Origin of the sequence: Actinomyces denticolens (assembly GCF_002072185.1) — a bacterium.
Classification (GTDB): domain Bacteria; phylum Actinomycetota; class Actinomycetes; order Actinomycetales; family Actinomycetaceae; genus Actinomyces; species Actinomyces denticolens.
Map to the genome: position 1 here is coordinate 1 of NZ_MVIW01000005.1, position 57365 is coordinate 57365.

Annotated in this window: 47 protein-coding genes and 1 tRNA gene (1 of these 48 running past the window's edge); 28 read left to right on the top strand and 20 right to left on the bottom strand. The window is 71.8% G+C overall.

The window, feature by feature from the left end:
- Positions 1 to 246: 246 nt before the first annotated feature.
- Together B1H55_RS02250 and B1H55_RS02255 are read right to left on the bottom strand one after the other, a co-directional pair.
- Positions 247 to 981: a glutamine amidotransferase-related protein gene (locus tag B1H55_RS02250; RefSeq protein ID WP_073452525.1), complete on the bottom strand. Its 735-nt coding sequence runs from the start codon at positions 979 to 981 to the stop codon at positions 247 to 249.
- 101 nt (positions 982 to 1082) lie between these two features.
- Positions 1083 to 1412: an imidazolonepropionase gene (locus tag B1H55_RS02255; RefSeq protein ID WP_073452652.1), complete on the bottom strand. Its 330-nt coding sequence runs from the start codon at positions 1410 to 1412 to the stop codon at positions 1083 to 1085.
- Between the two features lie 275 nt (positions 1413 to 1687).
- Between B1H55_RS02255 and B1H55_RS02260 the strand changes: the two genes are divergently transcribed.
- Positions 1688 to 3091 (top strand): uracil-xanthine permease family protein, encoded by a 1404-nt coding sequence (locus tag B1H55_RS02260; RefSeq protein WP_172575565.1) that lies wholly within the window; start codon positions 1688 to 1690, stop codon positions 3089 to 3091.
- Positions 3092 to 3233: 142 nt separating this feature from the next.
- Here B1H55_RS02260 and B1H55_RS02265 read toward each other — a convergent pair whose 3' ends face one another.
- Both B1H55_RS02265 and B1H55_RS02270 read right to left on the bottom strand, forming a co-directional pair.
- Positions 3234 to 3854, bottom strand: coding sequence for a LytR C-terminal domain-containing protein (locus B1H55_RS02265; RefSeq protein WP_073452527.1), 621 nt, complete (start codon positions 3852 to 3854; stop codon positions 3234 to 3236).
- Between the two features lie 93 nt (positions 3855 to 3947).
- Positions 3948 to 4283, bottom strand: coding sequence for an antitoxin VapB (locus B1H55_RS02270; protein WP_073452528.1), 336 nt, complete (start codon positions 4281 to 4283; stop codon positions 3948 to 3950).
- 688 nt (positions 4284 to 4971) lie between these two features.
- Between B1H55_RS02270 and dnaK the strand changes: the two genes are divergently transcribed.
- The 8 genes from dnaK (at position 4972) to B1H55_RS02310 (ending at position 14651) form a co-directional block, all read left to right on the top strand.
- Positions 4972 to 6840: a molecular chaperone DnaK gene (dnaK, locus tag B1H55_RS02275; protein WP_073452531.1), complete on the top strand. Its 1869-nt coding sequence runs from the start codon at positions 4972 to 4974 to the stop codon at positions 6838 to 6840.
- Entirely contained in the window at positions 6837 to 7490 is a 654-nt protein-coding gene (locus B1H55_RS02280; protein ID WP_073452532.1) for a nucleotide exchange factor GrpE, read from the top strand. The genes dnaK and B1H55_RS02280 overlap by 4 nt, the downstream gene beginning before the upstream one ends.
- A 131-nt stretch (positions 7491 to 7621) precedes the next feature.
- A complete protein-coding gene (locus B1H55_RS02285) occupies positions 7622 to 8653 on the top strand; it encodes a DnaJ C-terminal domain-containing protein (RefSeq protein WP_077240866.1) in 1032 nt (343 codons plus the stop codon).
- Positions 8650 to 9102, top strand: coding sequence for a heat shock protein transcriptional repressor HspR (locus B1H55_RS02290; protein ID WP_073452536.1), 453 nt, complete (start codon positions 8650 to 8652; stop codon positions 9100 to 9102). The genes B1H55_RS02285 and B1H55_RS02290 overlap by 4 nt, the downstream gene beginning before the upstream one ends.
- A 174-nt stretch (positions 9103 to 9276) precedes the next feature.
- Positions 9277 to 9738: a hypothetical protein gene (locus B1H55_RS02295; RefSeq protein WP_077240867.1), complete on the top strand. Its 462-nt coding sequence runs from the start codon at positions 9277 to 9279 to the stop codon at positions 9736 to 9738.
- Positions 9739 to 9980: 242 nt separating this feature from the next.
- Positions 9981 to 13193, top strand: a complete 3213-nt coding sequence (gene lysX, locus B1H55_RS02300; protein ID WP_077240868.1) for a bifunctional lysylphosphatidylglycerol synthetase/lysine--tRNA ligase LysX — start codon at positions 9981 to 9983, stop codon at positions 13191 to 13193.
- Entirely contained in the window at positions 13190 to 13819 is a 630-nt protein-coding gene (locus B1H55_RS02305) for a DUF998 domain-containing protein (protein WP_073452541.1), read from the top strand. The genes lysX and B1H55_RS02305 overlap by 4 nt, the downstream gene beginning before the upstream one ends.
- Complete coding sequence (locus tag B1H55_RS02310) at positions 13812 to 14651, top strand: alpha/beta fold hydrolase (RefSeq protein ID WP_077240869.1); 840 nt, start codon at positions 13812 to 13814, stop codon at positions 14649 to 14651. The genes B1H55_RS02305 and B1H55_RS02310 overlap by 8 nt, the downstream gene beginning before the upstream one ends.
- Positions 14652 to 14805: 154 nt before the next feature.
- Here B1H55_RS02310 and B1H55_RS02315 read toward each other — a convergent pair whose 3' ends face one another.
- The 5 genes from B1H55_RS02315 to B1H55_RS02335 form a co-directional block, all read right to left on the bottom strand.
- Positions 14806 to 15009 (bottom strand): Rv0909 family putative TA system antitoxin, encoded by a 204-nt coding sequence (locus tag B1H55_RS02315; RefSeq protein WP_073452544.1) that lies wholly within the window; start codon positions 15007 to 15009, stop codon positions 14806 to 14808.
- A 189-nt stretch (positions 15010 to 15198) separates the two neighbouring features.
- Complete coding sequence (locus B1H55_RS02320; RefSeq protein ID WP_077240870.1) at positions 15199 to 15624, bottom strand: MmcQ/YjbR family DNA-binding protein; 426 nt, start codon at positions 15622 to 15624, stop codon at positions 15199 to 15201.
- 152 nt (positions 15625 to 15776) lie between these two features.
- A complete protein-coding gene (locus tag B1H55_RS02325) occupies positions 15777 to 16685 on the bottom strand; it encodes a hypothetical protein (protein ID WP_073452546.1) in 909 nt (302 codons plus the stop codon).
- 171 nt (positions 16686 to 16856) lie between these two features.
- Entirely contained in the window at positions 16857 to 17819 is a 963-nt protein-coding gene (locus B1H55_RS02330; protein WP_080461548.1) for a hypothetical protein, read from the bottom strand.
- Positions 17820 to 18166: 347 nt separating this feature from the next.
- Complete coding sequence (locus B1H55_RS02335; RefSeq protein WP_073452550.1) at positions 18167 to 18820, bottom strand: hypothetical protein; 654 nt, start codon at positions 18818 to 18820, stop codon at positions 18167 to 18169.
- A gap of 256 nt (positions 18821 to 19076) precedes the next feature.
- Between B1H55_RS02335 and B1H55_RS02340 the strand changes: the two genes are divergently transcribed.
- Positions 19077 to 21821, top strand: coding sequence for an ATP-dependent Clp protease ATP-binding subunit (locus B1H55_RS02340; RefSeq protein ID WP_077240872.1), 2745 nt, complete (start codon positions 19077 to 19079; stop codon positions 21819 to 21821).
- 590 nt (positions 21822 to 22411) lie between these two features.
- On the opposite strand, the gene B1H55_RS02345 is transcribed toward B1H55_RS02340, so the two are convergent.
- Positions 22412 to 23251 (bottom strand): glycerophosphodiester phosphodiesterase family protein, encoded by an 840-nt coding sequence (locus B1H55_RS02345; RefSeq protein WP_240494174.1) that lies wholly within the window; start codon positions 23249 to 23251, stop codon positions 22412 to 22414.
- Positions 23248 to 23988: an HAD family hydrolase gene (locus B1H55_RS02350; protein WP_073452553.1), complete on the bottom strand. Its 741-nt coding sequence runs from the start codon at positions 23986 to 23988 to the stop codon at positions 23248 to 23250. Before B1H55_RS02350 ends, B1H55_RS02345 begins: the two co-directional genes overlap by 4 nt.
- A gap of 88 nt (positions 23989 to 24076) precedes the next feature.
- On the opposite strand from B1H55_RS02350, the gene B1H55_RS02355 reads away from it, so the two are divergent.
- Positions 24077 to 25087 (top strand): LacI family DNA-binding transcriptional regulator, encoded by a 1011-nt coding sequence (locus tag B1H55_RS02355; protein WP_073452554.1) that lies wholly within the window; start codon positions 24077 to 24079, stop codon positions 25085 to 25087.
- 51 nt (positions 25088 to 25138) lie between these two features.
- A complete protein-coding gene (locus B1H55_RS02360) occupies positions 25139 to 27376 on the top strand; it encodes an NAD(+) synthase (RefSeq protein WP_073452556.1) in 2238 nt (745 codons plus the stop codon).
- Between the two features lie 92 nt (positions 27377 to 27468).
- Here the strand turns inward: B1H55_RS02360 and B1H55_RS02370 are convergent, their stop codons facing one another.
- Positions 27469 to 30495, bottom strand: coding sequence for a glycoside hydrolase family 32 protein (locus B1H55_RS02370; RefSeq protein ID WP_077240873.1), 3027 nt, complete (start codon positions 30493 to 30495; stop codon positions 27469 to 27471).
- A 536-nt stretch (positions 30496 to 31031) separates the two neighbouring features.
- Between B1H55_RS02370 and B1H55_RS02380 the strand changes: the two genes are divergently transcribed.
- The 7 genes from B1H55_RS02380 to B1H55_RS02410 all read left to right on the top strand — a co-directional run bounded on the left by B1H55_RS02380 (position 31032) and on the right by B1H55_RS02410 (position 37089).
- A complete protein-coding gene (locus tag B1H55_RS02380; protein ID WP_073452562.1) occupies positions 31032 to 31472 on the top strand; it encodes a PTS sugar transporter subunit IIA in 441 nt (146 codons plus the stop codon).
- On the top strand, positions 31472 to 31963 hold the full coding sequence (locus B1H55_RS02385) for a PTS sugar transporter subunit IIB (protein WP_073452564.1): 492 nt from the start codon (positions 31472 to 31474) through the stop codon (positions 31961 to 31963). The genes B1H55_RS02380 and B1H55_RS02385 overlap by 1 nt, the downstream gene beginning before the upstream one ends.
- A 39-nt stretch (positions 31964 to 32002) precedes the next feature.
- Positions 32003 to 32935, top strand: a complete 933-nt coding sequence (locus B1H55_RS02390) for a PTS mannose/fructose/sorbose transporter subunit IIC (RefSeq protein WP_073452565.1) — start codon at positions 32003 to 32005, stop codon at positions 32933 to 32935.
- A 19-nt stretch (positions 32936 to 32954) separates the two neighbouring features.
- Positions 32955 to 33806, top strand: coding sequence for a PTS system mannose/fructose/sorbose family transporter subunit IID (locus tag B1H55_RS02395; protein WP_096519632.1), 852 nt, complete (start codon positions 32955 to 32957; stop codon positions 33804 to 33806).
- Positions 33807 to 33953: 147 nt separating this feature from the next.
- Complete coding sequence (locus B1H55_RS02400; RefSeq protein ID WP_073452567.1) at positions 33954 to 34751, top strand: HAD family hydrolase; 798 nt, start codon at positions 33954 to 33956, stop codon at positions 34749 to 34751.
- Positions 34752 to 34798: 47 nt separating this feature from the next.
- A complete protein-coding gene (locus tag B1H55_RS02405) occupies positions 34799 to 35437 on the top strand; it encodes a hypothetical protein (RefSeq protein ID WP_077240875.1) in 639 nt (212 codons plus the stop codon).
- Between the two features lie 89 nt (positions 35438 to 35526).
- A complete protein-coding gene (locus B1H55_RS02410; protein ID WP_080461549.1) occupies positions 35527 to 37089 on the top strand; it encodes an NlpC/P60 family protein in 1563 nt (520 codons plus the stop codon).
- A gap of 86 nt (positions 37090 to 37175) precedes the next feature.
- On the opposite strand, the gene B1H55_RS02415 is transcribed toward B1H55_RS02410, so the two are convergent.
- Positions 37176 to 37631, bottom strand: coding sequence for a GNAT family N-acetyltransferase (locus tag B1H55_RS02415; protein WP_073452572.1), 456 nt, complete (start codon positions 37629 to 37631; stop codon positions 37176 to 37178).
- Between the two features lie 187 nt (positions 37632 to 37818).
- Between B1H55_RS02415 and B1H55_RS02420 the strand changes: the two genes are divergently transcribed.
- A complete protein-coding gene (locus B1H55_RS02420; protein WP_077240876.1) occupies positions 37819 to 39297 on the top strand; it encodes a PAS domain-containing protein in 1479 nt (492 codons plus the stop codon).
- A 133-nt stretch (positions 39298 to 39430) separates the two neighbouring features.
- On the opposite strand, the gene B1H55_RS02425 is transcribed toward B1H55_RS02420, so the two are convergent.
- From B1H55_RS02425 to B1H55_RS02445, 5 genes are all read right to left on the bottom strand, one after another.
- Positions 39431 to 40123 carry a hypothetical protein gene (locus B1H55_RS02425; protein ID WP_077240877.1) on the bottom strand — a complete coding sequence of 231 codons (693 nt, stop codon included), beginning with the start codon at positions 40121 to 40123 and terminating at the stop codon, positions 39431 to 39433.
- Positions 40120 to 41037 carry an ATP-binding cassette domain-containing protein gene (locus B1H55_RS02430; RefSeq protein ID WP_077240878.1) on the bottom strand — a complete coding sequence of 306 codons (918 nt, stop codon included), beginning with the start codon at positions 41035 to 41037 and terminating at the stop codon, positions 40120 to 40122. Before B1H55_RS02430 ends, B1H55_RS02425 begins: the two co-directional genes overlap by 4 nt.
- Positions 41034 to 41420 carry a PadR family transcriptional regulator gene (locus B1H55_RS02435; RefSeq protein WP_077240879.1) on the bottom strand — a complete coding sequence of 129 codons (387 nt, stop codon included), beginning with the start codon at positions 41418 to 41420 and terminating at the stop codon, positions 41034 to 41036. Before B1H55_RS02435 ends, B1H55_RS02430 begins: the two co-directional genes overlap by 4 nt.
- Before the next feature lie 414 nt (positions 41421 to 41834).
- A complete protein-coding gene (locus B1H55_RS02440) occupies positions 41835 to 42800 on the bottom strand; it encodes a hypothetical protein (protein WP_077240880.1) in 966 nt (321 codons plus the stop codon).
- Positions 42801 to 43118: 318 nt separating this feature from the next.
- Positions 43119 to 44318, bottom strand: coding sequence for a methyltransferase domain-containing protein (locus tag B1H55_RS02445; RefSeq protein ID WP_231952642.1), 1200 nt, complete (start codon positions 44316 to 44318; stop codon positions 43119 to 43121).
- Between the two features lie 235 nt (positions 44319 to 44553).
- Between B1H55_RS02445 and ispF the strand changes: the two genes are divergently transcribed.
- The 4 genes from ispF to B1H55_RS02465 all read left to right on the top strand — a co-directional run bounded on the left by ispF (position 44554) and on the right by B1H55_RS02465 (position 49227).
- A complete protein-coding gene (gene ispF, locus B1H55_RS02450; protein ID WP_073452580.1) occupies positions 44554 to 45108 on the top strand; it encodes a 2-C-methyl-D-erythritol 2,4-cyclodiphosphate synthase in 555 nt (184 codons plus the stop codon).
- A 95-nt stretch (positions 45109 to 45203) separates the two neighbouring features.
- Positions 45204 to 46730 (top strand): cysteine--tRNA ligase, encoded by a 1527-nt coding sequence (gene cysS, locus B1H55_RS02455; RefSeq protein WP_077240882.1) that lies wholly within the window; start codon positions 45204 to 45206, stop codon positions 46728 to 46730.
- Positions 46731 to 46811: 81 nt separating this feature from the next.
- Positions 46812 to 47807: a 23S rRNA (guanosine(2251)-2'-O)-methyltransferase RlmB gene (gene rlmB, locus B1H55_RS02460; RefSeq protein ID WP_077240883.1), complete on the top strand. Its 996-nt coding sequence runs from the start codon at positions 46812 to 46814 to the stop codon at positions 47805 to 47807.
- A gap of 184 nt (positions 47808 to 47991) precedes the next feature.
- Positions 47992 to 49227 carry a hypothetical protein gene (locus tag B1H55_RS02465; protein ID WP_077240884.1) on the top strand — a complete coding sequence of 412 codons (1236 nt, stop codon included), beginning with the start codon at positions 47992 to 47994 and terminating at the stop codon, positions 49225 to 49227.
- Positions 49228 to 49372: 145 nt separating this feature from the next.
- Here the strand turns inward: B1H55_RS02465 and B1H55_RS02470 are convergent, their stop codons facing one another.
- Both B1H55_RS02470 and B1H55_RS02475 read right to left on the bottom strand, forming a co-directional pair.
- Positions 49373 to 50746 carry a DUF4032 domain-containing protein gene (locus tag B1H55_RS02470; RefSeq protein WP_073452587.1) on the bottom strand — a complete coding sequence of 458 codons (1374 nt, stop codon included), beginning with the start codon at positions 50744 to 50746 and terminating at the stop codon, positions 49373 to 49375.
- 306 nt (positions 50747 to 51052) lie between these two features.
- Positions 51053 to 52180, bottom strand: coding sequence for an ABC transporter ATP-binding protein (locus B1H55_RS02475; protein ID WP_073452589.1), 1128 nt, complete (start codon positions 52178 to 52180; stop codon positions 51053 to 51055).
- A gap of 271 nt (positions 52181 to 52451) precedes the next feature.
- On the opposite strand from B1H55_RS02475, the gene B1H55_RS02480 reads away from it, so the two are divergent.
- The 4 genes from B1H55_RS02480 to B1H55_RS02495 all read left to right on the top strand — a co-directional run.
- Positions 52452 to 54587, top strand: a complete 2136-nt coding sequence (locus tag B1H55_RS02480; RefSeq protein ID WP_080461550.1) for a serine/threonine-protein kinase — start codon at positions 52452 to 52454, stop codon at positions 54585 to 54587.
- 191 nt (positions 54588 to 54778) lie between these two features.
- Positions 54779 to 55687 (top strand): DsbA family protein, encoded by a 909-nt coding sequence (locus tag B1H55_RS02485; RefSeq protein ID WP_077240885.1) that lies wholly within the window; start codon positions 54779 to 54781, stop codon positions 55685 to 55687.
- 62 nt (positions 55688 to 55749) lie between these two features.
- Positions 55750 to 55825 (top strand) — tRNA-Thr (locus B1H55_RS02490).
- A gap of 220 nt (positions 55826 to 56045) precedes the next feature.
- On the top strand, positions 56046 to 57365 hold the 5' portion of the coding sequence (locus B1H55_RS02495) for a DUF7059 domain-containing protein (RefSeq protein ID WP_077240886.1). The gene runs 393 nt beyond the window's last position; the window shows 1320 of its 1713 coding nt (coding positions 1-1320); it begins with the start codon at positions 56046 to 56048; the stop codon falls past the right edge of the window.

Consider the following 57365-nt stretch of genomic DNA (forward strand, 5'->3'; position numbering starts at 1 on the left):
CCCCGCCCGGGCTCGGGCCGCCGCAGCGCCGCCCGGGCGGCCGGCCGCCGCGCTGCCGTCACCCCGCCGGTCGGGATGCCCGCGGCCCACAGGCCCGCGCCCGTCGTCATCTGCGACGTCATCGAGGCGGCCCTCGCCACCCTGGGCTGATCCGGCAGGGCGTCGGCGGGGTCGGACTGATCCGGCGAGCCCGAGGAGTGAGGAGTCCTGCGGGGCCGGGGAGGATGCCCCGAACCCGGGCTGTCGTCAGGCCCGGGCGAAGTGCTCGAAGAAGCGCGCGATGATCCGGCCCGCCACATGCTCCCCGCCGCGCACGACGCGCAGGAGCTCATCGATCTGGCCGGGGTGCCCGTAGCCCGCGTCGGTGTAGACGCTCATGCGCTGGGCGAAGCGGTCGGCGTCGAGCTCGGGGTTGAACTGGGTGCCGTAGACCGAGGCGCCCACGCGGAGCATCTGCACGGGGCAGTCGGGGGAGGAGGCGAGCAGCGTCGCGTGCTCGGGCACGCCCACGGCGCCCTCGTGGTGCCCCACGAGCACGGCGAAGGAGGGCGGCATCCCCTCCAGGAGCGGGTCGTGGCGCCCCTCCTCGGTGAGGAACACCTCCGCAGTGCCCAGGGGCTCGCCGAACTCGGCCGACGTCGTCGTGCCGAGGTGGGCGGCCAGCACCTCCAGGCCGAAACCGGTGGCCAGGACGGGGACCCCCTTGGCCAGGGCGACGGCGAGCAGCTCGCTCACCTGCTCCTCGATGCGCAGTTGGGAACGGGTCTTGGAGGCCTCGGGGGTCGAGACGTTGTAGGGGCTGCCGCCGATGACGACGCCGGAGACGTCCTCGGCGTTGAAGGAGCCGAGGAAATCGACCTCCTCGAGCAGCACATGGGTCAGGTCCGCGCGGTCGAGCCGGCCCAGGGACAGGAAGGACTCGTACTCGTCCTCGGCAGCGCTGAGCTCGGGACGCGTCGACACCATGATGAAGGGCTTCATGCGATCCACCCTAGGGCAGGCCTCGCTACGGGCAGATGTCATGGCCGCCACCCGAACGGGTCGGCGGGCCCGGCGCCCCGGACCGCCCGCGCCGACTCCGGTCATCCCCTGGTGGCCAGGAGGGCCACGAGGAGCCACAGCTGCAGGACGGACGCCGTTGCGCCCACGACGATGGCCAGGCGAGCGAGGGTCCTGCCCGTGCCGTAGGCGCGCCGCAGTCGCCGCAGGGCCCAGACGCCGAGCCCCGCGGCGGCCAGCCCCACCGCGGGGATGAAGGAGAAGGCCGCGCACAGGAGCGATGCCGTGGCGACGCCGTCGGTGCGCACCGGGGGCGCCTGGTAGCCGGGGCCGGAGAAGATCTGGGCCGGATCGAGCGAATCGGTTCCAGGGAACGGTGCGCGCGGCGGGGCCGGAGGCGGCGGCGAGGTCATGGCGGCATCCTCGCCCGCGCGGGCATCCGGCCGCATCCTCTTTGGCGGAGGAACCGGCGACCTCCTGCCTGTTCCCCGTCCGCCCGGCCCGGGCATCCCCCACTGCGACCGATGCCACCCCGGCGGGGCCCGGGGGCGGTCGGGACCATGCCCCCGGTGCGCCTATGCTGGAGGCCTGGCAGGGTCCTGCCAGGTCCTGTCGCGAGCGAGCGCCCCCGATCCCATGGGAGGCGACGCCGCTGGCCCCTTCCTCAACCCGCGACAGGAGAAGCGCAGTGCCCACATCGCCCCCATCGTCCTCGTCCCCGCTCTTCCGGGGCTGGTCCCTCCACGGCGACGGACGATCCATCACCCCCGGCGCCGTCGTCACCGCGTCGGAGCGCCTCTCATGGCCGCGCACCATCGGCATCGGCATGCAGCACATCGTCGCCATGTTCGGCGCGACCTTCCTCGTGCCGCTCCTGACCGGCTTCGACCCGGCGACGACGCTGTTCTTCACCGGTCTGGGCACCCTGCTCTTCCTCGCCGTGACCGCCGGGCGCCTGCCCTCCTACCTGGGCTCCTCCTTCGCCCTCATCGCCCCGATCGCCGCCGTCACCGGCTTCGACGCCAAGAGCGGGACCCCTCTTGACCAGGCCAAGGCCTCGCTCGCCCAGGGCGGCATCATCATGGCGGGCGCCTCCCTGCTGCTCATCGGCGTCATCGTCCACTTCGCGGGCGTGACCTGGATCGACCGTCTCATGCCGCCGATCGTCACCGGCGCCATCGTCTCCCTCATCGGCTTCAACCTGGCCCCCGCCGCCTGGAGCAACGTCAAGACCGCGCCGGTGACCGCCGTCGTCACCATCGTGGCGATCCTGCTCATCACCGTCCTGTTCAAGGGGATCATGGGGCGACTGGCGATCCTGCTGGGCGTGCTCGTGGGCTACGCCACCGCGATGATTCGCGGCGAGGTCGACTACTCCGCCATCGACGCCGCCGGCTGGGTGGGCGCCCCGCACTTCCGGGCGCCCTCCTTCGACCTCAGCCTCATGGGCCTGTTCGTCCCCGTGGTGCTCGTCCTCATCGCTGAGAACATCGGCCATGTGAAGTCCGTCTCCGCGATGACCGGCGAGAACCTGGACGACCTCACCGGCCGCGCCCTCATCTCCGACGGTCTGTCCACGATCCTGGCCGGTTCCGGCGGCGGTTCGGGAACCACCACCTACGCCGAGAACATCGGCGTCATGGCCGCCACCCGCGTCTACTCCACGGCGGCCTACGTCGTCGCCGCCATCGGTGCTCTCGGCCTGTCGATGCTGCCGAAGTTCGGCGCCCTCATCAACACGATCCCGGCGGGTGTCCTCGGCGGCGCGGCAACGATCCTCTACGGCATGATCGGCATGCTGGGCGTGCGCATCTGGGTGCAGAACCGAGTGGACTTCTCCGACCCGGTCAATCTCAACACCGCCGCCGTCGCGATGGTCGTGGCGATCGCCGACTACACCTGGGTGGTCGGGGACATGACCTTCTCCGGGATCGCCCTGGGCTCGGGCGCGGCGATCATCGTCTACCACTCGATGCGCGCCATCTCGAAGGCGCGGGGCACGAACCTCGAGGAGGCCTCGCCCGCTTCGGCGCCGGCCGGCACCGAGCTGGAGGGCCCCGCCTACTCCAAGCGCAGCGTCAGGAGGAAGTAGCGCTGCGGAGCCGGGCCGGTTCTCGACCGACCCGGTCCCGCCCGGGTGCGCCATCCCGGCGCGTGCCATCAACGATTCCGCGCCGTCGCCGGCAGTGGTCCTGCGGGCGGCGGCGCGGTCTCGACGCTGGGGCCGGCGCGGCTCAGTGGGCGGTGGCCAATGGCTCCTCGGGGGCGACTGATGCGCAGGCGGACGGCGCCTCGATCGTCTCCCCGGCGGCGAGCTCGCCGATGGCGTCGGGGGACATGAGGCCGGAGTCGTAGTCGGTGCCGATGATCACGGAGACCGAGGTGTCGGTGGGGTCCCGGTTGGTGTCGAGCAGGACGATGACGATGCCGTCGAAGGCGCGCGCCAGGGAGTAGGCGTTGGTCAGGCCCGCCTGGGAGGAGGAGATGGCGACATCGCCGTTGTAGTCGCCGTCGGGCCAGTCGGAGCGCTCGAGGATCGTCATGCCCGCCTGCTCCAGGGAATCGCCGACGACGCCGGCCAGCCCCGCGTTCTGCGTGCCGTTGTACACCCTGACCTGGATGGTGGTGAGGTCCACCGTGGCCGCCCCCGCGGGCGGGCAGGGCTGGGCGACGGCGGTCGCGGAGGCCTTGGGATCGGCTGAGAAGCCCGGGTTGTAGGAGGGGAGCAGCCCCGTGTACACGCCGATACTGGCCGCGAGGACGATGGCGAGGGCGACCAGCACGCTGCCGATGACGACCTTCTGCCGGTGCCGGAGGTGTCGGCGGTACTCAGATCGGGGGTCCGAAGTGCTCATGCTCCCCAGACTAATGGACCGGGGCCGGGACCGGGACTGCGGGCCATGGCCGACGGCGGCGCCCCCTCCCCTCGGGGCCGAGCGGGACCCCGATCAGGCGGGTGGGAGCGGGGCCAGGAGGGGGCGGCCCGAGTCGTCGAGCTCCAGGATCCTGCCGTGGATGATGGTGCGCCCGTGGAGCGCCGCGCGCAGGGCGCGGTGCAGGCCGGTCTCCAGGTAGAGGCTGCCGCGCCAGGACACGATATGCGCGAACAGGTCCCCGTAGAAGGTGGAGTCCTCATCGAGCAGGTCCCGCAGGTCGAGCGTGGCGCGGGTGGTGATGAGCTGATCGAGCCGCACCTGCCGGGGGGCGATCGTCGCCCAGACGCGCTGCTCCCTCGCCCCATGATCGGGGTAGGGGGCGGACTCTCCCACGGCCTTGAAGATCACGGCCCCATGCTAGCGGGTCATTCATCCCGGCGCCCCGGCACGATGGGGGCCCGCGGCCCCGAGTGGCGATTCTCGGGGCCGCGGGCCCTTCGTTCATGAGGCTGCTCGACCCCCCTGGTTCCCATGACAGGGGAGGAGGCAGCCTCCTTCGTCGAAGCGCCCGGCGCGGGCTCCCTAGGACCCTTGCCGGTCTCGATGCGCTCGGGTCACCGGGTTCCCCAACCCTCGCGTCGCGCATCGTCCGACGGTGACATCATTGAACCCGCGTCACCTGAAAGAAACCTGAAGGCGCGCCTGGGAGGCGGGCGGGGTTGTGCGGGGGATCCGGGTGCGAGGGTGGCGAGGTTTGAGGATTGCTCGGCCTGCCGGGCGGCACCGGCGTCCCAAGGCGAGCAGTGGTACGCCTTTGACCTGGGCTGATGCATGATGTGACGTTTTGTCAGGAAAAGGAATCCTCAAACCTCGCCACCCTCGCCGCTCGGGCGCAGTGCGGTCCCGGCTCCGACGAGTGGCGGGTGTCACTGGTGGGAGCTTCGGGAATACTCTGTACGGCCTCAAGGTTGAGTCGGTCAGGCTCAAGCTGAGCGATTGGGAAGTTGACAACGATCGACTCAATCACAATCCTTGAGCGCATACGACTCAACCAGGGGCCCCGCCCCGCGACCCCACGACCACCAAGGAGCACCACATGGCACGCGCCGTCGGCATCGACCTCGGAACCACCAACTCCGCCATCGCCGTCCTCGAGGGCGGTGAGCCCACCATCATCCCCAACGCCGAGGGCGGGCGCACGACGCCCTCCGTCGTCGCCTTCTCCAAGTCGGGCGAGGTCCTGGTCGGCGAGGTGGCCAAGCGCCAGGCGGTCACCAACGTCGACCGCACCATCTCCTCCGTCAAGCGCCACATGGGCACCGACTGGACCGTCGACATCGACGACAAGAAGTACACCGCCCAGGAGATCAGCGCCCGCATCCTGGCCAAGCTCAAGGCCGACGCCGAGGCCTACCTCGGCGAGAGCGTCACCAACGCCGTCATCACCGTTCCCGCCTACTTCAACGACGCCGAGCGCCAGGCCACCAAGGAGGCCGGCACCATCGCGGGCCTGACCGTGGACCGCATCGTCAACGAGCCCACCGCCGCGGCCCTGGCCTACGGCCTGGACAAGGGCAAGGAGGACGAGCTCATCCTCGTCTTCGACCTGGGCGGCGGCACCTTCGACGTCTCCCTGCTGGAGGTCGGCAAGGACGAGGACGGCTTCTCCACCATCCAGGTGCGCGCCACCAACGGTGACAACCGTCTGGGCGGCGACGACTGGGACGCCCGCATCGTCGACTGGCTCGTCAAGCGCGTCAAGGACTCCTCCGGCGTCGACCTCTCCAAGGACAAGATCGCCATGCAGCGCCTCAAGGACGCCGCCGAGCAGGCCAAGAAGGAGCTCTCCAGCGCGATGAGCACCAACATCAACCTGCAGTACCTGTCCATGAGCGAGGCCGGCCCGATCCACCTCGATGAGAAGCTCTCCCGCGCCCAGTTCGAGTCCATGACCGCGGACCTGCTCGAGCGCACCAAGCTGCCCTTCCACAACGTCATCAAGGACGCGGGCGTGGCCCTGTCCGAGATCGACCACGTCGTCCTCGTCGGCGGCTCCACCCGCATGCCCGCCGTCACCGACGTCGTGCGCGAGCTCACCGGCGGCAAGGAGCCCAACAAGGGCGTCAACCCGGACGAGGTCGTCGCCGTCGGCGCCTCCCTGCAGGCCGGCGTCATCCAGGGAGACCGCAAGGACGTCCTCCTCATCGACGTCACCCCGCTGAGCCTCGGCATCGAGACCAAGGGCGGCGTCATGACCAAGCTCATCGAGCGCAACACGGCCATCCCGACCAAGCGCAGCGAGGTCTTCTCCACGGCGGAGGACAACCAGCCCTCCGTGCTCATCCAGGTCTACCAGGGCGAGCGTGAGTTCGCGCGGGACAACAAGCCGCTGGGCACCTTCGAGCTCACCGGCATCGCCCCGGCCCCGCGCGGCATCCCGCAGATCGAGGTCTCCTTCGACATCGACGCCAACGGCATCGTCCACGTCTCCGCCAAGGACCGCGGCACCGGCAAGGAGCAGTCCATGACCATCTCCGGCGGCTCCGCGCTGCCCAAGGAGGACATCGACCGCATGGTCAAGGACGCCGAGGCCCACGCCGCAGAGGACAAGAAGCGCCGCGAGGAGGCCGAGACCCGCAACCTCGCCGAGCAGCAGGCCTACTCCATCGAGAAGCTCCTGAACGAGAACAAGGACAAGCTGCCGGCCGAGGTCCACGACGAGGTCAAGACCGCCGTCGACGACCTCAAGAAGGCCCTGGAGGGCACCGATTCCGAGGCGATCAGGACCGCCCAGGAGAGGCTGTCCAGCGTCTCCCAGAAGATCGGCGAGTCCCTCTACGCCGCCGAGCAGGCCGCCCAGGCCGGCTCCGACTCCGGCGCGGCGGGCGCCTCGGCCGGGGCCGCCTCGGCCGGCGACGAGGACATCGTCGACGCCGAGATCGTCGACGACGAGGAGTCCAAGTGAGCACCGGCGCGTCCGCTCCTGAGGGCGACGGCGCGGACCGCGAGCCCGTCGACCCCGGCCTGGCCGAGGAGGTCGAATCCGCCTTCGACGGCGTCGGCCTCGACGCCGAGGCGGGTGGCGCCCCGGGCGCCGCCCAGGCGGCGGGCGATGATGACCGGGCCGGGCTCCCCGAGTCGGAGACGGTGGACCAGCCCGATCCCCTGGCCGAGGCCCGGGCCGAGAGCGCCCGCCTGGCCGACGAGCTCGCCCGCGCCCGCGCGGACCTGTACAACCTCCAGCAGGAGTACCAGGGCTTCGTGCGCCGCTCGCGAGAGTCGGTGGCGGGCCACCAGGAGGCCGGCGCCGCCGGCGTCGTCGAGGCCCTCATCCCGGTCCTCGACGAGGCTGAGCTCGCCCGCCAGCACGGCGACCTCACCGGCCCCTTCGAGACCACGGTCACCAAGCTCGAGACGATCCTGGCGGACAAGTTCTCCCTCGAGCGCTTCGGCGCCGAGGGCGAGACCTTCGACCCCACCATCCACGAGGCCCTCATGGCGGTGGACTCCACCGAGGTCGCCGAGCCGACGATCGCCCTCGTCCTCCAGCCGGGCTACCGCCTCGGCGAGCGGGTCGTGCGGCCCGCCCGCGTGCAGGTCTCCAACCCGGCCTGAGACGGCAACGCTGATGGCGCGGGCGGCCCGCCCGGCCCGCGCCATCGGCCGACCCACCGCCCGCCGCACGAGTGGGCACGACAGATGCAAGGAACGGACCAACGACCACCCCAATGAGGAGGAGGTGACCCATGGCCAGCCAGGACTGGATGACCAAGGACTTCTACGCGGTCCTCGGCGTCGCCAAGGACGCCGACTCCGCGACCATCAAGAAGGCGTACCGCAAGCTCGCCAAGCAGTACCACCCCGATCGCAACCCCGACGACGCCGTCGCCGCCGAGCGCTTCAAGGAGGTCGGCGAGGCCTACGCGGTCCTGTCCGACGCCAAGGAGCGCGAGCAGTACGACGCCATCCGCAGTATGACCGGCGGCGGCGCCAGGTTCACCGCCGGGGGCGCCGGCGGCGGGGGCGGCTTCGAGGACATCCTGTCCTCCATGTTCGGCGGGGGCGGCAACGTCCGCTTCTCCACCGGCGGCGCGGGAGGCGGCGCCGAGCCGGACCTCGACGAGCTCCTGCGCATGTTCGGCGGCACGCCCAGCCCCACCCGGAGGAACGGCCGCCCGGGCGCCTTCAACTTCGGAGGATTCGGGGGCTTCGGCGGAGCGCCCGAGGCGACCAAGGGCCCCGACGTCCTCACCAGCGCGACGCTGTCCCTTCGCGACGCCGTGGCCGGCACCACCGTGGAGCTCACGGCGGACAAGCGCACCATGACCGTGCGCATCCCCGCCGGCGTCCACGACGGCCAGAGGATCCGCCTGGCCGGCAAGGGCCGCCCCGGCAACCACGGGGGCCCCAACGGGGACATGATCGTCACGATCTCCGTGGCCAAGCACCCCGTCTACTCCATCGACGGCCCCAACCTGCGCATGGACCTGCCCGTTTCGCTGGCCGAGGCCGCGCTCGGCGCCGACGTCGAGATCCCGCTCCTGGACGGGACCACCAAGAAGGTCCGCATCAAGCCGGGAACGCCCTCGGGGACCGTCCTGCGGATCCCCGGCGCCGTCATCGCCACCGCCAAGCGCACGGGAGACCTGCTCGTCACCGTCGAGGTCGCCGTGCCCAAGAAGCTCTCGAAGGCCGCCAAGAAGGCCCTCCAGGACTTCGACGCCGCCATGGAGGGCACCGACCCGCGCGCCGCGCTGAGGAACGAGGCCGCGAGATGAGCGTCCGGCGAGTCTCGCGGGCCACCGGTCAGGGCCTCGGCTTCCTCGCCGAGGACGCCGCCGACCGCGCCGTCTACGTCATCTCCGTGGCCGCCGAGCTCGCCGGCATGCATCCCCAGACCCTGCGCCAGTACGACCGCCTCGGACTCGTCCGCCCCGCCCGGACCCCCGGGCGGGGGAGGCGCTACTCCCATCGCGACGTCGAGCAGCTGCGCCGCATCCAGGCCCTCAGCCAGGAGGGCGTCAACCTGGAGGGCATCGCCCGCATCCTCGCCCTCGAGTCCCGTCTGGAGGACCTGGAGGACGAGAACCGGCTCCTGCGCCTCCGGCAGGCCGCCGTCGAGAGGGTCTTCGCCGCGGCCGCCGACGGCGAGGTCCAGGTGGTTCCCTCCAGGGGAGGGCACCCCATCCGGATCGAGCGGCAGGCGCCGGGCGCCCGGGGGCGGTGAGGCGATACCCCCGGAGGAAAGCCTCCCACCTGGGCGGATATCCCGTCGTGGGGGAGGATCGACGCCTCAGCCTCCGTGCGGCGTCCGGCCCCGGGCGCTGTGCGGAGCGTCATGTCCTGACCGCCCGATGACCTTGTAGTCTGATCCGGTCACCCCTATCAAGGAGATCCCACAATGTCTCAGCCGATGACACCCGGCCAGCCCTATAACCCGCAGTCCGCGCCCTCCGCCCCCGGCGTCCCCGGTGGGTACCAGGCGCAGTACCAGCAGCCCCAGCAGGCGCAGTACGTCCCGGGCCAGCAGATGCCCGGCCAGCCCGTCGGGGCCAAGCCCGCCGGCAGCTCGATGTTCAGTGCCCTTCTCGACGGCACCACCGACTTCAGCGCCAGGCACGGCAAGCAGATCATGCAGTTCGCAGTGATCGGCGTGATCGTGGCCTGGGCCCTCTGGTTCCTCACCGGCATTATCGACGCCGCCACTGGCGTCGACTTCGGCTCCTCCAGCGCCAAGCTGATCACCGTGTCCTGGTGGGATGCCATTCTCGTGCGCGGCATCGGCGGGGCGGGCCTGTCCCTGGTCACCCTGCTGAGCCTGCGCCTCCTGCTAGACATCGCTCGCAACGGCGCCCGGCACTGAGCCGCCGCGCCGTGACTGCCCGCTCCGAGGGTGAAGGCGCGCCTTCCCCCTCGCCGCGCGCGGCACGCTGATCGTGAGGGCCGTCGTCCCCCGCATCGCGCGGGGGCGACGGCCCTCGGTCATCCCCGGGGAGGACGGTCCCCCAGCGGCGTCATTCGTGGGAATGACGCCCGATTACCCGTCCTGGGAGAGAATCCCGACATGTTCCCTGCCCCCGACACCGCCACCCGAGGAGGACGGCCGTGACCAACCGCGCCCCCAGCGCCGTCCGCCTTCTGTCCCGCTATCTGTTCGCCTCGGGACTCGTCTGCCTCCTCTACACGTTCCTCGGCTCCTCGCCCGGGATCGGCACGCTCCTCAACTTCCTCGTCACCTGGATCGTCCCCGTCCCCATCCTCGACTGGCTCTCGGGAGTCATCCTCCTGCTGCTCGCCTCCGGCACCGCCAGGCGCAAGCGCGCGGCGTGGATCATCATGGTCATCGGCGTGGTAATCAGCCTGCTGATCTTCACCGGCCTGATCGCCTCCGTCCACCTGGCCCCGGCCGACGTCTTCTTCACCGAGGAGACCCGCTGGGCCCTCGCCGTCAATCTGCTCATCCTCATCGCGCTGCTCATCGTCCTGCTGCGCCACCGGCGGGATTTCACGGTGCGCTCGCCACGGGGCAACGCGGGGCGGGTCCTCCTCGTCCTCATCGTGGGCATCGCGATCGTCCTCCAGGTGGGGATCCTGGGCTCCTTCTTCTACACGGGGCTCGGCATCAACCAGGCCAAGGGCTTCCTCCTCGAACTCATCAGCGATCCCGATATCCCCTCGCCGGTGCCGGACTGGCTCTTCGCGCTCGTCGGCCTGGGCCTCGCCCTCAGCCTCCTGACGGCCTTCGCGGTCATGCTGCGATCCCAGCGCAGCGAGGCCCGTCTCACCATCGAGGAGGAGATGCGCGTGCGCGAGCTCCTGGCCGCCAGCCCGAACGACTCCCTCGGCTACTTCGCCACCCGGCGGGACAAATCGGCCTTCCTGTGCGAGCACGGCGGCGTCGTCTACCGGGTGGGCCTGGGCGTGGCCCTCGCCTCCGGGGACCCCCTCGGCGACCCCGCCGGCTGGCCCGCCTCCGCCCTGGCCTTCAAGCGCCATGCCGAGTCCTACGGCTGGGTGCCCGCGGTCATCGGCGCCTCCGAGGCCGGTGCCCGGGCCTACACCGAGGCCGGCCTGCGCGCCCTGCGACTGGGCGACGAGGCCGTCCTGTCCACCGCCTCCTTCGGCATCAACAACCTTCCCGAGGTGCGCCGCGCCGTCCTCAAGCTCACCGAGCTCGGCTACACCACCCGTATCCGGCGCCATGCCTCGATCCCCACCGCCGAGCTGGAGCACCTGTCGAGACTGGCCGGGCACTGGCTCGACGGCGAGCCCGAGCGCGGCTTCTCCATGGCGCTGGGCCGCTTCGCCGATCCCTCCGACGGCGAGTGCCTCATGGTGGAGGCCCTCTTCCCCGAGGGCGATGAGCGCGGGAAGATCGCCGGCCTGCTCTCCTTCGCCCCCTGGGGCGCCGACGGCGCCAGCCTCGACGTCATGCGCCGCCATCCCCAAGTGGACAACGGCGTCACCGAGCTCATGGTCGCCGCGCTCATGAACGACGGCCGTGAGCTGGGCATCCATCGCGTCTCCCTCAACTTCGCCGTCTTCCGCTCGGCCTTCACCGAGGGTTCCCGGATCGGCGCCGGCCCCATCCAGCGGCTGTGGCGGCGCATCCTCCTGCTCGCCTCGCACTGGTGGCAGCTCGAGGCCCTCTACCGCTCCAACGCCAAGTACGACCCCGAATGGGTGCCGCGCCTCATCTGCTACCCCGAGCCCAGTGACTTCACCCGGGTCGCCGCGGCCATGGGCGTGGCCGAGGGCTTCGTCAACGCGCCCCGATGGCTCTGCCCCATTCCCGATCAGGACCGGCGCACCGCTCAGGAATCCGCCGCCCTCCTCGCCGTCACCGCCGGATCGGCGATCGCCCGCCCGGAGCCCAAGCGCTCCGATCAGCTCGTGGGCCGCGCCGCTGCGCGCGAGGCCATGCTCGCGAGCGGCATCGATCCCTACCCGGCATCCGTGAGCGTCGACGCCGCCTGCGCCACCGCCGAGGGCGCCTGCTGCGTGGCCGGGCGCGTGCTGACGATCCGCGACCACGGCGGCGTCATCTTCGCCACCCTGCGCGACGCCAGTGGCGATCTGCAGATCCTCCTCGAGGCCGGTCGCGCCGGCGCCGAGGCCCTCGCCTCCTTCCGGCGCCTCGTGCGCAACGGGGATCAGATCGCCGTCGTCGGCGAGATCGGGGAGTCGCGCACGGGCACGCGCAGCCAGCTCGCCGATTCCTGGATGATGACCTCCAAGGCGCTGCGCCCTCTGCCGGACAAGCGCCGGGGCATTCAGAACCCCGAGGCGCGGGTGCGCTTGCGCCACGTGGACCTCATCGTCAACCCGCGTCAGCGCGCCATGGTGCGATCCCGTTCCGCCGCCATCCAGGCCGTGCGCTCCACTCTGCTGGGGCGCGACTACCTGGAGGTCGAGACCCCGATCCTCCAGCCCGTCCACGGCGGTGCCAACGCCCGGCCCTTCCGCACCCATATCAACGCCTACGACCTCGACCTCTACCTGCGCATCGCCCCCGAGCTCTACCTCAAGCGCCTCATGGTGGGCGGCCTGGAGCGGGTCTTCGAGATCGGGCGCAACTTCCGCAACGAGGGCGCCGACGCCACCCACAATCCCGAGTTCACGATGCTCGAGGCCTATCAGGCGCACGCCGACTACAACGTCATGAAGGACGTCATGCGGGACATGGTCATCGCGGCCTCCCGGGCCGCGACCGGCTCGACGATCGTGCGGGGGAGCGTGGGCGGCGTCGAGCACGAGATCGACCTCGCCGGCCCCTGGCGGACCGTCACCATCGCCGAGGCCGTCTCCACGGCGCTCGGCGAGGAGGTCGGCACCGACACCCCGGTGGCCGAGCTGCGCCGCCATGCGGAGAGCGTCGACATGCCCTACGACCCCAAGTGGGGCTGGGGCACGATGGTGCAGGAGCTCTACGAGCACTTGGCCGAGGGCACGACGGTGGAGCCGACCTTCTTCTCCGACTTCCCGGCCGACACCTCGCCGCTGACCCGCCAGCATCGGCACGATGCCCGCCTGGCCGAGCGCTGGGACCTCATCATCTTCGGCTCCGAGGTGGGCACCGCCTACTCCGAGCTCGTCGACCCCGTCATCCAGAGGGAGCGGCTCACCGCCCAGTCCCTGGCCGCGGCGGGAGGGGACCTGGAGGCCATGGAGCTCGATGAGGCCTTCCTGGCCGCGCTGGAGCAGGGCATGCCGCCCTCGGGCGGCCTGGGCATGGGACTGGACCGCCTCGTCATGATGCTCACCGGCGCCTCCATCCGCGAGACCATCGCCTTCCCCCTGGTCAGGCCCGGGCGATGAGACGCCGGGCCCTGGCGATCCTCGCCGTCGTCCTCTACAACACCTGGCTGGCCTGGCCCCTCAACGGCAGCCCCGCTGCACTCCTCGGCTATGTCTCCGAGCTCGCCGCCGCCGACCAGCCCTTCGCCTGGTTCTTCCGCGCCGCCGATATCGCCGCCGCCGCCGTATTCGCCATGATCGCCCTCCTCGGCCGACGGGGCTGGCGGGGGTGGCTCGGCGCCCATTGGAGCCGTCGTCTCTGCCTCGCCCTGCTCGCGGTGGCGGTGGGCACGGCCCTCGATGTCATCTTCAACCTGCCCTGCGCTGAGAGCAGGGACCACGCCTGCGCCGCCATGCCGAGCATGGAGCGGCACCTGCATGAGGCGGCATCCGTCATCACCTCGACGGCGCAGGTCGCCATGATCGCCATCGTCGCCCTGGCGCTCGCGGCCCGCGATGGGTGGACCCGGCGGGCACGACAGGTGGCCCGGCTGGCCGGGGTGGTGACCGTGCTCCTGCTCGCCAGCGCGGTCGCGCCCTACGCCCTCCCCGGCGCGCAAGGCCCCATCCAGATCGTTCAGATCCTCCTATGCTCGCTATGGATCGCCTCTCTGGCATGGCATCTACCTCAGGAGCAGCATGACTGACGCGCAGGACCACTGGGAGAGCCGGCTCGCCGAGCACACCGTCCACCGCCGCCCGGGGGCCGGGCCCGCCGTGGTCCTCCTCAACGGATGCGGCCTGGCCTCAGTGGCCTGGGACGCCGTCGTCGAGGCCCTGCCGGGGCGCGCCATCATCGCCGTCGACCGTCCCGGCCGATGCGGCTCCGTCAACGAGGGCGTCCCCGATCTCCTCGGTGAGGCGCGGATCCTCGCCCGGATCATCGACGGCGAGGAGCCGGCGGTCATCGTCGCCCACTCCATGTCCTCCTTCCAGGCCGAGGCCCTGGCGCGCCTGCATCCCGGCGCGGTGGCGGGGGTCGTGCTCGCCGACCCGGCGGTGGAGGTGGACGCCCGCGCCGGCCGTCTGCGGCGCGCGGCGGCCGAGGTGATGGCGGATGCGGCGGGCGCGGCCCTCCGCCTCGACCCGTTGCGCGGCGCGGCCGCCGCCGCGATCCGGTTCGGGATGCGCCGGGAGACCTCCCACCCGGAGGCGGTGGACGACCCGTTGTGGCGCGCCTGCCACGACACCCGCGAGGCCCTGTCCGCCTCTGCGGCCGAGCTCGCCTCCTACAGCGCCCAGGCCGCCGACCTCGCCGCGCTGCGCGCCGAGCAGGACGGGCCCGCGCCGGCTCCCGCGATCCTGCTGGAGGGCAGGCCCTTCCACCCCGCGCGCCAGGAGCAGGTCCTCGAATCCGCCTTCTCCCACCTTGAGATCCGGCGGCTGCCGCAGGCGCGACATCTCGTGATGCTCGATGCCCCCGAGGAGATCGCCCGCGCCGTCAACGACGTGAGCGAGGCGGTCACTGCCGCGCCGTGATGCAGCGACGGCGGCGCGCCCGGTGGCGCGGCGTCGCGCCACCGCCCCGGCGCACGTGGGGCCCCCGTACGCATGGCGCGGGGGCCCCACTCGTCGGCAGCCGGACCGCCGTGCTCGTCAGAGCGAGCGCGTCACAGCTTCGCCGCGCCGCTGGTCACTCGTTGCCGAGCTTGGAGTCGGCGGTCTCGACGGCCGAGTCGATCTTCTCGTCGAACTTGCCGCCGGTGACCTTCTTGGCGGCCCCGGCCGCGGCACCGAGGACCTTGTCGCTGACGGCCTCGGCCTTGTCGCTCTTGAGGGCCTCGCCGGCCTTGTCGGCCAGGTCTCCGGCCTTGTTCTTGAGGTCATCGATTCCCATGATGTTCTCCCTTCCGTCGGGGGACGCCGCGCCGGGCGGCGCGTGTCTGACATGATGGAATCAGACACAGTCCCATAGGGCAAACTGACGAGCTTCCCACCCTGTCACGGGAAGCGCGAATAGGTGACTGAATCCGACCGGTGCGGCGCTCCGCCCGGAGCGCCCGGGTCCACCCGGGTCCACCCGGGATCACCACTGCCAGGTGGGCCGCGGTGCCTGTCCGGCGGCATCGGCCAGGCGCAGGGCCTCCCGGGCGGAGCGGGGGAGCAGCGAGTGGACGAGTCTGTAGGAATCCTCGACGAGCTCATGGGCGGTGGAGGCGTCGTACCCCGGCGCGGTGAGGTCGATGCTCACCCAGTGCTTCTTGGCCTGGTGGAAGCCGGGCTCGGTCCAGGGGATGGAGCGCCGCACGGCGACGGCGTCCTCCGGCTCGAGCTTGACGTTGACGATGAGCCTGCCGTCGGTGTGGGTGAGGAGGAGCGCGAAGAGCCGGGGCCCGATGCTCGCCACGCTCGTGTCCCACTCGGGCTTGTGCCCCACCCAGGCCCCGGGGAGCGTGGCGGCGTACTCGAGCAGTTCCGAGGCCCGGTCGAGGGCCGATTCGGCGGATGTCATGCCTCAAGGCTACGGCTCCGGCTCCGGCGGTCACCGGTGCGGTTCGCCCCTACCGGTGCGCTCTGCCCTGACCGGTGCGATTCGCTCCCACTGGTGCGGGCACGACGCACCGGTGGGAGCGGATGGCACCAGTCGACGGGCGCCGGGCGGTCTCACCTGGTGCTGGCGCTGGCGGCCGCCAGCGCGACGAGCTCCTCCGCGGTGGCGGTGTCAGTGGTCTGGAAGGTGAGCACGGGGTAGTCGCCGGAGGCGTTGGGGACGACGAGGATGGCGCCGTAACGCGGACGGTTCGACATGGTGGCGTCGTAGTAGACGGCGGCGGCCTCCCCGTTCGCGGTGGTGACCTTCTCATAACTGGTCATGACAGCGCCGACTGAAGCCAGTTGCTCAGGCATCTCCTCCTCGGCGGGGAGCCTGGTATGGGTCTTGCGGAGCACATTGACGCTGTCGGCGATCTGCTTGCCGCCGACGGGGCTGGACTCGGTGCTTCCGGCGTAGACGTCGTAATTCGTGAGCTGCTGCCGGAAGGCGTTCTCGTCCTGGCCCGAGTGGGTCGCCATTGTCTTGAGGGTCTGCGCGCTGACGGCGGTGGGGTTGTCGATGACGGTCCAATCGCTCGGCACTGAGAAGGCGATGCCCGCAGTTGGCGCGATGATCTCCTGACCCTCGGCGTCCGGGTGGGTGCTCGTTGCCGGGGCGGTTGTGGTGGTGTTGGCCTTGGGGGCGGCGTCGTCGTTGTCGCCGCGCAGGAGGAGGAAGGCGCCGACGCCGCTGGCGACGAGGGCGATGACGACGGCGCTGACGACGCCGACGATGAGTCCGGTGTTCTTCTTGGGTGGCTGGGGGCCCTGCTGGCCGGGGCCGCCGTAGCCGTAGGCGGTGCCGACGGGCTGGAAGGGGGGCTGCGCGTCTACTTGGGCGGGCTGCTGGTCGCTGAGCGGAGTTGAGGGGGCGTACTCGGGCTGCGGGTAGGTCTGGGCGGGCGGCTGCGAGGCCGATGGATCAGGGTACTGGCCAGGGCGTTGACCCGGGTACTGCCCATCCGAGGACTGCGAAGACATGCGTCGATACTAGAGGAGGATCGGCGCGAACGGGAGGGGCAGGGGCCATGGAGAATGGCTCTCATCAGGGAGGATCGGCTCCTGGATGGCGGTCGTCGGCGCCAGGTGCGATGGTGGCCCGCCCCGGACGGGGCGGGCCACCATGGGCTTGAGTGGAGGAGCCGCAGGCCCTCAGCGGATCGAGGCGATGACGCTCTGCGTCAACTCCTTGCTCTGCGGCTCGGTGAAGGCCGCTGTTGTGAGCGTCGCATATCCTCCTGTGCTGGTCTTGGGCTCGATGAGAGCGCCGTAAATGGTGATCCCGTCCTTATCGAGCGAGAAATACGCCACAGCCCCATCGCCGTTGGGGGTCGTGAAGGTCTCGTACGAGGAGAAGGTCGCGCCCCCTTGGCGGGAGAGGACCGTCTTGAGCATGTCCTCGCTCGGGGCGGTGCTCAGTGGCGCGACACCTTTCTGGAGCTGCACCTGCTTGAGCCCTGAACTGCCATAGGCGTAGGCGTCAAGATCGGAGGTGATGTCGGCGTCGAGGACACCGCCCGCGTCGGGGGCGCCTCCAACCCCGGTGGTCCAGCCCTTGGGGACCGAGAAGGTCACGCCTGTAACCGGGCCGGTGACCTCCTGAGAACCGGCCGCTGCGCTCGGGGATGCCGATGGCGTCGGCGACTTCGATGGCCGCTTGGTGCGGGTGGGCTCGCCGGAGGGCTCGGGGTGGGTGCTCGTTGCCGGGGCGGTTGTGGTGGTGTTGGCCTTGGGGGCGGCGTCGTCGTTGTCGCCGCGCAGGAGGAGGAAGGCGCCGACGCCGCTGGCGACGAGGGCGACGACGACGGCGCTGACGACGCCGACGATGAGTCCGGTGTTCTTCTTGGGTGGCTGGGGGCCCTGCTGGCCGGGGCCGCCGTAGCCGTAGGCGGTGCCGACGGGCTGGAAGGGGAGCTGCGCGCCCATCTGACCCCCGACCTGGGAGGAGGGGGTGTACCCGGGCCGGTAGCCGGAGCCGTAGCCCGGCGGGGGATAGCCCGGCTGGTTCTGGCCGGGCTGCGGGTAGGGCTGGGCGGGCGGCTGCGAGGCCGATGGATCAGGGTGCTGGCCCGGATACTGCCCGGGGTATTGCCCGTTCGGAGGGTACTGGGACATGTATCGATCCTAGATGATTGATTCCGGGCGCGGTTGTGGGGAGTGGGACGCCTCACGGGGTTGTGGGCGCGCTCCGGGGGAGCGTTCGCAACCCCCAGGAGCGTTGGCGACGATTCGGGGTGGGGCGGGAGGGTGCGCCCATCGCGCGACCGCCCACGGGAGCCGTCACGGGAGGTGCCGTTCGCACCGAGTGGTGCGCCATGCTCCCACCGGTGCGGGCAGGACGCTCCACTCGGTGGAAACGGCACCACTGGGTGGGGGAGCACCAGCCGATGCGCCCCGGAGCACCGAAGGGGTGCGCCGGGGCGCGGGTCTCCTCAGCGGGAGAAGGGCTCAAGGACAGGGCGTCACTTGACGCTGCCGGTCACTCGGGCGACGAGCTCGTCAACCGTGGAGGCCTCGGTGGCGGAGGCGGTGATGGCCGCGTAGCTGCCGTCGGAGGTCGGGGCGAAGACGACGGCTCCGTAGCCCGTGCCATCCTTCACCGTCATGTCGTAGTGGACGACGGTGGCCTCACCATTGGCGGTGCCGATCTTCTCGTACTTCGTCATATTGTTCGCGCCGGTTGCCTTGGCGAATGCAGTTGCGCTCGTCTCGTCCGCCGGCACCTGCGACTCGGGGACGCTCTGACGGGCCACGAGGATGTTGTCGGCGAAGGCGACGCCGCTGATCGCCTTGGCCTCTGGGTTCGAGACGAGCAGGTCAACCTGCTTCATACTGTTCTTGTAGGTTGCCGGGTCCTGGCCCACTGCCTCCGCAGCTGCGCTCAGGGCGTCCTCACCCAGGCTGGACGGGTCGGAAAGGACCGTCCAGTCGCTGGGGGCGAGGAAGGTGATGCCGGCGGTCGATGCGGTCACCTCTTGTCCATCGGTCGGAGCGGCCGCCGTGGCAGCCGCAGAACTGGCGGAGCCGGGGTCCTCGGACTTATCGGAGGAGCATGCCGCGAGCGGGAGTGCCAGTGCGAGCGCTGCGACGGCGACGAGGGAACGAGTCATCTTCATGACGATCTCCTTGGGGTAACGACGTGCGCTCACTTTAACCCGAGCCACGCCGTTGCTACTCCGCGGTCTCAGGGGCTCGACCCGGGAAGTTCTCCCCATCGAGGAGGAGGTGCCCCGGTGCACAGGAAAGTTGAGTGGAATAGACTCAACTCGTCGACGGTTGAGGTGCCCAGAGGGAGCGGCCCGCGCCACGGCCCCTCCCGGGCCCCTCTCGCTCAGACCCGCCCACCAGGCATGACATCCCAAGGAGAACCATATGGACACCAACTACACCACTCGCTCCCAGGAGGCGATCTCCGGGGCGATGCAGGCGGCCGCGGCCGCCGGCAACCCCCAGGTGGACACCGCCCACCTGCTCGTCGAGCTCCTCGGCTCCGAGGACTCCACGGCCCTGGCCCTGCTCACCGCCGTCGACGCGGACCCGGCCCGGCGCCAGCGCATCGGCGCGGCGTGCCGCCGCATCCTCACCTCCCTGCCCGCCTCCTCTGGCTCCATCGTCTCCCAGCCCCAGCCCTCGCGGGCCCTGCTCGCCGCCCTCGAGGCGGCCGCCGGCGAGGCCAAGACCGCCGGGGACGATTACATCTCCGCCGAGATGCTCCTCATCGGACTGGCCGCCGGCAACCCCAATGACGCCGTCGCCTCCCTCCTGCGCACCGAGGGCGCCACTCCCGAGGCCCTGCGCGCCGCCCTGCCCGCCGTCCGCGGCGGCGCCCGCGTCACCTCCCCCAATCCCGAGGGCACCTACAAGACCCTCGAGAAGTACGGCTCCGATCTCACCGAGGCCGCCCGCGAGGGCAAGCTCGATCCCGTCATCGGCCGCGACGCCGAGATCCGCCGCCTCGTCCAGGTGCTCTCCCGGCGCACCAAGAACAACCCCGTCCTCATCGGCGAGCCCGGCGTGGGCAAGACCGCCGTCGTCGAGGGGCTCGCCCAGCGCATCGTCGCCGGCGACGTCCCCGACTCGCTGCGGGGCAAGCGCCTCATCGCCCTCGACCTGGCCGGGATGGTCGCCGGCGCCAAGTACCGCGGCGAGTTCGAGGAGCGCCTCAAGGCCGTCCTGGCGGAGATCAAGGACTCCGACGGCGAGGTCATCACCTTCATCGACGAGCTGCACACCGTCGTCGGGGCGGGCTCGGGCGGCGATTCCTCCATGGATGCGGGCAACATGCTCAAGCCCATGCTCGCCCGCGGCGAGCTCCGGCTCGTCGGCGCCACGACACTCGACGAGTACCGCGAGCGCATCGAGAAGGACCCCGCCCTGGAGCGCCGCTTCCAGCAGGTCCTCGTCGACGAGCCCAGCGTGGCCGACACCGTTGCGATCCTGCGCGGCATCGCCCCCAAGTACGAGGCCCACCACCAGGTGACGATCTCCGACGGCGCCCTCGTGGCCGCCGCCGCCCTATCCGACCGCTACATCACCGGGCGCCAGCTGCCCGACAAGGCCATCGACCTCGTCGACGAGGCCGCCTCCCGCCTGCGCATGGAGCTCGACTCCAGTCCCGAGGAGATCGACGCCCTGCGCCGTCGCGTGGATCGCATGCGCATGGAGGAGTCCTACCTCGCCGAGTCCCTGGGAGTCGACGGCGGGGAGGGCGCTCCTGCGGGCGGCGGTGCGGACTCCATCGAGACCGCCGCCGACTTGGAGCGCCTCGAGCGCCTGCGCGCCGAGCTCGCCGACGCCTCCGAGGAACTCGCCGGGCTGACCTCCCGCTGGGAGGCCGAGAAGGCCGGCCACAACCGGATCGGCGAGCTGCGGGCGGCCCTCGATGAGCTGCGCACCAAGGCCGATCTCGCCGAGCGGGAGGGCTGTTTCGAGGAGGCCGGGCGCCTGCGCTACGGTGAGATGCCCTCCCTCGAGGCCCAGATCCGGCAGGCGGAGGCCGCCGAGACCGCCTCCAGCGTCGTCGGCCCCGACGGCCTCGCGCGCCAGGCCGCCGAGCCGATGATCGCCGAGAAGGTCGGCGCCGCCGAGATCGCCGAGGTCGTCGCCGCCTGGACGGGCATCCCCGTGGGGCGCCTGCTCCAGGGCGAGTCCGCCAAGCTGCTCCACATGGAGGAGGTCATCGGCGAGCGCCTCATCGGTCAGAGGGCCGCCGTTGCCGCCGTGTGCGACGCCGTCCGGCGCTCGCGGGCGGGGGTGTCCGACCCGGACCGCCCCACCGCCTCCTTCCTCTTCCTCGGCCCCACGGGCGTGGGCAAGACCGAGCTGGCGAAGTCGCTCGCGGACTTCCTCTTCGACGATGAGCGCGCCATCGTGCGACTCGACATGTCCGAGTACTCCGAGAAGCACTCGGTGGCCCGGCTCGTCGGCGCCCCTCCCGGGTACGTCGGCTACGAGGAGGGCGGTCAGCTCACCGAGGCCGTGCGGCGCCGCCCCTACTCGGTGGTGCTGCTCGACGAGGTGGAGAAGGCCCACCCGGAGGTCTTCGACCTGCTCCTCCAGGTGCTCGACGACGGCCGGCTCACCGACGGCCAGGGCCGCACCGTGGACTTCCGCAACACCATCCTCGTGCTCACCTCCAACCTCGGATCGCACTTCCTCATCGATCCGCTGCTCAGCCCCGACGAGAAGCGCGATGAGGTCATGACGCAGGTTCGCGCGCACTTCAAGCCCGAGTTCCTCAACCGGCTCGACGACACCCTCGTCTTCGACCCGCTGACCAAGGAGGAGTTGGGCCGGATCGTCGAGATCCAGCTCGCCCGGATGGCCGAGCGCCTGGCGGACCGGCGCCTCACGCTCACCGTCACCGATGCCGCCCGCCAGTGGCTGGCCGATGAGGGCTATGACCCCGCCTTCGGGGCGCGGCCCCTGCGACGCCTCGTCCAGCGGGAGATCGGGGACCGCCTGGCCAGGCTCATCCTGGCCGGGGAGGTTCTGGACGGCCAGGAGGTCGTCGTCGACCTCAGTGCGGACGGGCCCGCCGCCGGTCTCGCGCTGCGGGCAGTGGGCGAGGGGCGCGCCCCGAGCGCGTCGAGCGCCCCCGCCGGGCCCACCGCATAATACGCGGCGCATCGCGGGGCGCGCCCGGTCCGGAAGGGACTGGGCGCGCCCCGCTCATCGAGCCTTCGGCGTATGTCTTCGCGTCCCGTCAAAGGGATGGGGAGGTCACATGCCGGATACCTACTGGGGTATGGATCGCAGGCGATGCTGAACGTCAACCGTGTATGTCGGATGGTCCCATGAATGGTGATATCCCACTAAGATCACAGAGCATTTCGGGGTGTTATCTTTCTGTTATTATTGATGTGAGAAGAGCCTCCAAAGGATCGCTTCTCATATGCCCGGTTCCTCATGCGTTGCCCGGGGGGGGGAGAGAGAAAAGGGGGCCCCGCACCTCAGCACGGTGCGGGGCCCCGGTCGGGTACGGGGGCGCGGTCCCTGAATCGCGCGGGTCCCGAACGCCGCGGCATGTCATCGGAGTCCCTGATCTCCTCGTGCCGGGGCGTTTCCCGACGGCGTCATCATATGCGACTTGATCGCCGCGAAGCACATTCGCGGCTCGGAAGTTCTCGGGCAATGGGATCCCGCCGCGCCTCAATCCGTTCAAAACGGCGGAGAATCGCCAGATCGGGGGCCCAGTGCCCTTAGGATCACATTTCCGTAACGAGCTGTCCGAGCTCGTGGATCCGGTCGGTGAATATGCCCGAGACGCCCCACGAGAAGAGCTCCTCAGCGCGCTCGGGCGAATTGATGGTCCAGACATTGACCCCGTAGCCCAGTGCGCGCATCTGCTCGACCAGCTCCCGCTCGAGGCCCTCATCCGCCGGGTTGATCGCCTCGACCCCCAGCGCCTCCGCCCGACTGCGCCAGTCCCCGGTCGGCAGACCCGCCTCCATCAGGAGGGCGAGCCGCGTGGCCGGACGACGCCGCCCCATCCGGTCCAGGAGAAGGGGGTTGAAGGAGGAGACCACCGCCTGGCTCCCCGGCGCCCTGACGGCGAACAGGTCCAGGTGCTCCGCGACGGCGTCGACGAGCCCTGCGCAGGCCCGGGCCCCCGCCTCGCAGGGCTTCATCTCCACAATGACGCTCAGGCCCTCCGCGGCGATCGCCTCCAGCGCCCGCGCCAGCGTCGGCAGGCGCTCGCCGGCGTAGGGGCGCGATCCGTCGTCGGCGATGAACCACGACCCGGCGTCGATGTCCTCGAGCTCCGCCCGGGACAGGTCGTAGTAGGAGCCGGTGCGATCCGTGGTGCGGTCCAGGGAGGAGTCGTGGATGACGATGGGCGTGCCGTCGCCGATGACGTCCACATCGATCTCGACCCAGGAGGCCCCCGCCCGCGCCGCGCGGCGGATCGAGGCGAGCGTGTTCTCCGGGGCGAGGGAGGGCGCGCCCCGATGCCCCAGCACGATCCGACTGCCCGGCGGCACTGGCCGGGAGCAGGGGAGGGGCGCGTAGGGCGAGAGGGGGCGGGCGTCCCCGGTGCCCGTCATCGTGCGCCCCGCGGCGATCCGGCCGTGGAAGGGCCGGTCGCGGGCTGCCAGCGCTCCTCCCACAGGAGGAGATGGGGCGTCACCGATGCCAGATCCGGCACGACGACGAGCCCGGGATCGGCGGGGAACGCCTTGGCCGCGCCGATCTGGACCACGTGGATCCCGTTGGAGCGGGCCGAGGCCGCCCCCGTCGCCGAGTCCTCCACGACGACGCAGTCCGCAGGGCCCAGGCCGAGGCACTCGACCGCGGTGGCGTACGGAAGGGGGTCGGGCTTGGCTCCCGCGCCGTCGTCCCCCGTGACCGTCACGGCGAACACATCCCCGAGGGCGCGCGCCACGCTCTCGACGATCCGGCGGGGCGAGGCGGACACGATCGCCTGCGCCACCCCGACCTGAGCCAGGGCCGAGGTGATCCGCTCCGCCCCCGGGAGCAGGGGCGGGCAGGCCGCCACGCGCGCCGCGACATCGTCGGCTATCGCGGTGAAGAGCTCCTCGGCGGCGGGCTCGCGCCAGTCGGCGACGGCCCCCGTGGCGGCGATGAGGCGCCGGGCCGTCTCGATGGAAGCCCCGGTGAGGCTCTTCACGATCCGCGGGGTGGGGGTGCCGCCCGCCGCGCGCGTGCGGGCGACGAAGGCCTCGTCCCAGAAGGGCTGGGAGTCCATGAGAGTGCCGTCCATGTCCCACAGGACGGCCCGGACCGTGAAGTCCGGGCGGGAGGGGGGCTGTGTGACCGCCATCCCATGAGAGTAGCGCGCACCGCGTCCCTCGGTGGTCGACCTGTGGCATCGTGGGGCGCGGAGCCATCGACCGGGGAGGAGGCGCGCCATGAGCCGTATGGAGCGCCGCGCGACGATGGCGGACATCGCGAAGGTCGCCGGGGTGTCGCGGACCACCGTCTCCTTCGTCCTCAACAACCGCCCGGACTCGCGCATCCCCGAGACCACGCGGTCGCGGATCCTCCAGGCTGCGAGGGACCTGGACTATCGGCCCCAGGGGACGGCGAGCCTGGCCCACCCCCGCTCCTCCAGCGCCCTGGGCGTGGTCACCGACATCCTCACCGGCCCGCAGGCCTCCTCCATCATCCGCGGCATGCAGGACGCCGCCCTGCGCGAGGGCATGCCCCTGCTCCTCATCCCCACCACGGGGCGCGCGGAGGACGACCGCCGCGCCGTCGCCTCACTCCTGGAGCACCGAGTGGGCGCGATCATCCACGCGCGCGCCAGCTGCGCCCAGGTGGCCGTGCCGACCGATGCCCGCGACACCCCCACGATCCTCGTCAACTGCCAGGCCTCGGCCAGCGGCCACCCCTGCGTCCGCCCAGATGAGGAGGCCATCGCCCGCCTGGAGGCCGAGGCGCTCCTCACCGGGGAGCACCGGGACATCGGCGTCGTCGAGGTCTCCGGGACCGACGTCGGCGCCCAGCCCCGGCGCGACGGCTACCGGGCCAGCTTCAGCCGCGCCGGGATCGACTGGGACGGCGTCGCCACCGCCGTCGGGTACGGCACCATCCAGGGCGGTTACCGCGCTGCGGGCCAACTCCTCGACGCCAACCCGTGGATGACCGCCCTCCTGTGCGGCAACAACAGGATGGCGATCGGCGCCTACGAGGCCGTGCGCGAGCGCGGCCTGCGGGTGCGCGACGACGTCGCCATCATCGGCATCGATGACGAGGACCTCGGCCCCGGCCAGGCCCGCCCCGGCCTGACCTGCGTGGCGCTGCCCTTCGAGGAGATGGGGAGGGTCGGCGTCGAGCGCCTGGCGGCCATGCTGCGCGGCGAGCGCGTCCCCGCCCGGACCCTGCTGCCCGGGCGGCTCGTGCGCCGCGCCTCCCTCTGAGGGGCCGGCGGCGGGGCGGGGCCGATCGGCGGATCATGGCAGGATCGGGGCATGGCAACCCAGGACCCCCAGGACCCGGCGGCCCCGCAGCGACCCGCCGCCGACCGCCCGAGCATCGCCTTCCGCTCCGCCTACGACCAGGGCTTCGCGCGCGTCGCCGCCGTCACCCTGCCCGTCGTCCCCGGCAGCCCGGGAGACAACGCCGCCGCCATCATCGACCAGGCCCGGGCCCTCGGCGACGACGGCGTCTGCCTCGCCGCCTTCCCGGAACTGTGCCTGACCGGCTACGCCATCGACGACCTCCTCCACGCCGAGGTCCTCCTCGACGAGGCGCTGGCCGCCATCGAGACCATCCGGGCCGCGAGCGAGACCTTCCTGCCGGCCGTCGTGGTCGGTGCGCCACTGCGCGTGGGCAACCGCCTGTTCAACTGCGCCGTCGTCATTGCCGGCGGGGCGGTGCGCGGCGTCGCCCCCAAGTCCTACCTGCCCACCTACCGCGAGTTCTACGAGGCCCGGCACTTCGCCGCCGGGGACGCCCCCGAGGCGGCCGAGCGGCGCGCGCTCCTGCGGGGCGTGCGCGGCCCCGGCGGCGCTGACGCGGCGCCGGGCGCCCTGGTGCCCTTCGGCCCGAACCTGCTCTTCGACGTCGCCGATGTCCCGGGCCTCACCTTCCACGTGGAGGTCTGCGAGGACATGTGGGTGCCCGTCCCGCCGTCGTCCGTGGCCGCGCTCGCGGGCGCCACCGTGCTGCTCAACATCTCCTCCTCCCCGATCACCGTGGGACGCGCCGAGGACCGCCACCTCCTGGCCCGCTCCTCCTCGGCGAGGGGCCTGGCCGCCTACGTCTACGCAGCCGCCGGGCAGGGCGAGTCGAGCACGGATCTGGCCTGGGACGGCCAGACGATGATCTACGAGAACGGCGAGCTGCTCGGCTCCTCCGAGCGCTTCCCCGACGGGCCGCGCGCCACCATCGCCGACGTCGACATCGAGGGGATGCGCGCCGAGCGGCTGCGCCAGGGGACCTTCGAGGACAACGCCCGCACCCTGGCGCGCGCCGCTGGGCGATCTGGAGCCGCCGCGGTCGCCGGAGGAGCCTCCGGGCCCGCCTCCTTCACCGACCCGCGCGGCTTCGAGCGCATCGAGATCCCCGTGACCGCCCTGCGGGCGCCGAGAGCGGATATCGGGCTGCGGCGGCGCGTGGACCGCTTCCCCTTCGTCCCCGACGATCCGGCGCGCCTGGCCCAGGACTGCTACGAGGCCTACTCCATCCAGGTCGAGGCGCTCGTCCAGCGCCTGCGCGCCATCGGCAACCCCAAGATCGTCATCGGGGTCTCCGGGGGCCTGGACTCCACTCAGGCCCTCATCGTGGCCGCCCGCGCCATGGACCGCCTCGGTCGGCCGCGCTCGGACATCCTGGCCTATACGATGCCCGGCTTCGCCACGAGCGCCATCACCCGCCGCAACGCCGAGGATCTCGCCGTCGGGCTCGGCTGCACCTTCTCCGAGCTCGACATCCGCCCCACCGCCACGCAGATGCTCACGGAGATGGGGCATCCCTACGGGCGCGGCGAGCGCGGCCGGGAGGTCTACGACGTCACCTTCGAGAACGTCCAGGCCGGGTTGCGCACCGACTTCCTTTTCCGCATCGCCAACGCCCGAGGAGGGATCGTGCTGGGCACGGGGGACCTCTCCGAGCTGGCGCTGGGCTGGTGCACCTTCGGCGTGGGCGACCACATGGCGCACTACGGGGTCAATGCGGGGATCCCCAAGACCCTCATCCAGCACCTCATCCGATGGGTGGTGGCCGAGCGGATCTTCGACGACGCCGTCGGGCGCACGCTGCTGTCCATCCTCGATACCGAGATCAGCCCCGAACTGGTGCCCGGCAGCCAGGACGAGCCCATGCAGTCCACCCAGTCGCGGATCGGCCCCTACGCCCTCCAGGACTTCACCCTGTGGCACGTGCTGCGCCGGGGCTCGCGCCCCAGCCGGATCGCCTTCCTGGCGGAGAAGGCCTGGGCCGACGCCGATGCCGGCGACTGGCCGCAGGGCCTGCCCGAGGCGGACCGGGTCGCCTACTCGCTGCCGGAGATCCGGCGCTGGGAGCTGCTGTTCCTCAAGCGCTTCTTCGCCAACCAGTTCAAGCGCTCGACCCTGCCCAACGGCCCGAAGGTCGTGGCCGGGGGCTCGCTGTCCCCCCGCGGGGACTGGCGCATGCCCTCCGACGTGAACGGCGCCGCCTGGATCGCCGAGTTGGAGCGCAACGTCCCCCAGTCCTCCTCCCAGTAGCATTGAGACCGGTTGAAAATGTCATCGAGACCGGCCCTCCGGGCCGGTCTCGATGACATTTTCAACCGGTCTCAATGAGGGGGACTGGGCGGTCAGGGGGTCAGACGGCCGGTGGCGGGGTCGAGGTAGTACCAGCCCCCGGCGTCGCGCAGCCAACCGGTGCGCATGGCCCCGCTGGTCCCATCCAGGTAGTACCAGGCGCCGTCGACCCACTGCCAGCCCGCGGCCATGGCGCCGTCGGGAGCCAGGTAGTACCAGCGGCCATCCACGGCGATCCAGCCGGTGAGCATGTGGCCCCAGGCGGGCTCGAGGAAGTACCAGTGGCCGTCGATGGCCTGCCATCCCGTGGCCATGGCGCCGTTGGGGCGCAGGTAGTACCACAGGTCGCCGACCATCGCCCAGCCGGTGGCCATGGCCCCGGTGGCCGGGTCGAGGTAGTACCAGGAACCGCCGTCGGCAAGCCAGCCCGTGAGGGCCTTGCCGGTGGCCGGGTCGATGTAGGTCCACGCGCTGCCGGTCCACACCCACCCCGTTGACGGCGCCGGATCAGGGCTCGGGGCCGGGGTGCGGTAATCCGCCAGCGGCTGCGAAGCGACGCTCCGGGCGACCGCCGACCCGCCCTCCGAGAACAGGCTCACGCCCGTGGCTCCTCCGGAGGGATAGACGGTGGAGGTGATCACCGCCTCGCCGTCGTTCGCGAAGACCTCCACGCTCGAGCGGTCGACGACGAGGCGCAGGTGCGCCAGGCCGTCGGCTCCCAGGCTCACGGGGGCCCGGGAGACGGAGGGGAAGGAGGGACTGAAGCCCACTTCGCCCGAGTGGGTGCGATCGACGTACACCTGCCCGGCTCGCGCGTCGTAGCCGACGACCGTCTCCTGGCCGTCGCCCACGAGGACCTTGACGCCCGAGCGCGCCGAGGATCCCGGGTCGAGCGTGACGGCGAGCTCGTAGGAGGTCCCCGCCGCCGAGGGGAGATCGACGGCGCCGTCCACGGCGAGCTCCGAAGCCGTCACCGGTTGGCCCGAGTGGAGGGTGGACAGCGCCCCCACCGGGGTGGACACCACGCGGAGCTGCCCGCCCACGGTGCGCAGCCTGTACTCGCGTGGCAGGGTCATCGCGGTGCGCCACGTGCTCGTGGGGGCGCCGTTGACGTACGACCAGTTCGACATCCACCCGATCCCGTAGCGCTTGCCGTCTGGAGCTCCGTTCCAGGTGACCGCCGCGTAGTTGTCCCGGCCGTGGTCGAGGATCGGCATGACATCGCGCTGGGAGAAGCCGGCCGTGCTCGACGCGGTGATCGAGTCGACGAGGATGTGCCCGTACTCGGAGGTCGCGTTGTTGTCCTCGATGACGAGCGTCGCCTGCTTGCCCTGCCAGGAGCTCAGGTCAAGGCTCGTCCAGTCCAACGACTCGCTCTGGCTGCCCGTGGCGGAGGCGACGACGGCGCCGTCCACCACCACATTGACCGAGGTGTTCGAGGCCGACGGCGTGGCGGGCCGATCCGACATCCGCACCTCATCGAGGAGGATGTGGCCCCAGCCGCCGGTCGCTGTGTCGGTCACGACGATCGTGGCCCGACGGCCCCGCAGGTCGGACACGTCCCAGCTCTGCCAGTTGAGCTCCTCGAGATCGCGGCCCGAGGCGCTCCTGACCACCTGCCCGTCGACGACGAGGTCCGCCGTGGTCTGCCCGGCTCCCGAGGCCGCCGTGGCGGAGCCGCCGCCGATGTGCAGGTTGATGTGGTCGGCGTCGATCGTGAAGGCCGGTGAGGTCGCCGTCCCGGTGGTCTCATCCGTGCCCCGCCCGCTGGCCGAGTCGTAGTACGAGTTGAGCAGGCCGGCGCCGCGCTGGTTGATGACCGCCTGCTGGGGAGGGTTGGCCCCCGTGGAGGGCGCGGAGCCGAAGGCGTTCCCGGTCACCGTCCAGCCGTCCCAGGTACCCGAGTCGAAGCCGGTCAGGAGCGTGCCCCCGCCGTCATCGCCCGTGGCCGCCGCGTCGTAGGGGTGCTTGCCTCCTCCGATGAGCATGTTGAGGTAGGGGGCGGAGATGGTGAACGGGGCGGAGGCGGCCGAGCCGGTCGCGGCATCGGAGCCCTGGCCGGTGGCCGAGTCGTAGAAGGTGTTCACCAGGCCGGGGCCCTGCTGCCCGGTGAGGGGCAGCTGGCCGGGCGTGGCGCCGGTGGCCGGGGCGGAGCCGAAGGCGTTCCCGGTCACCGTCCAGCCCTCCCAGGCGCCCGAGTCGAAGTCGGCCACGAGCGAGCCCTCGCTGCCGTCGTAGGAGGGCAGGGGATCGGCGGTGAAGGCGGAGCCGTTCCAATCGCCGACGAAGTACTTGGTCTGCCCGACCTGCCCCGCCACGGACAGGGAGAGCACCCACTTGACCCTGGCGGGGTCGTCGTCGACGGCGAGGGGGAAGAAGTCGGGGCACTCCCAGACGGCGGTCGTGTCGCCAACGCCGCCGAACTCGGATTCGAAGCTCCAGTCGATGAGGTTGGGCGAGGAGTAGAAGCGCACCTTGTGCTCCGTGGCGACGACGGCCACGAGCATCCAGCGCTGGGACACGGTGTCCCAGAAGACCTTGGGGTCGCGGAACTCCTTCGAGCCGATGTCGAGCACGGGCGCGGCGTCATTGAGATTGGTCCAGGTCATCCCATGGTCCGTGGAGTACGACAAGGACTGCGCCTGGATGCCCGTGGCATTGTCCGCGCGGGTCCACAGAGCCACGATCGGGGGCGCCTCGGGAGTGCCGAGGCCCGAGGTGTTGGTCTCGTCGTAGACGGCCGAGCCGGAGAAGACCCCGTAGGCCTCCGTCGCGGGGATGGCGACCGGCTGCTCGGTCCAGTGGATGAGATCGGGTGAGGTCGCATGGCCCCACGACATGTTGCCCCAGGCGAGGCCATAGGGGTTGTACTGGTGGAAGAGGTGATAAGTGCCGTTCTCGTAGACGAGGCCGTTGGGGTCGTTCATCCAGTTCGCGGCGGGGGTGTAGTGGGCCTGGGGTCGCCAGGCCTCGCTCTGGGAGGCGTCGGCGGCGTCGGCGGGGCTGGCGCTGAGCACGGTCCCTGGCAGGACCAGGGCGAGCGCGGCGGTGAGGGTGACGACGAGGAGTGGTCGTCTCATGGCATCTCCTTCGATGACAGGCCTGGGTGCCGCATGCGCCCAGGTCAGCACCATTCTGTCGAGGCGGGGCGCGCGAGGGGGGCAGATCGCCTCACCGGAGGGCTCCTGTTGCCAAGACGTGATCTTCGAGGGGCGGTTGGGCGGCGGGCCCGAGGATGCTCAGGCCCTGCGGCCCTCCAGCCCCGCGGTCCTGCGCTCGCCCTGCACCGGCCCCCGCCGACCGGTTTCGATGACGTTTTCGACCGGTCTCGGCGAGGAGGGGGCGGGGGAGGGGGGCGGATCGACATGCATGTGACGAAGATCATGGTTAGCGCCGACGTTAGCGATCGCCCTGTGTGAGCCATGCAATACCGACGGTGTGGTGGGTGTCTCACTGCTAACGCATGGGCTCGCGCGTTGCTAACCCAAGTTAGCTCTGGCGATACCGATCCGCATCGCGCCCTATTGGCCTGTGAGAGCGCCTATTGTCCCTGTCGCCACATCGTTTGCCGGCGCCGGGCTCGCCCGTCGTCGGCCCGACCGGAAGGCGGTAATCCGTGGTCTCCGTGATCATCGCTGCTCATGGGCGCATGGCGGAGGGCCTCCTCGGCTCCTCGGCCATGATCGTCGGCCCCAGCGACGACGTCGTCGCCGTCACCTTCGAGCAATCAGAGGGGCCTGACGACCTCCTCGCCAAGTACAACGCCGCCGTCGAGGCCTCGTCCTCGCAGCAGCACCTCATCCTGTGCGACCTCTTCGGGGGGAGCCCCTACAACGCAGCGGCGCGCTTCGCGGCGGAGCGACCCGACGCCGATGTCGTCTCCGGCGCGAACCTGCCCATGCTCATCGAGGTCCTCGCCCGCCGCATGGCCGGCGCCGACCTCGCCGAGCTCGTCGAGGTCGCCCGCACCGCCGGGAAGGCCGGCATCAAGATCCTCTCCGAGGAGTACACCCCCACCACCCCCACCATCTCTGACGACGAAGGAGACGAGCTCTGATGGACATCAAGCTCCTGCGCATCGATTCCCGCCTGGTTCACGGACAGGTCGCCAACAACTGGGCGGGCGCCCTGGGCGCCGAGGCCATCCTCGCGGTCTCGGACAGCGCCGCCAACGACGAGTTGCGCAAGTCCCTCCTCCTCCAGACCGGCGGCGGCAAGGTGAAGGTCCACGTCCTGGGCGTGGAGAAGGCGGCCAGGGTCTACAAGAACCCCAAGTACGCCACTCTCAAGGCCATCATCGTCGTTGAGACGCCCGCGGACATCGTCCGGCTCCTCGACCTGGGGATCGAGGCCGGTGAGGTCAATGTGGGCGGCATGACCTTCAAGCAGGGGACCTCGCAGGTCTCCCAGGCCGTCTACGCCTCCCCCGAGGACGTCGCCGCCTTCGCCGAGATCGATTCGCGCGGCATCCCCCAGTACATCCAGCAGGTCCCCTCCACGGGTCGCTCCGACCTCATGCCCACCCTCAAGTCGAAGGGGCTGCTGTAGGGCCGGCCCCGCCGCCGAGCCCATGCGAAAGGTTCTCCCATGCATGAAATCTCCACAATCCAGATCATCCTGGTCACCATCGTCGCCTTCGTCGCGGGACTGGGAAGCGTCCTCGACGAGCGCCAGTTCCACCGCCCCCTCGTCGCCTGCACCCTGACAGGACTCGCCCTGGGCCAGCCCACCCTCGGCATCGTCGTCGGGGGCACCCTGGAGCTGATCGCGCTGGGCTGGCTGAACGTCGGCGCCGCCATGGCCCCCGACGCCGCCCTGGCCTCGACCGTCTCCACCGTCATCGCCGTCGCCTCCATGGACGGCGACGGCGGTACGAAGGCGGCCATCGACGCGGCCATCGGCGTCGCCGTCCCGCTCGCCGTCGCAGGTCAGGCCCTGACGATCTTCGTGCGAACAATCGCCGTGTTCTTCGCCCATCAATCCGATAGATACGCCAAGCAGGCCAACTACCGGGGCATCGTGGTCATGCACTTCACCGCCCTGGCCCTCCAGGGCCTGCGCGTGGCCATCCCCACCGCGATCGTCGCGTCCCTGGCCTCCGGCGACGCCGTCAACAAGGCGCTGGGGGCCATCCCCGACGTCATCACCAAGGGACTGGGAATCGCCGGCGGGTTCATCGTCGTCGTCGGATACGCGATGGTCATCAACATGATGAAGGCGCGCAAGCTCATGCCCTTCTTCTTCCTGGGCTTCGTCTTCGCCACCTTCGCCACGACGATCGCCGGCAAAGGCTCCGTCTCCGACCCCCAGGGCGCCGGGGACATGGCGAACTGGGTCCTCCAAGTCATGCCGACGGGCGTGACACTGGTGGGACTGGGCATCGTGGGCGCCTGCCTCGCCGTCATCTACACCCAGCTCAACCCCGAGTTCGCCAAGCCCGCCCCCGCGCCCCAGGCGGCTCTCGCGCCCGCCGGCGGCGGCGCCTACGCGGACGATGACCTCGACGACGAGCTCGACTGAGCGAATGGAGAACGTGATCATGACTTCCACCACGACCGCCGCACCGGAGCGCTCCCTGACCAGCAGGGACTTGCAGTCCATGTACTGGCGCTCGACGACGCTCCTGGGCTCCTTCAACTTCGAGCGCATGCAGGCGATGGGCTTCTGCTTCACCCTCATGCCCGCGATCAAGAAGGTCTACAAGGACGACAAGGCCGCGCAGGCCGCCGCCCTCGAGCGCCACCTGGAGTTCTACAACACCCATCCGTGGGTGTCCTCCGTCGTCTTCGGCATCACCGCCGCCATGGAGGAGCAGCGCGCCAAGGGCGAGCCCATCGGCGACGACACCATCACCAACGTCAAGATCGGCCTCATGGGACCGCTCGCCGGAGTCGGCGACCCCATCTTCTGGGGAACCGCCCGGCCCGTCCTCGCGGCCCTGGGCGCCTCTCTGGCGCTCGATGGCTCCATCGTGGGGCCGCTGCTGTTCTTCCTGGGCATCAACGTCCTGCGCGTGGCCACGCGCTGGTACGGGCTCAAGCTCGGCTACGAGCGGGGCACCGCGATGGTCACCGAGGTCGGCGGCGGCCAGCTCAAGAAGATCACCCAGATGGCCGCCGTCATGGGTCTGTTCGTCATGGGCGCCCTGGTCTCGAAGTGGACGACGATCAACTTCCCGGCCGTGGTCGCCTCGGTCGAGGACAGGGACACCGGCATCGTCACCGACACGACGCTGCAGATGATCCTCGATCAGCTGCTGCCGGGAGTGGCCGCGCTGGGACTGACCTTCCTGTGCATGTGGCTGCTCAACAAGAAGGTCAACGCGCTGTGGATCATCCTGGGCATGTTCGTCGTCGGCATCCTCGGCGCCTGGACGGGCCTCCTGGGCTGAGCCGGGAACCGGCCCCCATGCCCTAGGCTGCGAGGGGCGCGCGGAGCACCGCTCCCGCGCCCCTCGCGCGTACAGGCGCCGTTGCCCGCGCCAGGCCCGACAAGCCCTGAGATCCGCCAGCCCAGCCAGAAGCCCAACGGAGGGCCCATGCGACGCCTCATCGTCACCGACCTCGACTCCACCATCATCTTCGACCGCGCTGTCTCCCAGGCGGACCGCGAGGCGATGGAGCGCTGGCGCGCCGCCGGCAACCTTCTCGCCATCGACACCGGCAAGTCCATCTTCGCGGCGCGCGATGTCCTGGAGCCCGCGGGCGTCCGCTTCGACTACGGCATCGTCTTCACCGGTGCCGTCCTCATCGACGGCGACTACCAGGTCCTCGCGGCCCGCCACCTCCCCGACGGCGTCGCCCGCGCCATCGTCGAGGACACCGCCGGCCTGCCCGGCGTCACCACTTACGCCACCACGATCACCCAGGACTACATCCTGGCCGACAACAACGGCGACACATCCCCCATCCTCCAGGTCTTCGAGCCCATGAGCACCGCGCGAATGGGCGAGCACCGCTTCATCGGAGTGCCGCTGCGCGTCACCGACGACTTCCTGCGCGAGCGCATCGAGATCGAGGCCGCCGAGCGCTGGGGGACGGGGATCGAGTGCCACCGCAACCTGGAGTTCCTCGACATCGTGCCGACCGGCTCCTCCAAGGGGGGCGGGCTCGCCGAGCTCCTCGCCGGGCCCCTGGCGGCCACCCGCGCCTCGGAGGGACTCGAGGTGTGGACCATCGGGGACTCCTACAACGACGTCTCCATGCACGCCCTCGCGGACCATCCCGTCACCCTGCCCTGGGCCCCGCCCGAGGTGAGTCGGGCCTGCGAGCGCGTGGTCGACTCCATGGCCGAGCTCATCGACGGCCTCCTCGGCCAGACTCCGTCGGCTTCCTGAGATGCGCTGAGATGTGATGGGCATCATCGCCTTGGTACCCTGACCGCATGACGCGCCGCCGCATCACCCCGCACCCCCGCGCGACCCCCATGGCCGCCGTGACGGTGCTCATCGCCGTCGTCGGACTGGCCGGATGCGCCGATTCCACGCCCGCCGCCCCCGGCGCCGCGGCGACCGCCACGTCGACCGGCGCCGCGCAGCCCGGCGCGGGGCTGCCCACCGAGCTGCGCACCGCCACCTCGACCCCCGCCCCGCTCGCCGCGGTCACCGCCTCGGCACAGTGCGCGGCGATGGACGGCGTCGTCGCGAAGGCCCTGGCCGAGACACCCGAGGGGCGGCAGTACACGGCGCTCGCCGACTCCGGGGATCCCGTGGCCAAGCAGCAGGCGTGGGAGGCCTTCGCCGGGGTGCTCGCGTCGACCTACCAGGACCAACTGGCCGGCGCCGCCGGCTCCGACTCGACGGCCACTGCCGCCATGGCCTCCCTGGACACCTACGTCAGCGCGAGCGGCAGGCTCTCGGGCGGCCAGGTCGTCGAGTACACGGACGCCGCCCGGGCCGAGGACGACATCAAGTCCGGTCGGACGCCGACGCCCAACCCCGAGTACCGGGCCGCCGCCGACTCCCGGGCGCAGGCGCAGATCGCCCTCACCGGATGCCTATCGGCCTGGCCGGTGGTCTTCTGAGCCACCGCCCCGGCGCCGCCCCACGACGAATCCCGCAGAACCCGCAGCCGGCGCGATGGAGTGCCACCTCCCCACGAGAGAAGAAAGCAATGCACTGGACACGGACCACCGTCCGCCGCCTCGCGGCGGCGAGTCTCGCCGCCGCCCTCGCCCTGCCGCTCGCCGCCCAGGCGGCCGCGGCCGACGACCCGGGGACGACGCCGTCCCCCAGCGCACCGGCGTCGGCCTCCCCCTCGGGCGCCGGGAACCGGCTGGGCCCCGCGCCCTCGGAGCGCCGGCCCGACACCGGCGCATCGCCGTCGGCGCCGACGAGCGCCCCCGCGGACGCCGACCCCGCCGTCGAGGAGCCCCGGGATGAGGAGCCCCGGGCCGCCGCCGTGCCCGCTATCGCGCCCTCGTCCTTCAACCCCGCCGGCGCGTGGGTCAAGGCCGACTGGCGCTGGTGGTGGAGGAACCCCGACGGCACCTATCCCTACTCCCAGTGCGCCCCCATCGACTACGCCATCTACTGCTTCGACGCCGAGGGCTACATGCGCACCGGCTGGTGGAAGGATGTCGCCGGCTGGCACTACAACCGCGCCTCCGGCACCCGGTACACCGGCTGGCTCAAGGATCGCGGGCACTGGTACTACCTCGACACCTCCAGCGGCGTCATGCGCACGGGCAGCCTCGTCGTGGGCGGGGCGCGCTACTTCCTCGCCGCCGATGGAGCCATGGCGCTCGGATGGATCAAGCACGCCGACGGCTGGCGCTACTACACCCCCGCCACAGGAGCCATGGCCACCGGGTGGCTCGGCCTGGACGAGTGGTACTACATGGATCCCTCCAGCGGCGTCATGGCCACCGGCAGTCGGAGCATCGGCGGCAAGACCTACTGGTTCTACGACTCCGGGGCCTGGTGGGCCTACTGGGCCCCATCGTGGTTCCTCCAGCCCACCAAGACCATCACCCCACTGGGCGGCGCCTCCAACAACCTCACCAAGGGCATGAACGGCGTCAAGGTGAGGATCGTGCAGCAGTCCCTGGGCCTGTGGAGTCCCTCGAAGCTCGCCTCGGTGGACGACTCCCTCATGTCAGCCGTCGCCAACTTCCAGAGCCGCGCCGGGCTGCCGCCCACCGGCGTCGTCGACAAGGCCACCTGGGACGCCCTGGGAACCGGCTACGACTGGTTCGCCATCGAGGACTACCACGCCACCCCCATCCGCCTGAGCGCCACCCGCTCCGAGCGCATCGAGGCGATGATCGGGTACGCGCAGAACCAGATCGGGTCGAGCTACACCTGGGGCGGGGCCGGCCCCTATGCCCTCGGCTACGACTGCTCCGGCCTGGTCCTGCAGTCCCTCTACGCGGGCGGCCTCGACCCCCAGCCCATCAACACCCACCGGCACGCCTGGCCGGACTACCGCACCTCGCAGGAGCTCTTCCGCCACCCCAGGATGCAGCACATCCCGCTGTCCCAGCGCCAGCGCGGCGACCTCATCTTCTACGTCAACGGCTCGGGCACGATCACGCATGTGGCCATCTACCTCGGCGGCGACCAGGTGGTCCACACCGACTGGATGGGAAGGCCCGCGCGCATCGAGCACATCACCGTCGGCTACGGCTGGGGCGGCATCGTCGGCGACGTCGTGCGGCCCTTCCCTGAGAACTGAGCCGACGCCGCTCCCCTCCTGCGCCGACTGGGGCGCGCCCGCCCGGAGGGGCGGGGGCCCGCCCCAGTCGGAAGGAGGGGCGGGGCTCAGCTCTTGGGCGAGGAGTGGCGGTAGACGTTCGTCTCGCGCAGCTCGAAGCCGCAGCGCTGGTAGAGCCGGTTGGCCGCCTCGCGGGACGGGCGCGAGGTGAGGTCGACGGTGCGCGCCCCCAGCTCCCGGGCGTGGGCGACCGCCGCCTCGACGAGCTGCCTGCCGGCGCCCTGGCCGCGCGCCTCGGCGTCGACGACCACGTCCTCCACCCAGGCCCGCAGGCCCGTGGGGATCGCGAAGGTGGCCAGCGTCAGCATGCCCAGGATCGGGGCGGGGGCGCCGTCGGCGGGGGAATCCGGGCGGAAGACGAAGAGGTAGACGCCGTCCTGCGCGAGGAGCGCCTCGCACTGCTCGGCGGTGAGGGCGGGGGCGCTGCGGGAGAGCTGGGGGATGAGGCGCTCCATCGCCTCGACGAGCTCGGGTCCGGCCTGGGTGACGATCTCGGTGGCCATCGTGGTGCCTCTCTGCGTGAGTGCCGCGGGACGCGCGCCGCGTGAGGGTCGGCGCGATTGCCCCGAGCCTAGCCGTCATGGGCCGGGGCGCGGGTGGTCCGGGAGCGCGGCGTCGGCATCGGGGGTAGTCTCGGTGAGCCCAGCGCGGCACCGTTGGGACGAGCATCCGGCCGGAGGAGGCCCCGCCATGACTGAGCACACAGAGCCGACCCGGGCAGCGGGCCCGGGCGAGCCGGCCGGGGTCGGCGCGCCGCCCTCCTCGGAACGCGTTTTCGAGGCCGACGAGATCTTCTTCTCCACCACCGACGCGGCCGGTCGCATCCGCCGCGCCAACTCGATCTTCATGCGCCTGTCCGGCTACCCGCGCGGGGCGCTCGTGGGCCGGGCCCACAACGTGGTGCGCCACCCCGTCATGCCCGCAGGGCTCTTCCGCGGGGTGTGGGAGGACATCGAGGCCGGCCACGCCGCCAGCGCCTACATCACCAACCGGGCCTCCGACGGCGGGCACTACCGGGTCTTCGCCACCATCGTCCCCTCGGGCAGCGGCTACCTGTCCATCCGCACCCTCCCCCAGCTCACCGAGCAGCGCGACGCCTTCGAGCGGGCCTTCGAGCGGGTGAGGGAGGTCGAGGCGGTCTCGGCCGCCGGCGGTTCGACCCGGCGGGAGGTCGCCGCCGCGGGGCAGGCGGCGCTGAGCCGCGAGCTGGAGGCGCTGGGGTATGAATCGACGGTCGATTTCACCCGGCGGGCCGTGGCCTCCGAGGTGGCCGCGCTCGTGGCCGCCGGGGTCGGCATCCCGAGCGCGGAGGGGGCTGAGGGGCCAGTGGCCCGCGTGCTGTCGGAGATGCATGCGATCGAGGAGGCCACCGGTGGCCACCTCGCCCTCCTCGACGAGCTCGCCCGCCTCGTGCGCCTCCTGGAGCGCCGGGCCACCGATATCCGGGCGCTCTCGACGAGGCTGTCCGAGCTGCGCGCCGCCCTGCGCGCCACGCGCGACGAGGTCGCGCACCTCGGCGCTTCGCGGCCCGGTACGTCGAGGCCCGATGCGGGCAAGGATGCCAGTGCCGGCGCCATGAGCGCGGGCGCCGGTGCCACGGGCTTCGAGGAGCGCTACCGGAGGGTCGACGCCCTCGTCCTGGAATGCGCCGAGGAGCTGCGACCCCTGGCCGGGCAGGTCTCCGAACTGCGCGGCGATGCCTACTCCGTGCGCTTCGCCATCGCCCTCATGCGACTGCACAACCTCGCCTCGGGGTTCTTCGCGGCCCAGATCCTGGCCGGGGATGATGACGTGGCTGAGAACGACGCCGTCGGCTCCCTCGAGGAGTTGACGAGCGCCCTGAGCGAGGGCATCTCGCGGCTCACCGATCACCGGGCCCTGCTGGAGGCCCGGCGCGAGCTCGTCGGCGGGGAGCTCGACGCCGTCGCCGAGGAGCTCACGGCCACGCGCGGCCCGCTCACCGAGCTCCTGGCCGAGGCCGCCGCGGCGGGCGCGGGGGAGAGCGAGGCGGTGCGGAGGGCCTCCACGCTCCTCGAGGACGGCTTCCCCGAGGCGCGCGACCTGGCGGATCTGGCCGGCGCCATCCGCGATCTGGAGATCCCCATGCTGGCCGCCGAGATCCAGGAGCGCATCACCGCCGTGCGGCGCGCCCTGGCCGAGCTGCGCTGAGTCGCGCTGAGCGTCGACTAGCGCTTTTCGCGCTGACAGGTGCGGAAATCACCGACTGGTGCGGGCAGGACGCTCCACTCGGTGCGGATGGCACTGCTCGGGGCGAACCGCACCACTGGAGAGGGGCTCGTCGCTATGCCGGTGCCGGTGCGGCGGCGGGGACCACTCGCAGGCGCCGCCACCCCAGTGCCCCGCTGACCACGAGGAGAACCGCCGTGTAGATCACCGCGTGCGCGATGCCTCTGGCGAGCGTGCCGGAGGCGTCCGCCACGGGCCCGACGGCGAGGCTCGCCAGTTCGCGGGCGGACCACAGGGGCAGGACCCGGGTCCACGTCTCCTGCGGGTCCACGAGGAGCTGGACCGCCATGACTCCGATGAGCAGGAGCGCCCCTTCCAGGTCGCGGGGTACGAGCGCTGCCACGAGCGCGCCCAGCGGTGCCGCGACGGTGGCGCCCAGGAGCAGGAGGGGGAGCACCGCCGTCGGCCGCTCGAGGGAGCCGCCGATCGTCGTGATCGCGACGATCGAATAGGCGCAGGAGAGTGCCCAGCCCAGGGCCAGGACGGCCAGGAGACGGCCGGCGAGCAGGGCCAGGGGCGGTGCCCCGGCCACGGCGAGGCGGCGGTCGATGCCGCGCGATGAGACATGGGTGAACAGGGCGAGCGTCGCCACCGCCCATCCCAGGCCCATGGAGAGCAGGCGCAGCGCCGTCCAGTGCGTGTCCATGCGCACCGCGAAGAACGCCAGGGGGAGCAGGCAGGTGAGGGACAGGGCGGCACGGCGCCGCAGGAGCTCGACCACGGTGGTCCGGGCGACGAGCAGGATCATGATGCGGCCTCCTCGTGGGATCCGGGGTGGGCGGGGCGGGGGTGGGCTCCGGCGTGCTCGGCGTCCTGGGCGCTCTCGGGGCTGGGGAGCTCGATGACGCGGTCGACATGGTCGAGGTCGCGCAGCAGGTGGGTGACGAGGAGGATCCCCGCCCCGCTCGAGCGCCAGGCCTCCACGAGTCCCCAGAGCTCCTCGTAGGCCAGGGAGTCGAAACCCTGGTAGGGCTCGTCGAGGAGGAGCAGGTCCGGGGAGTCGATCTGGGCCAGGGCGAGATTGAGTTTCTGCTGCGTCCCGCCCGAGAGCGTGCCGGCGGTATGCGCACCCCGCGCGCGCCATCCCAGGCCGGCGAGCAGGCCGTGGCCGACGGCGACCGCGCGGCGCGCCGTCATGCCCCGGGCGGCGCCGAAGAGCCGGCAGTGCTCATCGACGGTGAGCAGCGGGGCCAGGGCGTGCGACTGGGGCGCGTAACCGAAGCGGGGCGCGCGCTCGACTCGGCCCGCGCTGGGGCGCAGGATTCCGGCGCAGATCTGGAGCAACGTGGACTTGCCGGCCCCATTGGCGCCGACGACGGCCACGACCTCCCCGCGTCGCACCTCGAGGTCGATGGCCGTGAGGACCGGGCGGCGGGACCGCGTGGCGCTCACGCCGTCGAGCCGGAGCACCACTTCGCCGGGAATGGAGGGCAGGGGCGCGGGCCGTGAACCGCAGCGCAGGGCAGCGACGAGCTCACGGGCATAGACCGTGGCGGGGCCGAAGAGCGATTCAGGCGGAGCGGCGGCCTCGCTGCGCGCGGAGTCGACGGCGTCGTCGCAGGCGGAGGTGGGGAGACCGAGGGCGGCGAGCTCGGCTCGCAGGGTGGAGTACCAGGAGGCGTGGGGGTCGTGCGGGGTGTCGCCCATGCCCCGGGAGGTCATGAGAACCCCTTGGTGCCGTGCTCGGGGCCGGGGGTGCTTCCCGGGCGGGCGGGGTCGGTGGGGTCCTGGCCCATGATGGTGCCGACCGCCCGGCTGAAAGCGGCCCAGTCCTCGCGGTGGGAGGCGAGGGCTACCCGCCCGGCGGCGGTGATCTCGAAGTACTTGCGCGCGGGCCCGGCGGTGGAGGGCTGCCAGGACGCCGTGATGAGACCCTGCTTCTCCAGGCGCATGAGCGCGGGGTAGAGGGTTCCGCCGGGGATCGTGCCGAGGCCCGCGGCGTCGAGGCGCTGGGCCAGGGCCAGGCCGTAGTCCGGGGCGGCCTCGAGGAGGGACAGGAGGCAGGGGGCGAGGAAGCCGTGGAGTATCTGCGTTGGTGGTACCATGCTAGAAAGACTACCTAGTTAGAAGAGAATCTGTCTAGATCTGGCCTGCGGTGATATTGAGAAAGTGCGGATATAAGGGATGTTTGGGCGTGCAGTGCCGGGTGCGCCGGGCGTCGGTGCTCGTCCCCGGCCCCGGTGGTCGCGTCCATCGCCTCAGGGCCCGTCCTCAGCGCGACCTGCTGCTGGGCGTGGGGTGAGCGTTGGGAGGGCTGTGGTGCTCGGAGGGCTTCGACAGGTGCTTTCCGCACTGACCGGCGCGGAAAACACCGACTGGTGCGGGCAGGACGCTCCACTCGGTGCGGATGGCACTGCTCAGGGTGGATGGCGCCATCCGGGGGTGGTGGCACCGCTCGGTTGGACGGCGCAGGGCGTCGGCGGCTCCCGAACGGCACCGGCGGAGGGGCGCCGCCCGGGTCAGACGCGCAGCGGCCATGGCGCGGGCATCTGCTCCAGGCCGGCTCTGACCAGGCGCTCGATCATCGCCGCGCCGTCGTGATACCACGCGTCGGCCCAGCCCCACCGCCGCACCTTGACGCCGTGCAGGTCCTCGAGGTCGTTCTGCCGGGCCTTCTCATCGAGCAGCACCGCCCGCGGGTCCTTCCCGAAGGACGCGGCGTTGTACTTGATCCTGCCGTCGTACTCGCCGACCAGGTTGATCGAGGACCAGAAGAAGTCGACGCGCACCACCCGGCCCCCGGCGTCGAGCACGTACTGCAGGACCGGACGCGGTAGGCGCCCCTGCCATTGGCGCACCCGCGACACGGACTCGCCCGGCGACTCGGAACGCTCGTCGGCCAGGCCGAGGGCGGTCCGCGCGGTGCGCAGCCCCCGGCTGCCGGCCGGGATCCGCTCCAGCGCCCCCTGGATCTCCTCCCAGACGCACAGCTCCTCGTGAAGGGCGGCATCCATTGCGCACACGCCCGGGATGAGGCCGCCCCAGCGAGCGATATCGATGACGGTGTCCGCGACCGATGATAGGAGGAGGCCGTGGTTCTCCGCGATGCCCGTCAGCCCCTCCCTATGACGACGGTGCAGCAGTGTTGTCACGCCTCGCTGTCCGGAGACGCGCAGTGCCTCCACTCGGCTCAGGCGCATCCCGACGACCGGCAGCCCGTGGGCGATCGCGGCCGAGGCTCCGATCAGGATCGTGCCCTGCTCGGTGCGCCGCACCGCTTCGATGAGAACCTCGTGCCGCTCTCGTGGCAGCATCGTCTCCCAGGCGGCCGCCTCCGTGTAGATGCCCGAGGCGATCCGTATCAGGCCATTGATCCGTTCGGGGTGCCGGGGGCCGTTGTCCAGGGTCGCCGTCTCCCTGGCGATCACGATGACCGGCGCTGGTGGGGAAATGAGCCGGGCGGGTCCCGGCTGGGCTGCGTTCATGGAGTCGAGCGTGCGACGTCGCCCACGGCCCCCGGGGATCCGTTCCCCAGGAGCTGGCCGGGAGCGCGCGCGGCGCACCCTGTGGTTCCCGATCCGCCGCAGCCAGTGCCCCGTAACGATGGAGGTCTTTATGAGATCGGGCGCATAGCGGCCGGGCGACGTCGATCGCGATGCCCACTGGTGCGTTTCGCACCGACTGGTGCGGAAATCACCGACTGGTGCGGGTAGGACGCACCACTGGGTGCGGGTAGGACGCACCACTGGGTGCGGGTGGCACCGCTCGGGGCGGGCAGCATCATCCAGGGCGGGCGCGCCGCCTCATCTCGTGAGTTCGACGAGCACCTCGGCGTGCGTGGTGTGGGGGAACATGTCGAACAGGCGGGCGCGGCGCACCCGCAACGACGGCATCCGCGCCAGATCGTCGGCGAGCGTCATCGGATTGCAGGAGGAGTACAGCACCCGCCCCACTCCCGAGGCCTCGATCCCCTCAGCCAGTTCCTCCCCGATGCCGCGCCTCGGCGGGTTGACGATGAGGAGATCCGGCAGCCCGCCGAGCTCGCGCGCCTCCGAGGGATCGAGGACGCGGGCATCGCCCGCCTCGAATCGCACCCGACCAGGAGGCAGCCCCGCGAGCGCCGCCGAGGCCCGTGCGCCGTCGATCGCCGACGCCGAGAGCTCCATCCCGAGCACGCTCAGCCCGGTCGCGCCCGGCCCCGGCGCATCGTCGCCCCTAGCTCCTCCTGCGAGCGCCAGCGCGAATCCGCCCACTCCGCAGAACAGGTCCCATGCCCGCCGCACCGGGCCGGCGCCGACGGGTACGTCGACCGCCCAGTCGCGCGCTGTCGCGTACAACGCCTCAGTCACGGCGGTGTTCGTCTGGAAGAAGGCTCGCGTCGGCAGGTGGAGTGCCAGCTCTCGCGGGGCGGATGCCGCTTGCCTTCCCGATGCCGTTCGCGCCCCGCCCGGCAGCGACAGGCGCATGAGCAGGCTGTCCTCCTCGGTGAGCACGATCTCCTCATCCCCCTCCAGAATCGCCTGGTGGATGGGCTGGATATTCGCGCTGGCCACGGCGAGCGTCGGCAGGAGCCCCCGCAGACGCGTCAGTCCCTCCCGCAGGCGTCCCACCAGGCGCCGGCTGCGCAGGACGAAGCGGACCATGAGATCGCCGTCAGGGGAGGCGGTGACCAGGAGGTGCTTGAGCTCACCGCGCCGCTCGGGGATGGAGTAGGGCTCCAGGCCCGCCCAGCCGATGAAGCCCGCGAGCACCGGCAGGGCCTCCTCGATCACCGGCGCATGGAGAGGGCAGGAGCGCAGGTCGACGGCGCCGCCCCAGCGATCCGCCAGGCCCAGGATCGGAGCGTCCGCCGTCCCGCTGACCGCCATCTTCGCCTTGTTGCGGAAGTGCGAGGGCTCGCTCATGGCCGGGGGCTCCCAGGCGGCGTCGGGCACATGGGCACCCAGTCGCCGGGCGACGGCGTCCTGCTTGGCCGCCAGCTGAGCCTCCAGCGCCGTGTCCATCCGCGGGCAGGATCGGCAGGCGCCCGAGTCGTGCAGCGCGCACGAGGCTCCCGACGGTGTCGCCGGTGAGGGCGGCGCATCCGGTTCGAGGGCGCCGACAACATGGTCGGCAATGCGGTCGATGGGCACGCCCGAGGATATCCCGGCCGCCGGCATCGAAGTCGGTATCGAAGCCGATGCCCGAGCCGACTCCGCTGGTCTCGCCGGCCCCGCCCGCGCGCGGCACACTGCTCCTATGAATCCATCCGACGCCACGCCCAGCGCCCCGCCCGCCCCCGCCGCGGCCCCCCTCGTCCTCCCGCGCACCGGGATCGGCACCGACGTCCACGCCTTCGCCGCCCCCGGCTCCGGCACCCCCCTGCGCCTGGCCTGCCTGGACTGGCCCGGCGAGGTCGGGCTGGCGGGGCACTCCGACGGCGACGTCGTCGCCCACGCCTGCTGCGACGCCCTCTTCTCCGCCGCCGCCCTGGGCGATCTCGGCTCCAACTTCGGCACCGCCGAGCCGCAGTGGAAGGGCGCGGCGGGCAGTGCGCTCCTGGCCGAGGCGGCACGGCGCGTGCGGGCCGCCGGCTTCGAGATCGGCAATATCGCCGTCCAGATCGTCGGCGAGCGCCCCCGAATCGCCCCCCGCATGGCCGAGGCCACTGCGGCGCTCAGCCGGGCCGTTGCAGCGCCCGTCCACTTCTCCGCCACCACCACCGACCACCTCGGCTTCCTCGGCCGGGCCGAGGGGCTCCTCGCCATCGCCACCGCCCTCGTCTACCCCGTCGACCCGTCCGCGCGCCCTTGACCCGGGCCGCCCCGACCCGAGCCGCCCGGGCCGCCCCGACCCGAGCCGCCCGGGCCGCCCCGCCCCTCGACGTGCCCACCGGATAGGCTGCCCCCGTGAGCACCGCGAGCACCACCGCCCCAGCATTGGCCCTGCGCCTGTACGACTCCGCCGCGCGCGATGTCGTCCCCCTGGCCCCTACCGTCACTCCCGGGGTGGTCGGCATCTACCTGTGCGGCGCCACTGTCCAGGGCTCCCCGCATATCGGCCACATGCGCTCCGGCATCGCCTTCGACGTGCTGCGCCGCTGGCTGGAGCGCTGCGGGCAGAAAGTCGTCCTCATCCGCAACGTCACCGACATCGACGACAAGATCCTGGCCAAGTCCGCCGCCGCCGAGCCTCCGGTTCAGTGGTGGGCGTGGGCGCAGCGCTTCGAGCGCGAGTTCGACGCCGCCTACCGCGCCCTGGGCATCGAGCCTCCCACCTACGAGCCGCGCGCCACCGGCCACATCCCCGAGATGATCGACCTCATCTCCCGCCTCATCGACGCCGGGCACGCCTACGTCGGCTCGCCCGGCAACGTCTACTTCGACGTCGCCTCCCTGCCCGACTACGGCTCGCTGACCAACCAGCGCCCCGAGGACCTGGCCACCACGGAGGACGAGGCCCAGATCGACGCCGACGTCGAGGCGGACAAGCGCTCCCCGCGCGACTTTGCCCTGTGGAAGGCCGCCAAGCCCGGCGAGCCCGGCGACGCCGCCTGGGACACCCCCTGGGGCCGCGGCCGCCCGGGCTGGCACCTGGAGTGCTCCGCCATGAGCCGGCGCTACCTGGGCGACGAGTTCGACATCCACGGCGGTGGCATCGACCTGCGGTTCCCCCATCATGAGAACGAGCAGGCCCAGTCTCACGGCGCCGGCTGGGGCTTCGCCCGCCACTGGGTCCACAACGCCTGGGTGACCGTCAAGGGCGAGAAGATGAGCAAGTCCCTGGGCAACTCGCTGGTCGTGTCCGAGCTGCTCAAGGCCTACCCGGCCCCCGTGCTGCGCCTGGCGCTGGGCACCGTCCACCACCGCTCCACGGTCGAGTTCTCCGAGGAGACCCTCGCCGACGCCGCCGGACTCTGGGAGCGCCTGGTCGGCGCGATCATCCGCGCGCTCGAGCTCCTCCCCGACGGGGCGGGCGGCCCGGTCGGCCCCGTGGACGCCCCCGCCCCCGAGCTGCGCTCGCGGCCCCTGCCGGGCGAGTTCACCGCGGCCATGGACGAGGACCTCAACCTCGCCGGGGCCATGGCCTGCGTCCACGCCGCCCTCAAGGCCCTCAACGCCGCACTCGCCGTCCCCTCCCCCGAGCCGACGGCGGTCGCCGTCGCGGCCCTGGATCTGCGAGCCATGCTCGACGTCCTCGGCCTCGACCCCCTCTCCGAGCCCTGGAGGGCGGGCGCGCTCGGCGGCGCCGGGACCGATGGCTCCGACGCCGCCATGGGCGCCCTCGACCACCTCGTGACCGCGCTCCTCGATGAGCGCTCCGCCGCGCGCGCCGTCAAGGACTGGGCCCGCGCCGACTCCCTGCGCGACCAGCTCGCGGCGGCAGGCGTCGTCGTCGAGGACTCCGCGGGCGGCGCCCGCTGGCACCTCGCGTGACCACCGCCCGCCCCATCCCGGCCCGGGCGCGGATCGCCGCCCGCGCCACAACCCCACGAACCGCAGACAGGAGGGCACGCGATGCCCGGCAATGAGCAGTACCCCGGCCCCCGGCGCCGCCCCGGGTCCAAGAAGGGCCCCACGAAGGGCTCGGGCGGCAATCGCCGTCAGCGCCTGGAGGGCAAGGGCCCCACACCCAGGGCCGAGAACCGCGTCGGCCATCCCAAGGCCATCGCGAAGGCCCGCGCCGAGGCCCGCGCCACCGGGGCCAACCAGCGGGTCAATCAGATGGAGCGCCTCAAGAGGGGCTTCCGCGTGCCCGAGGGATTCGAGATCGTCTGCGGGCGCAACGCCGTGGCCGAGGCCGCCCGCGCGGGCGTGCCCATCAGTCGCGTCTTCATGGCGGTCTCGGCCGCCTCCGATGACCGTCTCGGCGCCGTCGTCCGCCGCGCGGCGCTGCTGGGCGCCCCCGTCCTGGAGACCACGCGCCTCGACCTCGACGCCCTCACCGACCGCGCCGCCCACCAGGGGGTGGCCATCGAGATCCCCGCCTACGAGTACACCGCCGCCGCCGACCTCCTCGACCGCGCCCGCGCGCTCGGCCGCACGCCCCTGCTCGTCGCCCTCGACCAGGTGACCGATCCCCACAACCTGGGGGCGGTCCTGCGCTCGGCCGGGGCCTTCGGGGCCGACGGCGTCATCATCCCCGAGCGGCGCAGCGCCGGGGTGACCGCCACCGCCTGGAAGGTGTCCGCCGGCGCGGCCGCCCGCGTGCGCGTGGCCCGTGAGACCAACCTCGTGCGGGCGCTGCGGGCACTGAAGAAGGAGGGCTGCTTCGTCGTCGGGCTCGACGGCGGGGGCGACACGCCCGTGGGGGAGCTCTCCCTGGCCGACGCCCCCCTCGTCGTCGTCACCGGCGCCGAGGGCGCGGGACTGTCCCGGCTGGTGCGCGAGACCTGCGACGTCATCGCCTCCATCCCGATCTCGGCGAGCGTGGAGTCCCTCAACGCGGCCGTGGCCACGGGCATCACCCTGTACGAGGTGGACCGTCTGCGCCGCGCGGCGGCCGAGGGCTGAGCGGGTGGGCCGGGCCGAGCGCGATCGAGGCCCGGCGGCCCAACGGTGCACGGCGACCCCCTGCGGAGATCCGGCGCGTCGGCCGGGCGCGGTCACCCGGCGCGGCGGCCGGCGCCGCCCCTCCATTCACATGCGGACCGTATTGCTGCCACAATGGGCCGCAGTCAACCTCGAGGAGACCGTCATGGCACAGGACGCATCGCAGCGCTGGAACCGCACGGAGGGCGTCGTCATCGCCCCCGGCACAGCGCCCCAGGAGGTGGCCGCCCGCCTGGACTCCGAGCGTGTCGTGGCGCGCCTCGAGTGGTATCCCAGCACGCCCCACCTGCTGTCCATCACCCTGCTCACCGATGCTGAGGCGCGGGTCGCCGTCACCCCGCCCAGCCGCGGCGGCGTCGTGCCCGGCATGGGGGTCAGCGAGCTCGCCGAGACCCTCGCCCGGGCCTTCAGCGCCTCGGTGACGATCGGCCCCGCCTCCTTCGACGCCCTTCCCGACGACGCCGAGCTGCCCGAGCTCGCCCGTCACGGCACGCCCACGGCCCGCGCGGTCATCGTCTCCCCGATCAGCGCGTACATGGTCCCCTTGCAGGCCACGCTCCTCGAGCGGCCGCTCGCGGTGGCCACCGTCCCCGAGATCGACCGGCGCATCGTCCTGCACTCCGGCGAGGGCCTGTCGCTCGGGATGTTCGGCTGGGATGAGGAGTCCCTGCCCGCGCTCGTCCTGACGGTCGACGAGGGCGACATGACCGTTCGCGCCGTGACCACCGGGGATTCCGAGGACGACGCGGTCTTCTCCTGGGGCATGACCTCCCAGTACGTGTGGGGCGGCGTCGCGGAGCCCGGGCCCGCGTTGAGCACCGTCGTGGATGATCTCCTCACCGACGTCACGGACGCATCGGCGATCGCCGCCGCCATCCCGGGGGCCGACGCCGAGGCGGTCGCCAAGGCCCTGGCCACCCCGGGCGCCGCGGGTCTGACCGCGATGATCGAGGCGCTGGGCCTGCCCGAGTGGGTCGATCGGGTGCTCTCCGGCGCGCTGGCGCCCGTGGAGGTGCCGGGCGTCGTCGTCCATGAGCCCCGCGGCCTGGCCAATGCCGTCACCCGCTCCGTGGGCCTGATGGTCAGTGATCCGGGAACGCCCGGTCAGGCGATTCGGCAGGCGTACGTGGAGACGGTCACGGAGAGGCCGTGGACGGTGCGCGCCGCCCTTGTCCTCGAGGGCGGGATCGGCGGTGCCCTGCTGGGCGGGGCGCTGCGCCGTCGTGGTGGGGTCCACAGGGGCGTGGCGGCGGTGGGCGCGATGGTGCTCGTCGACGCGATCCTTCAGGCCTCGCTGGCCTCGGTCGTGCGCCATCGCGAGTTGCGCCGTCGTGCGGACGAGGAGACGCGCCTCGTCGACGCCCAGCTAGCCTCCGACTAATCCGCCGAGACCGGTCGAAAACGACAACGAGACCGGTCCACGATCCACAAGGGTGAGGACGGCCGGGATGGCTCCCACCGCATCTGTGGATAACCGACCGGTTTCGATCGCGATATCAACCGGTCTCGCATATAGGGAGAGGTGATCACTCGCCCTTGAACTTCATGCCGGCGGTGAAGCCGAAGGGGTTGGCGCTGTAGGCCTCGGCCGTCTCCTCGTCGCGGGCCGCGAACTCGGCGTCGTCCTCGATGGGCGGCTCGTCGTCATCGGTGAAGATCGCCTCCATCTCCTGGCTGTCCCCGAGCGAGAGGTAGGCCTCCTCATCCCAGTGCTGGGGGAGCACATGGGCGATGTAATCCTGAGTGGCCTCCTCGGTGGACACGTCGCGCCGCTGAGCCTCCGACATGTACCAGCGGTGCTCGAGCACTTCGTGGAAGATCTCCGCGCTCTGGAGCTTGCGGCGCAGTTCGATCGGCACGGACTGGATGGTCGGCTCGAAGACATCGGCGAGCCAGATATGCGCCACCTGCTCGATCGGTCGGTCCCGCATCCCGCGTGTGACCCGGTAGGCCTCCAGGTCGTTGAGCATGCGGCGCCCCTGGCGCTCCTGGACATCCAGTCCCGTCAGGCGCAGCAGGCGCCGGTGGTAGTAGCCGGCGTCGACCACCTTGGGCTGGATGACGAGGTGCTCGCCGGTCTCGTCCGTGCGCATGGTCAGCTCGCCGACGTCGAATCCCTGCTCGTTGAGCTGCTCGATACGACGGCGCACCCGCCAGCGCTCGCTCATGGCGAAGGACTCCTCGCCGGTGAGGATCTCCCACAGATCGTGGTAGCGCTCGACGATCCGGTCCCCGACCTCGATCGTGTCCACGCTCGGCTCCAGGAGGGCCCCGGCCTGCAGGTCCATGAGCTCACCGATGATGTTCGTGCGGGCGACGTCGATGTCGTACAGCCGCTTGCCTTCCGTCAGGCCGCCCTCGGGGTAGAGCTCCCCCGTCTCGGCGTCCACGAGGTAGGCGGCGAAGGACCCCGCGTCCCGGCGGAACAGCGTATTGGACAGGGAGACGTCCCCCCAGTAGAAGCCCAGCAGATGCAGGCGCACGAGCAGCACTGCGAGGGCGTCGATGAGGCGCGTGGCCGTGTCCGGGCTCATGTACTGGCTGAACAGGGCCCGGTAGGGCAGGGAGTAGGACAGGTGCTCCGTGACGAGGGCGGAGTTCAGGCGCTCGCCGTCGGCGCTCATGCGGCCGGTGATGACCGCCGTCGGGGTGACGCAGGGGGCGCCCAGGCGCACGAGGTCGCGCAGCAGCTCGTACTCGCGGTGGGCCACCGACTCGCCGATCTCCTTGACCGCGATGACGCGCTCGGAGAGGTTGACGAAGCGCACAACGTGCCGTGACAGGCCGCGGGGGAGGGCCGCGAGGACATCCGGGGGCCACTCCTCCAGGGGGAGCTCCCAGGGCAGGTCGAGAAGGGCCGGGTCGATCGTCGCGGCCGAGATCTGCATGGACATGAGCATGGGGCGATTCTTGCAGGAATCCCGTGCTGCCGGGCCGCCCAGGCGTGTGAGGCCCTGACTGGCGCCTCTCGCACCCACTGGTGCGGAAAGCACCGACTGGTGCGAGTAGGACGCTCCACTGGGTGCAGACGGCACCGCTCGGGGTGGGTGGCACCGGTGAAGAGGATCTCGTCGCTATGCGTGAGTCGGCACGGCGCCGTCCGACGGCGTCCCGCCGGCATCCCCGTTCCCGCCACGGCGGAGCCCCGCCCCCGCCGTGGCGGGAACGGGGCTCCGGTGCTGGCCCGAGGGGCCGGGGCCTAGCGATCAGGCGGGCAGGCGCTCGCCGGTGGCCGCGGAGAAGATGTGCTCCTGGCCGGGCTTGATGCGCACGTAGACCGTCTCGCCAGTGCCCGGCGCGGTGCGCGGGGGGACGCGGACGATGATCTGGCTGGAGTCCTCGCCGCTGCCGAGCTTGTCCTCCGAGCCCTCGGCCCCCACGAGCTCGCCGTAGATGTAGGCGTCGGAGCCGAGCTCCTCGACGAAGGACACGCGCACAGGGATCGAGTGCTCATCGGAGGCGGAGACCACCTCGAGGGACTCGGGGCGGAACCCGATGGTGACCTTGCCACCGTCCTCGGGCTTGATGGCGTCGAGGGTGGCGCGGCTCAGCTGGATCTTGGCCGAGCCGATGGAGGCGATGTCGCCGTTGACGGTGAAGTGCCCCAGGTTCATCGCGGGGGAGCCGATGAAGCCGGCCACGAACTCGTTGGCGGGCTTGTCGTACATCTCGCGAGGGGTGCCGACCTGCTGGAGGATGCCGTCCTTGAGGACGGCGATGCGGTCGCCCATGGTCAGGGCCTCGGTCTGGTCGTGGGTGACGTAGACCGTGGTGACGCCCAGCGAGCGCTGGAGGGAGGCGATCTGCGTGCGGGTCTGGACGCGGAGCTTCGCGTCCAGGTTGGACAGCGGCTCGTCCATGAGGAAGACCTTGGGCTTGCGCACGATGGCGCGGCCCATGGCCACGCGCTGGCGCTGACCGCCGGAGAGGGCCTTCGGCTTGCGGTCGAGGTACTCGGTCAGGCCGAGGATCTTGGCGGCCTCGCGGACCCGCTTGTCGATCTCCTCCTTGGGGGTGCCGGCGATCTTCAGGGCGAAGCCCATGTTGTCGTGCACGCTCATGTGCGGGTACAGGGCGTAGTTCTGGAAGACCATGGCGATGTCGCGGTCCTTGGGCTGGACATCGGTGACGTCGCGGTCGCCGATGAGGATACGGCCGGAGTTGACGTCCTCCAGGCCGGCGAGCATGCGGAGCGATGTCGACTTCCCGCAGCCGGACGGGCCGACGAGGACGAGGAACTCGCCGTCGGCGATCTCGAGGTTGAGCTGGTCCACCGAGGGGCGGTCATTGCCCGGGTAGATGCGAGTGGCGTGATCAAAGGTCACGGTAGCCATGGAGTTATTCCCTTCACCGGCAGGTACGTGCCGGACGATCCGTGGTGGAGAGGTGCCGGGATGTCAGCGTTGACGGAGGTTGACGGAGTTCGGTCGAGCCGGGCAGCGCATGGCGTCCTTGGCGCGGTGCCGGGGCGGGAGCCCTCGACGGAAGACATAGTGTCATGGCCCACTCCTGAGCGCGACACCCGTCAGGATGAGACTTGGGTAAACGTTATGTGAACTGCCTCACATACTATGGTCTGTCCTGCTCGGCCGGTACCCTGGCCGCATGACGCAGCCCTCCGCCTCTCTTCCTCCGTCGATCAGCGGACTGCGGGCGGGCGCCACCGTCGGCGGCTACCGGCTCCTGCGGCGCCTCGGCGCCGGGGGCATGGGCGCGGTCTGGGAGGTGGCCGACGAGGCCGGCGACCGCGTCGCCATGAAGATCCTCCACCCGCAGATCGCCGCCGACCCCATGGCCCGGCGCCGCCTCGACCGGGAGGCCCAGGTCCTGGCCAGGGTGCGGGACGCCCGCGTGGCCCGCATCCTCGACATCGAGACCGGCGACTCCGAGTCCGCGCACGGCATGACCTTCGTCATCACCGAGCTCGTCGAGGGTCCCACCCTCCAGCGCGAGGTCGACCGCGAGGGGGCCTACGACCTCGTCACCGATGCCCGCGACCTGTCCGATCTCGCCCATGGGCTCGTGGACGCCCTGCGCGCCGTCCACGCCGCCGGCGTCATCCACAGGGATCTCAAGCCCTCCAATGTCATGCTCGGCGCCCAGGGGCCGGTCCTCATCGACTTCGGCATCGCGCAGGTCGCCGACGACGTCCGCCTGACCCAGACCGGCCAGGTGACCGGCACCCCGGGGTTCATCCCGCCTGAGATGCTCGACGGCGACGAGCCGTCCCCCGGCGTCGACTGGTACGCCTGCGCGGGCGTGCTCCTCTTCGCGGTCACCGGTCGCGCGCCGTTCGGCTCCGGCCCCTGGCAGGTGGTCTTCCGGCGCGTCTACGCCGGCACCCCCGAGCTCGGCGACCTGCCCGAGGAGTGCCCCGCCCTGGCGCGCGCCTTCCGAGCCGCCCTGGAGCCCCGGGCGGCCGATCGCCTCCCGATCGACGGGCTGCTCTCCGTCCTCGACGACATCGCCGACGGCGGAGACGGGTCGCGGGCCCTCGCCGCGGTCCTCCCGGGCGGCGCCCCCGAGCCCGGGCGGCCCTCGGGCGCCTCGGACAGTGCCTACGGGGACAGCGCCTACGGGAGGCCGGCGACGAGCGGGCCGAGCCCGACCTCGGTCCAGCGCCCGGGCGGCAGCCCCACGATGACCCCGGCGGCCTCCGGATATGGCACCTCTCCCGGTGCCTACGGGAGGACCCCGGCCCCGAGCCCCTTCCAGGGCTCCGCCCCGGACGCGAGGGCGGGCGCCGCGGGGATCCCGGCCTCCTACGCCCCCGGATCCGGGGGCGCGGCCGGCGGGCAGGGACTCGGCGGGGCCTCGTCGGCGGGGCATCCCTCCTCACCGCCCGCGCTGCCGACTCCCCCCTCCGGCGGGCCGACCCCTCCGGTAGGCGCCCAGGGCGCGGGCTGGCCCCCTGCACGGGCCGCCCAGCCGATGCCGGCCGCGATCTCCCCCCAGGCCCAGGGAGCGGGAGCCCCCGCCTCCGGGACGACCGCATCGGGATGGCCGACTGGTCCCACCACCGGGCCGACGGGCGCGGGGATCGCTCCCGTCGCGGCGTCGGGCGCAGCGGGCCCCGATGCCCCGGCCGTCTCCGCCGGGGCGGCCGGCGCGGCAGGCCCCGCTGCCGTGCTCCCCGACTGGGCGCGCGAGCCCCGGCGGCGCCGCTCGATGATCCTGCTGGCCGCCTTCCTCCTCGTCATGCTCGCGATGTGGGCGCCCATCTGGGTGGCATTGGTCGCATCCGTCCTCACAGTGCTCGCCGGGGCCGCGGGCCGTGGGGATGACGATCGGCGCTGGCGCAGGCTCCAGCGGGGCAGTGCCACGGCGGCGGACACCGCCCGCATGTGGGCCTCGAGCCCGCTCTACCTGTTGCGCTCCCTCGGGGCGGCACTGCCCGCGATCGTCCTGGCCGGCGTCGTCGCCGGTGGTCTCTACCTCCTGCTCCGGGGCCCGCTGGGCGCGGATGTCGGCCTGGATCCCTCGATCCTGACGGGCCTGCAACTTCGCCATCGCAGGGCCCTGCTCATGGCGGGCTGCGAGCTCGTCTTCCTGCTCATCCTGTGGTTCGTCCCCTGGGGCGCGTCCACTCGGCGCGGCGGCGCCAAGATCGTGTCCGCCTTCATGCCCGGTCGGCCGATCCGCGTGCTGTGGGCCGTCGTACTCCTGGCCCTCGGCGTCGGGTGCCTCGTGCTGGAGGTGCTCATGCGCCTCCCGCCGGCGACCCTCAGCCCCCTCCAGTGAGGCGGCGGCGCCGTCGTCGATCGGCGGGGGATGCGGCGCGGGGACCGGGCGGGCCTCACTGCTGGGGCCGCGGTCCCGGCGCCCCGGGGCAGTAACAATTCAGGCTGCCCCTTCCTGAAGAGTGAACATTCAATTATTGTCTGTGCGAACTGTCGCGCAACGACACCCATGCAGATTCGGAGGAACCGATCATGGCCTCGAATGATCCCCGCCCAACCAAGGCCGAGCGCCGGGAGGCCGCCCGCGCCAAGGCCCAGGCCCTGCGCGAGGAGCAGGCCCGCAAGGCTCACCGCGCCGCCCTCACGCGCCGCGCCCTCATCGGGGTGGGCGCCGTCGTCGTCGTCGGCGGAGTCGCCGGGACCGTCTGGTACTCGAAGTCCGCTGAGGAGGCCAAGAAGAACAGCAAGCTGCCCTCCGCCGTCCGCGACGACGGCTCGTGGACCTACGGGTCCGATCTCGCAGTGGGCTCCTCCACCGTCGACGCCCCGGTCCTCGACGTCTACTTCGACTACTCCTGCCACTTCTGCGCCAACTTCGAGATGGCGCACTCCGAGGAGATGAGGACGCTCACCGCCGACGGCAGGATCACCCTCGCGCTCCACCCCGTGCAGGCCCTCGACCAGGACTGGACCAACATGGCCTACAACGCGATGGGAGCCGTCCTCGACAACGAGCCCGACAAGGCCCTCGATTACCACAACGCCCTGCTCTCCCACTTCGGCACCGCGTTCTCCCAGCAGGACGCGGGCCTGCTCACCGAGGACGCCATCGACGACGTCGCCTCTCAGACGGGCCTGTCCTCGGATACCCGGAGCGCCATCAAGAAGGCGGTGAAGTCCTCCGGTTACCAGAAGTGGATCGACACCTCCACCCAGGCCTTCAGGGACGGCGGCTTCCAGGGCACCCCGGCGATCGCGTACAACGGGCAGCAGGTCGACCTGGGGCTGCTCCAGGCCGAGAACAGCCTGGCCGACTACATCAACAGCCAGCAGGGCGCGGCGCCTGCCGCCCCGGCCGAGACCCCTGCCGCCCCGGCCGAGACCCCTGCCGCCCCGGCCGAGCTCGCCCCTGAGGCGCCCGCCGCGACACCCGGATCCTGAGGCGCCCCGTGATCCTCGGCGCATGTGCCACACTTGCGCCCGGGCCTCGCATCGAGGCCCGCGCCGCGTTAGCTCAGCTGGTAGAGCAGCTGTCTTGTAAACAGCAGGTCGCCGGTTCGAACCCGGCACGCGGCTCCATGCCCATCCATGCCCATCCATGCCCATCCATGCCCATCCATGCCCATCGGCCCTGAGCGGCACGCAGATCGGGACGCGTGGTCCGGAATGCACCTGCGGCAACCGCAGATGCCTCGAGCGCTGCGCCTTGCGCCGCCTCCGGGCCTCCTCACCCACTCGGACCCCCTCGACTCCGGCGCCGGATGCCGGGTGTGAGGCGGCGACGCGGGAAACTGGGCCCATGACCCCCAACGATTCGCTCCTCTCCTCCGCCCCGGGCGGGCGGGCCGCGTCGCCCGACCCCGCATCCCCAGCGCGGCCGACCTCCCCTCCCGCTCCCGTCCTCACCGCGCACCAGGCCGCCGACCTGCGCGCGGATCTGGAGGAGTCCGGGTGGGGCGTCGACGCCGTCACCGACCTCATCGGAAGCGTCGCCGAGGCCGCCCTGCGCCGGGAGATCCGCCTGCCCGCCCTGCGCGCCGTACGGGCCGCCCTGGAGGCGGGGCGCTCAGCGGTTGCCGGGCCCGGCCCGGTCGCCGTCCTCACCGCGCTGTTCATGCTCGGCGAGCCCGTGACCGCCGGTGAGCTCGATAGCGCCCTCCCGCGCACCGGGGCGCACGGTGCTGCCCGGATCGGCCTCGTCGCGCTGGAGGGGCGCGAGGAGGCCGAGGGCCGCGGGGAGTGGTGCTCGGGACGAGCCGCCATCGCGCGCGCCCTGGTGGACCTGCGCCCTCACGAGGCCCGCGACGACGTCGGAGAGGCGCGCTGGTGGGTGGCCTCCGACGTCGGAGAGCTCGTCTCCGGTCAGCCCCTGGCCCCCGATCACGTACTCGGCATCGGCGGCGCCGGCCTCACCCTGGCAGGGCTCATCCCGCGCCGGGCCGTGGGCGATGCGCTCGACCTGGGCTGCGGCTGCGGCATCCAGACCCTCTACCTCGCCCGCCACGCCGAGCGCATCACCGCCACCGACATCTCCGAGCGCGCCCTGGCCTTCACCGCCTTCAACGCCGCGCTCGCCGGTATCGCCCCCGAGCGACTCGAGCTCCTCGCGGGCTCGTTCCTGGAGCCGCTCGGCCGTCGCCGCTACGACCTCATCGTCTCCAACCCGCCCTTCGTCCTCACCCCGCCCGCCGTGCGGGAGGCCGGCCTGCCGCTCATGGAGTACCGCGACGCCGGCGGCCCCGTCCTGCCGGGCCTCGTCCCGGGGCTCGCCGGGAGGCTGGCCGACGGTGGCATCCTCGTCATGCTCGGCAACTGGGAGCACGGCGCCGGCGCCGACTGGCGGGCGAGTGTGGGGGAGTGGTTCCCCGACGACGTCGACGCCTGGGTCATCGAGCGCGACTCCCAGGACCCGGTCGAGTACGCCACCATGTGGCTGCGCGACGGCGGCCTGACCCCCGAGCGTGAGCGCGACGCCTTCGAGGCGGCCCTGGGTGCCTGGATCGGCGATTTCGAGGCGCGCGGCGTCGAGGCCGTCGGTTTCGGCTACCTCCTCGCGCATCGGCCCGGGGCCGTGGACGCCGCGAGTCCCCATCGCAGGCCCTGGCGCGTCCTGGAGGAG

Excerpts from the sequence above, each read along its gene's own strand:
- B1H55_RS02295 (WP_077240867.1), top strand. The coding sequence starts at position 9,277 with ATGTCTCAGCCGATGACACCCGGCCAGCCCTATAACCCGCAGTCCGCG.
- B1H55_RS02420 (WP_077240876.1), top strand. The coding sequence starts at position 37,819 with ATGACTGAGCACACAGAGCCGACCCGGGCAGCGGGCCCGGGCGAGCCG.
- B1H55_RS02475 (WP_073452589.1), bottom strand. The coding sequence starts at position 52,180 with ATGGCTACCGTGACCTTTGATCACGCCACTCGCATCTACCCGGGCAAT.
- B1H55_RS02480 (WP_080461550.1), top strand. The coding sequence starts at position 52,452 with ATGACGCAGCCCTCCGCCTCTCTTCCTCCGTCGATCAGCGGACTGCGG.
- B1H55_RS02325 (WP_073452546.1), bottom strand. The coding sequence starts at position 16,685 with ATGTCTTCGCAGTCCTCGGATGGGCAGTACCCGGGTCAACGCCCTGGC.
- B1H55_RS02485 (WP_077240885.1), top strand. The coding sequence starts at position 54,779 with ATGGCCTCGAATGATCCCCGCCCAACCAAGGCCGAGCGCCGGGAGGCC.
- B1H55_RS02465 (WP_077240884.1), top strand. The coding sequence starts at position 47,992 with ATGGCACAGGACGCATCGCAGCGCTGGAACCGCACGGAGGGCGTCGTC.
- B1H55_RS02320 (WP_077240870.1), bottom strand. The coding sequence starts at position 15,624 with ATGACATCCGCCGAATCGGCCCTCGACCGGGCCTCGGAACTGCTCGAG.
- ispF (WP_073452580.1), top strand. The coding sequence starts at position 44,554 with ATGAATCCATCCGACGCCACGCCCAGCGCCCCGCCCGCCCCCGCCGCG.
- B1H55_RS02285 (WP_077240866.1), top strand. The coding sequence starts at position 7,622 with ATGGCCAGCCAGGACTGGATGACCAAGGACTTCTACGCGGTCCTCGGC.
- B1H55_RS02435 (WP_077240879.1), bottom strand. The coding sequence starts at position 41,420 with ATGGTACCACCAACGCAGATACTCCACGGCTTCCTCGCCCCCTGCCTC.
- B1H55_RS02400 (WP_073452567.1), top strand. The coding sequence starts at position 33,954 with ATGCGACGCCTCATCGTCACCGACCTCGACTCCACCATCATCTTCGAC.
- B1H55_RS02405 (WP_077240875.1), top strand. The coding sequence starts at position 34,799 with ATGACGCGCCGCCGCATCACCCCGCACCCCCGCGCGACCCCCATGGCC.
- B1H55_RS02425 (WP_077240877.1), bottom strand. The coding sequence starts at position 40,123 with ATGATCCTGCTCGTCGCCCGGACCACCGTGGTCGAGCTCCTGCGGCGC.
- B1H55_RS02315 (WP_073452544.1), bottom strand. The coding sequence starts at position 15,009 with ATGGGAATCGATGACCTCAAGAACAAGGCCGGAGACCTGGCCGACAAG.
- B1H55_RS02360 (WP_073452556.1), top strand. The coding sequence starts at position 25,139 with ATGGCAACCCAGGACCCCCAGGACCCGGCGGCCCCGCAGCGACCCGCC.
- B1H55_RS02345 (WP_240494174.1), bottom strand. The coding sequence starts at position 23,251 with ATGACGGGCACCGGGGACGCCCGCCCCCTCTCGCCCTACGCGCCCCTC.
- B1H55_RS02305 (WP_073452541.1), top strand. The coding sequence starts at position 13,190 with ATGAGACGCCGGGCCCTGGCGATCCTCGCCGTCGTCCTCTACAACACC.
- B1H55_RS02370 (WP_077240873.1), bottom strand. The coding sequence starts at position 30,495 with ATGAGACGACCACTCCTCGTCGTCACCCTCACCGCCGCGCTCGCCCTG.
- B1H55_RS02440 (WP_077240880.1), bottom strand. The coding sequence starts at position 42,800 with ATGAACGCAGCCCAGCCGGGACCCGCCCGGCTCATTTCCCCACCAGCG.
- B1H55_RS02385 (WP_073452564.1), top strand. The coding sequence starts at position 31,472 with ATGGACATCAAGCTCCTGCGCATCGATTCCCGCCTGGTTCACGGACAG.
- B1H55_RS02310 (WP_077240869.1), top strand. The coding sequence starts at position 13,812 with ATGACTGACGCGCAGGACCACTGGGAGAGCCGGCTCGCCGAGCACACC.
- B1H55_RS02290 (WP_073452536.1), top strand. The coding sequence starts at position 8,650 with ATGAGCGTCCGGCGAGTCTCGCGGGCCACCGGTCAGGGCCTCGGCTTC.
- B1H55_RS02350 (WP_073452553.1), bottom strand. The coding sequence starts at position 23,988 with ATGGCGGTCACACAGCCCCCCTCCCGCCCGGACTTCACGGTCCGGGCC.
- B1H55_RS02355 (WP_073452554.1), top strand. The coding sequence starts at position 24,077 with ATGAGCCGTATGGAGCGCCGCGCGACGATGGCGGACATCGCGAAGGTC.
- B1H55_RS02255 (WP_073452652.1), bottom strand. The coding sequence starts at position 1,412 with ATGACCTCGCCGCCGCCTCCGGCCCCGCCGCGCGCACCGTTCCCTGGA.
- B1H55_RS02410 (WP_080461549.1), top strand. The coding sequence starts at position 35,527 with ATGCACTGGACACGGACCACCGTCCGCCGCCTCGCGGCGGCGAGTCTC.
- B1H55_RS02390 (WP_073452565.1), top strand. The coding sequence starts at position 32,003 with ATGCATGAAATCTCCACAATCCAGATCATCCTGGTCACCATCGTCGCC.
- B1H55_RS02340 (WP_077240872.1), top strand. The coding sequence starts at position 19,077 with ATGGACACCAACTACACCACTCGCTCCCAGGAGGCGATCTCCGGGGCG.
- B1H55_RS02445 (WP_231952642.1), bottom strand. The coding sequence starts at position 44,318 with ATGGACACGGCGCTGGAGGCTCAGCTGGCGGCCAAGCAGGACGCCGTC.
- B1H55_RS02250 (WP_073452525.1), bottom strand. The coding sequence starts at position 981 with ATGAAGCCCTTCATCATGGTGTCGACGCGTCCCGAGCTCAGCGCTGCC.
- B1H55_RS02415 (WP_073452572.1), bottom strand. The coding sequence starts at position 37,631 with ATGGCCACCGAGATCGTCACCCAGGCCGGACCCGAGCTCGTCGAGGCG.
- B1H55_RS02335 (WP_073452550.1), bottom strand. The coding sequence starts at position 18,820 with ATGAAGATGACTCGTTCCCTCGTCGCCGTCGCAGCGCTCGCACTGGCA.
- B1H55_RS02395 (WP_096519632.1), top strand. The coding sequence starts at position 32,955 with ATGACTTCCACCACGACCGCCGCACCGGAGCGCTCCCTGACCAGCAGG.
- B1H55_RS02470 (WP_073452587.1), bottom strand. The coding sequence starts at position 50,746 with ATGCTCATGTCCATGCAGATCTCGGCCGCGACGATCGACCCGGCCCTT.
- rlmB (WP_077240883.1), top strand. The coding sequence starts at position 46,812 with ATGCCCGGCAATGAGCAGTACCCCGGCCCCCGGCGCCGCCCCGGGTCC.
- B1H55_RS02430 (WP_077240878.1), bottom strand. The coding sequence starts at position 41,037 with ATGACCTCCCGGGGCATGGGCGACACCCCGCACGACCCCCACGCCTCC.
- B1H55_RS02265 (WP_073452527.1), bottom strand. The coding sequence starts at position 3,854 with ATGAGCACTTCGGACCCCCGATCTGAGTACCGCCGACACCTCCGGCAC.
- B1H55_RS02330 (WP_080461548.1), bottom strand. The coding sequence starts at position 17,819 with ATGTCCCAGTACCCTCCGAACGGGCAATACCCCGGGCAGTATCCGGGC.
- dnaK (WP_073452531.1), top strand. The coding sequence starts at position 4,972 with ATGGCACGCGCCGTCGGCATCGACCTCGGAACCACCAACTCCGCCATC.